Origin of the sequence: Serratia bockelmannii (genome assembly GCF_051803255.1) — a bacterium.
GTDB lineage: Bacteria > Pseudomonadota > Gammaproteobacteria > Enterobacterales > Enterobacteriaceae > Serratia > Serratia bockelmannii.
Genome location: NZ_CP196512.1, coordinates 173,015 through 229,963, shown reverse-complemented (window position 1 = coordinate 229,963; position 56,949 = coordinate 173,015). Strand labels below are relative to the sequence as shown.

The 56,949-nt window shown below is 59.7% G+C and carries 50 protein-coding genes, 4 tRNA genes and 2 other RNA genes (2 of these 56 only partly in view); 17 read left to right on the top strand and 39 right to left on the bottom strand.

All coding sequences use genetic code 11. The features are described from left to right. Window positions 1-1,129: the 5' portion of a serralysin family metalloprotease gene (locus ACSJLU_RS01060; RefSeq protein ID WP_025304892.1), read on the bottom strand. It extends 335 nt beyond the left edge of the window; 1,129 of the gene's 1,464 nt are visible here — the first part of the coding sequence; the start codon lies at window positions 1,127-1,129; its stop codon lies off the left edge, out of view. Window positions 1,130-1,811: 682 nt separating this feature from the next. On the opposite strand from ACSJLU_RS01060, the gene ACSJLU_RS01055 reads away from it, so the two are divergent. Further along, a complete protein-coding gene (locus ACSJLU_RS01055) occupies window positions 1,812-4,130 on the top strand; it encodes a zinc/cadmium/mercury/lead-transporting ATPase (RefSeq protein WP_148123039.1) in 2,319 nt (772 codons plus the stop codon). 80 nt (window positions 4,131-4,210) lie between these two features. Here ACSJLU_RS01055 and tusA read toward each other — a convergent pair whose 3' ends face one another. Beyond that, a complete protein-coding gene (tusA, locus tag ACSJLU_RS01050; protein WP_025304890.1) occupies window positions 4,211-4,456 on the bottom strand; it encodes a sulfurtransferase TusA in 246 nt (81 codons plus the stop codon). A 219-nt stretch (window positions 4,457-4,675) separates the two neighbouring features. Between tusA and ACSJLU_RS01045 the strand changes: the two genes are divergently transcribed. From ACSJLU_RS01045 to ACSJLU_RS01035, 3 genes are all read left to right on the top strand, one after another. After that, on the top strand, window positions 4,676-5,335 hold the full coding sequence (locus ACSJLU_RS01045) for a 7-cyano-7-deazaguanine/7-aminomethyl-7-deazaguanine transporter (protein WP_025304889.1): 660 nt from the start codon (window positions 4,676-4,678) through the stop codon (window positions 5,333-5,335). A gap of 41 nt (window positions 5,336-5,376) precedes the next feature. Beyond that, a complete protein-coding gene (locus ACSJLU_RS01040) occupies window positions 5,377-5,811 on the top strand; it encodes a GNAT family N-acetyltransferase (RefSeq protein WP_164100214.1) in 435 nt (144 codons plus the stop codon). Between the two features lie 80 nt (window positions 5,812-5,891). Further along, on the top strand, window positions 5,892-6,455 hold the full coding sequence (locus tag ACSJLU_RS01035; protein ID WP_025304887.1) for a DcrB family lipoprotein: 564 nt from the start codon (window positions 5,892-5,894) through the stop codon (window positions 6,453-6,455). Between the two features lie 35 nt (window positions 6,456-6,490). Here ACSJLU_RS01035 and glpC read toward each other — a convergent pair whose 3' ends face one another. Genes glpC through glpA form a run of 3 tightly spaced genes read right to left on the bottom strand, consistent with a single transcriptional unit; the run spans window position 6,491 to window position 10,594 of the window. Further along, window positions 6,491-7,690, bottom strand: a complete 1,200-nt coding sequence (glpC, locus tag ACSJLU_RS01030; RefSeq protein ID WP_043142203.1) for an anaerobic glycerol-3-phosphate dehydrogenase subunit GlpC — start codon at window positions 7,688-7,690, stop codon at window positions 6,491-6,493. Next, entirely contained in the window at window positions 7,687-8,955 is a 1,269-nt protein-coding gene (gene glpB / locus ACSJLU_RS01025; protein WP_380827901.1) for a glycerol-3-phosphate dehydrogenase subunit GlpB, read from the bottom strand. The genes glpC and glpB overlap by 4 nt, the downstream gene beginning before the upstream one ends. Then, window positions 8,945-10,594, bottom strand: a complete 1,650-nt coding sequence (glpA, locus tag ACSJLU_RS01020) for an anaerobic glycerol-3-phosphate dehydrogenase subunit A (RefSeq protein WP_025304884.1) — start codon at window positions 10,592-10,594, stop codon at window positions 8,945-8,947. Before glpA ends, glpB begins: the two co-directional genes overlap by 11 nt. A gap of 364 nt (window positions 10,595-10,958) precedes the next feature. On the opposite strand from glpA, the gene glpT reads away from it, so the two are divergent. Both glpT and glpQ read left to right on the top strand, forming a co-directional pair. Then, on the top strand, window positions 10,959-12,314 hold the full coding sequence (gene glpT / locus ACSJLU_RS01015; protein ID WP_025304883.1) for a glycerol-3-phosphate transporter: 1,356 nt from the start codon (window positions 10,959-10,961) through the stop codon (window positions 12,312-12,314). A gap of 82 nt (window positions 12,315-12,396) precedes the next feature. Next, window positions 12,397-13,476 (top strand): glycerophosphodiester phosphodiesterase, encoded by a 1,080-nt coding sequence (gene glpQ, locus ACSJLU_RS01010; RefSeq protein ID WP_025304882.1) that lies wholly within the window; start codon window positions 12,397-12,399, stop codon window positions 13,474-13,476. A 54-nt stretch (window positions 13,477-13,530) separates the two neighbouring features. On the opposite strand, the gene yigL is transcribed toward glpQ, so the two are convergent. Together yigL and pldB are read right to left on the bottom strand one after the other, a co-directional pair. Continuing rightward, window positions 13,531-14,328: a sugar/pyridoxal phosphate phosphatase YigL gene (gene yigL, locus ACSJLU_RS01005; RefSeq protein WP_025304881.1), complete on the bottom strand. Its 798-nt coding sequence runs from the start codon at window positions 14,326-14,328 to the stop codon at window positions 13,531-13,533. A gap of 4 nt (window positions 14,329-14,332) precedes the next feature. Then, complete coding sequence (gene pldB, locus ACSJLU_RS01000) at window positions 14,333-15,376, bottom strand: lysophospholipase L2 (RefSeq protein ID WP_342096809.1); 1,044 nt, start codon at window positions 15,374-15,376, stop codon at window positions 14,333-14,335. 147 nt (window positions 15,377-15,523) lie between these two features. Between pldB and rhtB the strand changes: the two genes are divergently transcribed. After that, window positions 15,524-16,144: a homoserine/homoserine lactone efflux protein gene (gene rhtB / locus ACSJLU_RS00995; RefSeq protein WP_025304879.1), complete on the top strand. Its 621-nt coding sequence runs from the start codon at window positions 15,524-15,526 to the stop codon at window positions 16,142-16,144. Window positions 16,145-16,192: 48 nt separating this feature from the next. Here the strand turns inward: rhtB and rhtC are convergent, their stop codons facing one another. Genes rhtC through pldA form a run of 3 tightly spaced genes read right to left on the bottom strand, consistent with a single transcriptional unit; the run spans window position 16,193 to window position 19,580 of the window. Further along, window positions 16,193-16,813 carry a threonine export protein RhtC gene (gene rhtC / locus ACSJLU_RS00990; RefSeq protein ID WP_043142215.1) on the bottom strand — a complete coding sequence of 207 codons (621 nt, stop codon included), beginning with the start codon at window positions 16,811-16,813 and terminating at the stop codon, window positions 16,193-16,195. Window positions 16,814-16,825: 12 nt separating this feature from the next. Continuing rightward, window positions 16,826-18,658 (bottom strand): ATP-dependent DNA helicase RecQ, encoded by a 1,833-nt coding sequence (gene recQ, locus ACSJLU_RS00985; RefSeq protein WP_025304878.1) that lies wholly within the window; start codon window positions 18,656-18,658, stop codon window positions 16,826-16,828. Window positions 18,659-18,701: 43 nt separating this feature from the next. Further along, a complete protein-coding gene (pldA, locus tag ACSJLU_RS00980) occupies window positions 18,702-19,580 on the bottom strand; it encodes a phospholipase A (protein ID WP_025304877.1) in 879 nt (292 codons plus the stop codon). A gap of 203 nt (window positions 19,581-19,783) precedes the next feature. On the opposite strand from pldA, the gene ACSJLU_RS00975 reads away from it, so the two are divergent. Both ACSJLU_RS00975 and rarD read left to right on the top strand, forming a co-directional pair. Beyond that, a complete protein-coding gene (locus tag ACSJLU_RS00975; protein ID WP_016929489.1) occupies window positions 19,784-20,254 on the top strand; it encodes a thioesterase family protein in 471 nt (156 codons plus the stop codon). Window positions 20,255-20,320: 66 nt separating this feature from the next. Next, complete coding sequence (rarD, locus tag ACSJLU_RS00970) at window positions 20,321-21,208, top strand: EamA family transporter RarD (protein ID WP_025304876.1); 888 nt, start codon at window positions 20,321-20,323, stop codon at window positions 21,206-21,208. A 16-nt stretch (window positions 21,209-21,224) separates the two neighbouring features. Here the strand turns inward: rarD and corA are convergent, their stop codons facing one another. Next, a complete protein-coding gene (gene corA / locus ACSJLU_RS00965) occupies window positions 21,225-22,175 on the bottom strand; it encodes a magnesium/cobalt transporter CorA (RefSeq protein ID WP_004934262.1) in 951 nt (316 codons plus the stop codon). A 445-nt stretch (window positions 22,176-22,620) separates the two neighbouring features. On the opposite strand from corA, the gene ACSJLU_RS00960 reads away from it, so the two are divergent. After that, complete coding sequence (locus ACSJLU_RS00960; protein ID WP_049203606.1) at window positions 22,621-23,094, top strand: WbuC family cupin fold metalloprotein; 474 nt, start codon at window positions 22,621-22,623, stop codon at window positions 23,092-23,094. A 45-nt stretch (window positions 23,095-23,139) separates the two neighbouring features. Here ACSJLU_RS00960 and uvrD read toward each other — a convergent pair whose 3' ends face one another. The 6 genes from uvrD to lptM form a co-directional block, all read right to left on the bottom strand. Beyond that, a complete protein-coding gene (uvrD, locus tag ACSJLU_RS00955) occupies window positions 23,140-25,302 on the bottom strand; it encodes a DNA helicase II (protein ID WP_025304874.1) in 2,163 nt (720 codons plus the stop codon). A 78-nt stretch (window positions 25,303-25,380) separates the two neighbouring features. Further along, window positions 25,381-26,097, bottom strand: a complete 717-nt coding sequence (yigB, locus tag ACSJLU_RS00950) for a 5-amino-6-(5-phospho-D-ribitylamino)uracil phosphatase YigB (protein WP_025304873.1) — start codon at window positions 26,095-26,097, stop codon at window positions 25,381-25,383. Beyond that, on the bottom strand, window positions 26,097-27,008 hold the full coding sequence (gene xerC, locus ACSJLU_RS00945; protein WP_043142222.1) for a tyrosine recombinase XerC: 912 nt from the start codon (window positions 27,006-27,008) through the stop codon (window positions 26,097-26,099). Before xerC ends, yigB begins: the two co-directional genes overlap by 1 nt. Continuing rightward, window positions 27,005-27,718: a DUF484 domain-containing protein gene (locus tag ACSJLU_RS00940; RefSeq protein ID WP_049209356.1), complete on the bottom strand. Its 714-nt coding sequence runs from the start codon at window positions 27,716-27,718 to the stop codon at window positions 27,005-27,007. The genes xerC and ACSJLU_RS00940 overlap by 4 nt, the downstream gene beginning before the upstream one ends. Beyond that, entirely contained in the window at window positions 27,715-28,539 is an 825-nt protein-coding gene (dapF, locus tag ACSJLU_RS00935; RefSeq protein ID WP_025304871.1) for a diaminopimelate epimerase, read from the bottom strand. Before dapF ends, ACSJLU_RS00940 begins: the two co-directional genes overlap by 4 nt. Window positions 28,540-28,610: 71 nt before the next feature. Next, the gene (lptM, locus tag ACSJLU_RS00930; RefSeq protein ID WP_004934241.1) at window positions 28,611-28,817 is read right to left on the bottom strand and encodes an LPS translocon maturation chaperone LptM; all 207 of its coding nucleotides are present in this window, start codon (window positions 28,815-28,817) and stop codon (window positions 28,611-28,613) included. Window positions 28,818-28,895: 78 nt separating this feature from the next. Here lptM and cyaY point away from each other — a divergent pair, with 78 nt between their 5' ends. Next, on the top strand, window positions 28,896-29,216 hold the full coding sequence (gene cyaY / locus ACSJLU_RS00925; RefSeq protein ID WP_004934237.1) for an iron donor protein CyaY: 321 nt from the start codon (window positions 28,896-28,898) through the stop codon (window positions 29,214-29,216). A gap of 36 nt (window positions 29,217-29,252) precedes the next feature. Here cyaY and ACSJLU_RS00920 read toward each other — a convergent pair whose 3' ends face one another. After that, window positions 29,253-31,805 carry a class I adenylate cyclase gene (locus tag ACSJLU_RS00920; protein WP_019452546.1) on the bottom strand — a complete coding sequence of 851 codons (2,553 nt, stop codon included), beginning with the start codon at window positions 31,803-31,805 and terminating at the stop codon, window positions 29,253-29,255. Between the two features lie 316 nt (window positions 31,806-32,121). Here ACSJLU_RS00920 and hemC point away from each other — a divergent pair, with 316 nt between their 5' ends. From hemC to hemY, 4 genes are read left to right on the top strand one after another with little or no spacing between them, the layout of a single operon-like run. Further along, the gene (gene hemC, locus ACSJLU_RS00915; RefSeq protein ID WP_041037210.1) at window positions 32,122-33,063 is read left to right on the top strand and encodes a hydroxymethylbilane synthase; all 942 of its coding nucleotides are present in this window, start codon (window positions 32,122-32,124) and stop codon (window positions 33,061-33,063) included. After that, entirely contained in the window at window positions 33,060-33,800 is a 741-nt protein-coding gene (gene hemD, locus ACSJLU_RS00910; protein ID WP_025304868.1) for a uroporphyrinogen-III synthase, read from the top strand. Before hemC ends, hemD begins: the two co-directional genes overlap by 4 nt. 22 nt (window positions 33,801-33,822) lie before the next feature. After that, window positions 33,823-34,947: a uroporphyrinogen-III C-methyltransferase gene (gene hemX, locus ACSJLU_RS00905; protein ID WP_016929498.1), complete on the top strand. Its 1,125-nt coding sequence runs from the start codon at window positions 33,823-33,825 to the stop codon at window positions 34,945-34,947. Window positions 34,948-34,950: 3 nt separating this feature from the next. Continuing rightward, the gene (gene hemY / locus ACSJLU_RS00900) at window positions 34,951-36,147 is read left to right on the top strand and encodes a protoheme IX biogenesis protein HemY (protein WP_004934228.1); all 1,197 of its coding nucleotides are present in this window, start codon (window positions 34,951-34,953) and stop codon (window positions 36,145-36,147) included. A gap of 704 nt (window positions 36,148-36,851) precedes the next feature. On the opposite strand, the gene ACSJLU_RS00895 is transcribed toward hemY, so the two are convergent. The 21 genes from ACSJLU_RS00895 to trxA form a co-directional block, all read right to left on the bottom strand. After that, window positions 36,852-36,980, bottom strand: a non-coding RNA gene (locus tag ACSJLU_RS00895) — RtT sRNA. A 32-nt stretch (window positions 36,981-37,012) separates the two neighbouring features. Beyond that, a non-coding RNA gene (locus tag ACSJLU_RS00890) (RtT sRNA) lies at window positions 37,013-37,141 on the bottom strand. A 32-nt stretch (window positions 37,142-37,173) separates the two neighbouring features. Continuing rightward, window positions 37,174-37,250: transfer RNA gene (locus tag ACSJLU_RS00885), tRNA-Pro, on the bottom strand. Window positions 37,251-37,324: 74 nt separating this feature from the next. Further along, window positions 37,325-37,411, bottom strand: a tRNA-Leu gene (locus ACSJLU_RS00880). 41 nt (window positions 37,412-37,452) lie between these two features. After that, window positions 37,453-37,528: transfer RNA gene (locus ACSJLU_RS00875), tRNA-His, on the bottom strand. Between the two features lie 63 nt (window positions 37,529-37,591). Further along, window positions 37,592-37,668 (bottom strand) — tRNA-Arg (locus ACSJLU_RS00870). A gap of 135 nt (window positions 37,669-37,803) precedes the next feature. Further along, on the bottom strand, window positions 37,804-39,207 hold the full coding sequence (thrP, locus tag ACSJLU_RS00865) for a bifunctional threonine/serine APC transporter ThrP (protein ID WP_025304867.1): 1,404 nt from the start codon (window positions 39,205-39,207) through the stop codon (window positions 37,804-37,806). Window positions 39,208-39,573: 366 nt separating this feature from the next. Next, window positions 39,574-40,314 carry a lipopolysaccharide N-acetylmannosaminouronosyltransferase gene (gene wecG / locus ACSJLU_RS00860; RefSeq protein WP_342096848.1) on the bottom strand — a complete coding sequence of 247 codons (741 nt, stop codon included), beginning with the start codon at window positions 40,312-40,314 and terminating at the stop codon, window positions 39,574-39,576. Between the two features lie 14 nt (window positions 40,315-40,328). Then, window positions 40,329-41,696: an ECA oligosaccharide polymerase gene (gene wzyE / locus ACSJLU_RS00855; RefSeq protein ID WP_342096847.1), complete on the bottom strand. Its 1,368-nt coding sequence runs from the start codon at window positions 41,694-41,696 to the stop codon at window positions 40,329-40,331. Then, window positions 41,693-42,778, bottom strand: a complete 1,086-nt coding sequence (locus tag ACSJLU_RS00850; protein ID WP_342096846.1) for a TDP-N-acetylfucosamine:lipid II N-acetylfucosaminyltransferase — start codon at window positions 42,776-42,778, stop codon at window positions 41,693-41,695. The genes wzyE and ACSJLU_RS00850 overlap by 4 nt, the downstream gene beginning before the upstream one ends. Continuing rightward, the gene (gene wzxE / locus ACSJLU_RS00845; RefSeq protein WP_025304863.1) at window positions 42,775-44,025 is read right to left on the bottom strand and encodes a lipid III flippase WzxE; all 1,251 of its coding nucleotides are present in this window, start codon (window positions 44,023-44,025) and stop codon (window positions 42,775-42,777) included. Before wzxE ends, ACSJLU_RS00850 begins: the two co-directional genes overlap by 4 nt. A 1-nt stretch (window position 44,026) precedes the next feature. After that, entirely contained in the window at window positions 44,027-45,157 is a 1,131-nt protein-coding gene (rffA, locus tag ACSJLU_RS00840; RefSeq protein ID WP_049203642.1) for a dTDP-4-amino-4,6-dideoxygalactose transaminase, read from the bottom strand. Beyond that, the gene (gene rffC, locus ACSJLU_RS00835) at window positions 45,144-45,875 is read right to left on the bottom strand and encodes a dTDP-4-amino-4,6-dideoxy-D-galactose acyltransferase (protein WP_043142245.1); all 732 of its coding nucleotides are present in this window, start codon (window positions 45,873-45,875) and stop codon (window positions 45,144-45,146) included. Before rffC ends, rffA begins: the two co-directional genes overlap by 14 nt. Next, entirely contained in the window at window positions 45,853-46,734 is an 882-nt protein-coding gene (gene rfbA, locus ACSJLU_RS00830) for a glucose-1-phosphate thymidylyltransferase RfbA (RefSeq protein ID WP_043142249.1), read from the bottom strand. The genes rffC and rfbA overlap by 23 nt, the downstream gene beginning before the upstream one ends. Before the next feature lie 48 nt (window positions 46,735-46,782). Continuing rightward, a complete protein-coding gene (rffG, locus tag ACSJLU_RS00825; RefSeq protein WP_187181939.1) occupies window positions 46,783-47,856 on the bottom strand; it encodes a dTDP-glucose 4,6-dehydratase in 1,074 nt (357 codons plus the stop codon). Further along, window positions 47,847-49,109, bottom strand: a complete 1,263-nt coding sequence (wecC, locus tag ACSJLU_RS00820) for a UDP-N-acetyl-D-mannosamine dehydrogenase (protein WP_049203647.1) — start codon at window positions 49,107-49,109, stop codon at window positions 47,847-47,849. The genes rffG and wecC overlap by 10 nt, the downstream gene beginning before the upstream one ends. After that, the gene (gene wecB, locus ACSJLU_RS00815) at window positions 49,106-50,236 is read right to left on the bottom strand and encodes a non-hydrolyzing UDP-N-acetylglucosamine 2-epimerase (protein WP_043142254.1); all 1,131 of its coding nucleotides are present in this window, start codon (window positions 50,234-50,236) and stop codon (window positions 49,106-49,108) included. Before wecB ends, wecC begins: the two co-directional genes overlap by 4 nt. An 86-nt stretch (window positions 50,237-50,322) precedes the next feature. Further along, entirely contained in the window at window positions 50,323-51,375 is a 1,053-nt protein-coding gene (gene wzzE, locus ACSJLU_RS00810) for an ECA polysaccharide chain length modulation protein (RefSeq protein ID WP_043142257.1), read from the bottom strand. A gap of 27 nt (window positions 51,376-51,402) precedes the next feature. Further along, complete coding sequence (gene wecA / locus ACSJLU_RS00805; protein WP_025304855.1) at window positions 51,403-52,500, bottom strand: UDP-N-acetylglucosamine--undecaprenyl-phosphate N-acetylglucosaminephosphotransferase; 1,098 nt, start codon at window positions 52,498-52,500, stop codon at window positions 51,403-51,405. A 296-nt stretch (window positions 52,501-52,796) separates the two neighbouring features. Continuing rightward, window positions 52,797-54,056, bottom strand: coding sequence for a transcription termination factor Rho (rho, locus tag ACSJLU_RS00800; protein ID WP_004934188.1), 1,260 nt, complete (start codon window positions 54,054-54,056; stop codon window positions 52,797-52,799). A gap of 400 nt (window positions 54,057-54,456) precedes the next feature. Continuing rightward, window positions 54,457-54,783 (bottom strand): thioredoxin TrxA, encoded by a 327-nt coding sequence (trxA, locus tag ACSJLU_RS00795; protein WP_025304854.1) that lies wholly within the window; start codon window positions 54,781-54,783, stop codon window positions 54,457-54,459. A gap of 131 nt (window positions 54,784-54,914) precedes the next feature. Here trxA and rhlB point away from each other — a divergent pair, with 131 nt between their 5' ends. Next, window positions 54,915-56,201, top strand: coding sequence for an ATP-dependent RNA helicase RhlB (rhlB, locus tag ACSJLU_RS00790; protein WP_025304853.1), 1,287 nt, complete (start codon window positions 54,915-54,917; stop codon window positions 56,199-56,201). A 5-nt stretch (window positions 56,202-56,206) separates the two neighbouring features. Then, window positions 56,207-56,949, top strand: the start of a protein-coding gene (gene ppx / locus ACSJLU_RS00785; RefSeq protein ID WP_043142260.1) for an exopolyphosphatase. It continues 754 nt past the right edge of the window; the window shows 743 of its 1,497 coding nt (coding positions 1-743); its start codon is at window positions 56,207-56,209; the stop codon falls past the right edge of the window.

Genomic DNA, 56,949 nt, shown 5'->3' with positions numbered 1-56,949 from the left:
CGCCGAACAGCACGTCGTTACCCGCGCCGCCTTTCAGCACGTTATTGGCCGCGTTGCCGACGATCACGTCGTTGCCGGAACCGCCAATGGCGTTCTCAATGGTCACACCGGCGGCGATCGACACGTTGCCCTTCAGGCCGCCCACGTCGGAGAACGACTTCTCGTTCAGGTTGATGCGTTGGTTAGCGGTGTAACCGGAGAAATCGAAGGTATCGTTGCCGCCCGCATCCCAGGCCGCAAAGATCACTTTTTGCGAGTTGCTGGTGGTGCTGAGGAAGTCACGACCGGTGTTGGAGTTAAAGCCGTACACGGTGTCGCCGGTGCGGGTCGACAGGTTGGCGCCATACAGGTGCTGAATGGCGGCAATGTCATCCAGCAGCGGAGCCGCGGCGTAATGACCGCCGTTGTCGCCACCGGTATTGGTTTCACTCCAGTAGCTCATCAGGCTGAACTGACGAGTATCTTCCGCGTAAGTGACGTCGCGGTAGGTCGGGTTGCCTTCACCGGCGTTGTAATCGCCCGGGTGGCTCAGGCCCAGTGCATGGCCAATTTCATGGGTGAACGTCTGGCGGCCGTAGTCTTCGGTCGCCGGATGCTTGACGTTGGACTGATTGACGTTGTACCAGGTCTGGCCCCCCAGATCCTGGCCCTGCCAAATGGTGTTCGGCAGGAAGGCGTAGGCCTGGGTGCCGTAATCATAGTGGCCGGGGCGATCCTGGCTGTAGTTGCCGAAGGTGATATTGGCCTTTTGTCCGGCCGCCACTTCGGTGAAGGTGATATTGGCGACGTCGGCCCAGGACTGCAGCGACAGCTTAGCCTGCTGCTGCTGTTCCGCGCTGAACTTGCTCAGCCCGGTGTCGCCGGCGACGTTAGTGGAAGAGAACTTATAATCCGGGAAGGAGAAGGTTAATTTGATCGGCTGGCCAAATACCTTGTAACCGTTCCAGGTTTGGTTCTCGCGGGTAATAAACAGCCCAGCTTGCTCGTTAGAAAATGAATCCTTGCCATTAATCTGAATCCCGTTACCCCGCTCATGATAATGCAGCAGGTCGTCTACAGCATCGTAACCGGTTGTCGCGGCCGCGAGGCTGGATTCAGTAATTTCAATTGCCTTTTTAGTAGATTGCATTGGTTCGATTCCACTCATTACCTGATTGATATCAATCAGACAGATAGACATAACCTCCCCGTAAGCCACGGTTAATGAACCTCAAGCTTGCTGGAAGGGGCTTATGCGCCGTTACCGGCAGTGTGTTAGGTAGAATTAATGCATATATATCAGCAAATAAGATCACCATTAAAAATGGTAATCGATTCCAATTATAGGCAGGACCGTAAAACTGCACATAAAATAATCAACCATTTATTATCGCAACGAAAGTTTGTTATGCTGCTTTTTAGGCTTCTTTACAAAGCAAACGAAACTTGATGAGGATAAGTTGGCACCAAACTTCAATAGCAACGCGGCCTGCAGACTCAAGCGAATCATGCTGGCTTTACTTAGGGGGAAAGGTAAATTTTGCTAAAGCGTTATAGATTAATAACTCTTTATTATTAGGTCGGGCGATTTTTTAGTTTCTATAGGAATATTATTTTCTTATTTAAACTAACGGCAGCGAGCCTTTTCGCCCAAATAGGGGATAAGAAAAGCCGATATATTTAAATTCGCATTATTCATTATTGAATGAATCCCCCTTTTCTACGCCCGAACGCCGTTAGCAATAATTCTCATCCGGCGCTTGACTCTGGAGTGGACTCCAGGGTGTAGAGTCAGCTGAGCAAACCCGTTTAACAGCCCGAAGGGGGACGTTATGCACAATCAGCAAAACCATAATCATCAGGAACATCACCACGCCGAAGGCGGGTGCGGCTGCAACCACAGCCACAGCAAAACGCAGCATGGCTGCAGCAGTGAGCCGAAAAGCGCAGCCGTACAGGCCGAACACGCCCACCATCATCACGATCATGGCGATAGCGGCTGCTGCGCCAGCGCGCCCGACGATCCGGACGAGGAAAGCGACAGGCTGGCCGCCGCTCCCCCTTCCGGCAGCCAACGTTTCAGCTGGAAAGTCACCGGTATGGACTGCCCCAGCTGCGCCAAGAAAATCGAAAATGCCGTCACCGCGCTCCCCGGCGTTGACAGCGCACGCGTATTGTTCGCCACTGAAAAACTGGTGGTCGACGCACAGTCCGATCTCAGCCTGCGGATCCAGGACGCGGTCGCCCAGGCCGGTTTTACCCTGCTCGGCACTCAGACCGCCAAAGATGCCGCGCCAAAAGCCTCGCGCTTCGGCGAATTTGCGCCGCTGCTGTTGTTAACTACCCTGATGGTGGTCAGCTGGGTGCTGGATCGGATTAACCCGGAGCTGGGTCGCATCGCCTTTATCGCCACCACGCTGGTCGGGTTGGCGCCGGTCGCCGCCAAGGCGCTGCGTCTGATTCGCTCCGGCACGCCGTTCGCCATCGAAACGCTGATGAGCGTGGCGGCCATCGGCGCGCTGTTTATTGGCGCCACCGCCGAGGCGGCGATGGTGCTGCTGCTGTTTATGGTCGGCGAGCTGCTGGAATCCTACGCCGCCAACCGTGCGCGGCGCGGGGTGAAGGCGCTGATGGAGCTGGTGCCGGAAGATGCGCTGCTGCTGCAAGGCACGGAACGCAAACGCGTGCCGGTCGCCAGCCTGCGCCCTGGCGATGTGATTGAAATCGCGCCCGGCGGGCGCCTGCCGGCCGACGCCGAGCTGCTCAATCCGTTCGCCAGCTTTGACGAAAGCGCCCTGACCGGCGAATCGGTGCCGGTCGAGCGTCAACAAGGGGAAAAAGTGGCCGCCGGCAGCCTGTCCGTCGATCAGGCGGCACAGATGAAGGTGATTTCCGAGCCCGGCAAAAATGCCATCGACCGCATTTTGCAGCTTATTGAAGAGGCCGAAGAACGCCGCGCGCCGATCGAACGCTTCCTCGATCGCTTCAGCCGCTATTACACCCCAGCCATCATGCTGCTGGCCGTCGCGGTGATCCTGGTACCGCCACTGCTGTTCTCGCAGCCGTGGGAGACCTGGATCTATCGCGGCCTGACGCTGCTGCTGATCGGCTGTCCATGCGCGCTGGTGATCTCGACGCCGGCGGCCATCACATCCGGGCTGGCGGCCGCCACGCGGCGCGGCGCGCTGATTAAAGGCGGCGCGGCGCTGGAGCAACTGGGCCAGATTCAAACCATCGCCTTCGATAAAACCGGCACCCTGACCGAAGGCAAGCCGACGGTCACCGACGTGCTGCCCATCGGCGCGCTGACCGAACAACGGCTGTTGCAGCTTGCCGCCGCGGTAGAGGCCGGTTCACATCACCCGCTGGCGCAAGCGATCATCAACCGCGCCGCCGCAAGCGGGGCTGAGCTGCCGCTGGCGCAGGCGCGCCGCGCGCTGGCCGGCGTCGGTGTGGAAGGGATCGTGGACGGCAAGACCGTGCTGATCAGTGCGCCGGGCAAGCTGGCGCCGGGCCTGCTCGCCACACAATGGCAGAGCCAGGTAGACAAGCTGGAAAACGCCGGTAAAACGGCGGTGGTGGTGCTGGAAGACGGCGCGCCCATCGGCTTGCTGGCGCTGCGTGATACGCTACGCAGCGACGCCAAACAGGCGATAGCCGAACTGAACGCGCTGGGTATTCGCGGCGTGATGCTGACCGGGGATAACCCGCGCGCCGCCGCAGCGATCGCCGGCGAGCTGGGCCTCGACTATCGTGCCGGTCTGTTGCCGGAAGATAAGGTCAGCGCGGTCACCGAACTGAGCGAACTGCGCCCGACGGCGATGATCGGCGACGGCATCAACGACGCCCCGGCGATGAAAGCCTCCAACATCGGCATCGCCATGGGCAGCGGCACCGACGTGGCGCTGGAGACCGCCGACGCCGCCCTGACCCACAACCGACTGGTGGGCGTCGCGGAAATGATCCGCATCTCGCGCGCCACCCACGCCAATATCCGGCAAAACATCACCATCGCGCTGGGGTTGAAAGGGGTCTTCCTGATCACCAGCCTGCTGGGGTTAACCGGGCTGTGGCTGGCGGTGCTGGCCGACTCCGGCGCCACCGCGCTGGTCACCGCCAACGCGCTGCGGCTGTTGAGAAAGCGCAGCTAAGCTCTGAAACAAACACGGGCGCGGCATACCGCGCCCGTTGTCATTTGGGGGAAGGAACTTTTAACTCGGCCGCGCCGCCGTTATACGCCTTTACGCAGCAGATAACGGTATGGCGCCTGCTCGGTCTCCTGCGCCACCAGCGTATGCTCCATAAAGCGGCAGAACCCCGGGATATCGCGGGTGGTAGCCGGATCGTCGGCAATAATCAGCAGCGTTTCGCCGTTGTCCATATGGCGCACGGTTTTACGCACCATCATCACCGGTTCTGGGCAACGCAGCCCCAGCGCGTCGAGCGTCTGGTCTGCCTGGGCAAATAAGTCAGTCATGCAATTTTTCTCGTTCAAAACGATCGGCGAACGCTCGCCGCATCTCATTAGCGCCTAGTTTACGCCGGTAGTTTTTCTGCGCAAGATGCGTTAACGTTTGCGTTAAATTTAACCATTGCATTGGTTGCGCAAACGCGTATCATGCCGCCGCGCAGCGTTTTTTGCTGTTTTGACAAGACACACTGGGTTCCCTCACCCCACTGCTAAAAAGGCTACAACATGTATTCGTTTACCGCACAGCAGCGCTTCACGGCGTTGGTCTGGCTTTCGCTGTTTCATATCGCCATCATTACCTCCAGCAACTACCTGGTGCAGCTGCCGATCACCGTTTTCGGCTTCCATACCACCTGGGGCGCCTTTACCTTCCCGTTTATCTTCCTGGCGACCGATCTGACCGTGCGCATCTTCGGCGCGCCGCTGGCGCGACGTATTATCCTGGCGGTGATGGTGCCGGCGCTGTTCATCTCTTATGTGATCTCCACCGTCACCTATCAGGGAGAATGGCAGGGCTTCGCGGCGCTGAGCAGTTTTAACCTGTTCGTGGCGCGCATCGCCGTGGCCAGCTTTATGGCCTATGTGCTCGGCCAGATCCTCGACGTACACGTGTTTAACCGTCTGCGCCAACGCAGCGCCTGGTGGGTGGCGCCGGCGGCGGCGATGTTCCTCGGCAACATCAGCGATACGCTGGCGTTCTTCTTCATCGCCTTCTACAAGAGCAGCGATCCGTTCATGGCCAACAACTGGGTGGAGATTGCGCTGGTGGATTACAGCTTCAAGGTGATGATCTGCCTGCTGTTCTTCTTGCCGATGTACGGCGTGTTGCTGAACATGCTGCTCAAACGCATCGCGGCGCGCAGCGGCAGCCTGCAGCCGAGCTGAGCCATGCTATTCTGGGCGGCCCTATTCTTTGGAGGCCGCTCATGATCCCCATCGTCCGCACCGCCACGCTCGAAGAAATCCACCGCCTTTACCAACGCATCCCCGAATTCGGCGGCCTGCATAGCCTGGCCGATCTGCAGCGGCGTATCGGCACCGCCCCCGCCAGCCTGTTGATCGCCGAGATAGACGGGCAGCCGGCCGGTTTCAAACTCGGTTATCAACGGCAGGAAACGGTGTTTTACAGCTGGCTGGGTGGCGTGCTGCCGGCATTCCGTCGCCACGGCGTGGCGCAGGCCTTGTTGGCCGAACAGGAACGCTGGGCTCGGGCGCAGGGCTATCGCCAACTGACGGTCAAAACCCGTAACCGGTTCCGCGCCATGCTGACGATGCTGCTCACCCACCACTATCAGATTGTTCAACTGGAAAAGAAAGGCGAAGTGGCTGATTATCGGCTATTACTGGAAAAAAACTTGTGACAACATCTGCCTTGCATTTCAACCTGGAATAGGTTGCGATACGACAGTAAATCCCTACCGGAAAGGAAGAAGGAAGCCCGATGCGTAAAGTAGCGAAATTGATGGGTATCAGCCTGCTGGCGCTTGGCCTCGCGGCCTGCGACGGCAACACCAAAGACACCAAGGCAGCGCCAGACGGCGCGGCAGCCAGCGCGCCGGCCGGGCAGCAGGTGAGCCTGCTGGACGGTAAACTGGCGTTCACCCTGCCGGTCGGCATGGCGGATCAGAGCGGCAAGCTGGGCAACCAGGCCAACAACATGCATGTTTACGCAGACAGCACCGGCCAGCGCGCGGTGATCGTCATCTTGGGCGACAAGACCGCCGACAGCCTGGAGACCCTGGCCAAGCGCCTGGAGAATACCCAGCGCGCGCGTGACGCCAACCTGCAGGTGATCACCAACAAGGCGCTCGACGTCAACGGCGTGCCGCTGCGTCAGCTGGACAGCATCATCACCAGCGGCGGTGAAAAGGCTTATTCTTCCGTCCTGATCGGTTCGCTGAACAACAACATGCTGACCATCCAGGTAACGCTGCCGGCGGACAATCAGCAGCAGGCGCAGACCGAAGCCGAAGGCATCATCTCCACCCTGAAGCTGAAGCAGTAATCCCACAGAGGGCCGGTTTGCCGGCCCTTTCGTTTTTATACCAGCGCCTGCGCCAGCAGGGTGATCGGATGTTCGCAGCGCTTGCTGGTGGACATTTCTATCTGCCATTTGCAGGTTTCGCAGTCGGTCACCACCAGATCCACTCCGCTCTCTTCTATCTGCCGGAACAGCGGCGCGCCGATGCCTTGCGACGTGGCATAGTTCTCCGATTTGAACCCGTAAGTGCCGGCGATGCCGCAGCACTGCGAATCCAGCACCACCAGCTCCAGCCCCGGTATCTGCCGCAGCAGCTCCAGGGTGTAGGCGGTCCAGCCCATCTTCTCCATATGGCAAGGCGTGTGATAAGCCACCCGTAGCGGCGTGCGCTTGAGCGGCAGGCTGCGCCCCTGATTGATCAGGCGATAGAGATAGCGCGTCGCCAGCTCCACCCGATCGCGCACCGCAGTGGTGTCTACGTCCAGCAGATGAGGGTATTCGTCACGCAGGGTGAAGGTGCAGCTCGATGAGGTCGCCACCACCGGAATGCCGCGCTCCAGCACCGTTTCCTGCAGCGATTCGGCATTGACCCTGGCCTGCTTTTTAGCCTGCTCGATAAACCCGTTGGCGATCAGCGGCACGCCGCAGCATTTCTCGCGTTTCAGCAGTTGCACGCCGATATCCAGCGCGTTGAACACCCGGACCAAATCCTTGCCCAGCTGCGGGTGGTTATAGTTGACGAAGCAACCGTGGAAGAATGCCACCTGCTCGGCGTAACGCTGCTGAGCCTGCGCCTGTTGCCGGTACCAGCGGCGGAAGGTGCCGAAGGAATATTTCGGCAGTTCGCGCCGGTGATCGATCTTCAGCGCCTTGTCCAGCAGCTTGCGCACCGGTTTCAACCCGGTGGCGGCGTTGACGATCGGCGCAAACGGCGTCGACAGCGATCCCATGATATCGGTATGGCTGAGGATGGCATCGCGCAGCGTCGGCTTGCTCTGGGCGAAATCGGCGCGGGCGCGCTGAATGATGTCGCCGATTTTGACGTCGGACGGGCAGGCCACTTCACAACGCTTGCAGTTGGTGCAGTATTTCAGCGCTTCGTCGTACAGCGCCGGGTCTTTCAGCCGCAGCCGCTCGCCGTCCGGCCCCGCCTGTTTCGGCCCCGGGTAGAGCGGGTTCACTTTGGCGACCGGGCAGTAAGTGGTGCAGACGGTGCATTTGATGCAGCTTTCAAAGCTGTGGTCCCGATGCAGGCTCATACGTTCTCCTCCGCGGCGATCTGCTGCGCGACGTGCAGCGCGCCGATCAATGACACGCCGGCGCCGCAGCCCTGCTGCAGCGGATCGTAGCCACCGGCGACCGCGCCGATGGCGTACAGGTTGTCGAACGGCACTCCCTGCTTCATCGCCCGCAGCCTGCCGTCGGTACGCACGCCGAACTGCAGGTAAGGCTGCGGCGCGAACAGCTCGCGTCGGCTCCAGTCGGCGCGATCCGCCCGGCTGTGTACGTCCAGCCCAAAGATCGGCTCACGCACCCGGTCGAAATCGGCCACCAGCCCATTGCTGAAGAAGCTGCCGCTGGCCAGCACCACCTGCTGCGCTCGCAGCGGAATATCGCCGTGGTTGCGGGTGTACAAACCGGTGATGCGGCCGGCCTCGCTCTCGGCGCGCAGCACGCTGTCGCCGGGCATGAAAATGCCGCCCAGCTGCTGAAAACGCCGCCGCAGCGCCTGATGCAAGCGCATGCCGGGCACCGAAGGCGGCAACGTCGGCAGCAGTCGGATCGGTTTGCCGACCGCATCCTGCAACACCGCCAGCGACGCATCGTCCTCCAGGCCCAGACAGGCCGGCAGGAAGAGCGCCTCGGCCTCGCCCGCCAGCCGCCGCAGCTCTTCGGCCATCGGCGGCAGGCTTTCCATCAAATCCAGTACCCGGGCGATGTTCACCGCGCGGAACTCACTGGGGTTATTGCGCAATCTGTCCAGCGCCGGCATGTGCAGATAGGCCACGTCCGTCTGCACGCCGAGCTCGCGGCTCAGGGAATCGGCGGCCATCTGCGGCTGGAAGTCGAGGAACCCTTCGATGCCGATCACCGCGATGCGCCGCCACGGCAGTTGGCCGGTCAGCGGCAGCGTCGGGATCGCCTGCGGGCTGAGCCAGGTGGCGCGGCGCGTGCCCAGCGGCGTAATGCGCAGATGGTTATTGGTTCCCTCCCCCTGCAGGTTCAACCCGCAGCGCTCCAGCAGCCGCTGTGCGGCAGCGGACAGCGCCGCCACCCGGCCGGGCCCGATCAGGGCATACGGATGCTGCGGCGCCTGCTGCGCCAGCTGCGACAACGCCGCCAGCGGCATCTCGACCGGCGTGCCGTCCGGCAATCTCGCCAACAGGTCGAGCGAGCCGGAGGAGAAGTAGAGCGCGCTCTGGCCAGAACTGACCACCGCGCAGCGCTTGCCCTGTTCGGCCACGGCAATGGCGCAGCTCAGGCCCGCCAGACCGCCGCCAATCACCACGACGTCAAATCGCATCATCTGCCTCCTGCTCCTGGTCGGCCTGGGCTTCAAGCCCGCATAATCCCTGGTAAACCCAGCTGGTAAATTCGCTCTCGCGCAGCGCATCGCCCCAGGCGATCGGCCGTACGCCTTTCCAGCGTTCGTTGAGGAACTGCGACAGCTGCGCGATGGATTGCTGCGGCGTGCTGACGTTAAAGCGCGTCAGCAGCCCGGCGGCGCGGCAGGCGCAGAGTTCGCCCTGGCAGGTGCCCATGCCGACGCGGGTGCGGCGGCGCAGATCCACCAGGTTATTGACGGTCAGCGAATTGACCGCATAACGCACTTCCCCGGCGGTCACCGCCTCGCATTCGCACACCAGGCTGGTGTCGAGCCGATCGGCCGCCGGCACCTGGCTGGCGCGATCGCCGTGGCGGTAAATCGCCGAACCACGGATGCTGGCGGGCAGTGAAACCACGCTGCGCACCGTTTCCTCCGCCGACTGGCGGGATCCGGGCAACGCGTCCTGCGCGGTGGTGCACGGACGGTTTACGCCAAGCTTTTCGCACACCTTGTCGGTGGCCCACTCCGCCATCAGGCGGTAGGTCATCAGCTTGCCGCCGGTGATGGTGATAAACCCTTCCAGCCCGTCGCGGGCGGCGTGATCGAGCAGCACGATGCCGCGGCTGACGTTGCGCCCGCTGGGATCGTCGTCGCTGGCGACCAGCGGCCGCACCCCGGCATAGGCGCGCAGAATACGGGTCTGCGCCAGGGTGGGCGCCAACAGCGCCCCCTCGCGGATCAGAATGTCCACCTCCTGCGGGGTCACCAGCATGTTGTCAATTTGGTCGTAGTCGATATGGGTCGAGGTGGTGCCGATCAGCGAGATGGTGTCGCCCGGCACCAGGATGTCGGCGTCCGCCGGTTTGCGGCAGCGGTTGATCACCATGTTGTTGATGCGATGGCCGAGGATCAGCAGCGCTCCCTTGGCCGGGAACATGCGAATGCGTAAATCGGCATATTCGGCGATCTGCTGGCCCCAGATACCGGCGGCGTTGACCACCACAGACGCGTGCAGCTCATAGCGCCGCTGATTCTGATGGTCGTAAACGCGCACGCCCGTTACCCGATCGCCGCTGCGCAACAATCCCACCACCTGGTGGTAGGTCAGGATCTGCGCACCGTGCTCGCGCGCGTCCAACATGTTGGCGGCGGTCAGCCGGAAGGGATCGACGGTGCCGTCCGGTACGCGCACCGCGCCGATCAGCGCCGGGTTAGCCGCCGGCTCCAGCCGCAGCGCCAGCTGCGGGTCGATCGCTTCGGCGTCGATATCGGCCTGGCGACAGGCCGCGATAAACTGCTGCTGATAGTCCAGCGAGTCTTGCGGCAAGGTGATGAACAGCCCGTCGGTGCGCTCGATACAGTGATGCGCGATGCGTTTCAGGATGCGGTTTTCTTCGATGCACTCGCGCGCCGACTCGCCGTCGGTCACCGCATAGCGCGCGCCGCTGTGCAATAAACCGTGGTTGCGGCCGGTGGCGCCGGTGGCGATGTCGTGGCGCTCCAGCAAAATGCATCGCAGGCCGCGCCGCGCACAGTCGCGGGCAATGCCTGCGCCGGTGGCGCCGCCGCCGATGATGATCACATCCGTTTCGCCGCCGTCAAAATAGCTGCTCATGTCGCTCCCTCAGGATCGGTAGTTATGAGCCTATTGAGCCACGGTTATTGGGGTCTTTGTTTGATAAGGAACAATAACGAACATAAAACGAAATAAAAATGACCACAAAAAACCATCAATGTGATCATAATCACGATTTTTGGACGTTTTTCTATTTCATAACGTTAACGAATCGCTCAAAATCCGCCGTGGTTTCATGAAAGTGTAACAATTGCGCCATTCGTCACAGCGACACCAGGCGTATTTGATGACAATGGCGCTCGTTATGGAACACAAAAACACCACATTCGATATCCGCTCAATCATCAAATGAACGTAAAAGGTCATATTGATGTGATAACAGATAAAGCCATCGGAGGCGCTCATGTTGAGTATTTTTAAGCCAGCCGCACACATCGCCCGTGTGCCGAGCGATAAGGTAGATCCGCTCTACCGTAAGCTGCGCTGGCAAATTTTCCTGGGGATCTTCTTCGGTTACGCCGCCTACTATCTGGTGCGTAAGAACTTCACCCTGGCCATGCCTTACCTGATCGAACAAGGCTTCAGCCGCGGCGACCTCGGCTTCGCGCTGTCGGGCATCTCTATCGCCTACGGCTTCTCCAAATTCATCATGGGTTCGGTCTCTGACCGTTCCAACCCGCGGGTGTTCCTGCCTGCCGGCCTGATCCTGGCGGCGGCGGTGATGTTGTTCATGGGCTTCGTACCGTGGGCAACTTCCAGCATCGCGGTGATGTTCGTTCTGCTGTTCCTGTGCGGCTGGTTCCAGGGCATGGGTTGGCCGCCGTGCGGCCGCACCATGGTGCACTGGTGGTCGCAGAAAGAACGCGGTGGCATCGTCTCCATCTGGAACTGCGCCCACAACGTGGGTGGCGGCCTGCCGCCGCTGCTGTTCCTGCTGGGCATGGCCTGGTTCAACGACTGGCACGCGGCGCTGTACATGCCGGCCTTCGGCGCCATCCTGGTGGCCCTGATCGCTTTCGCCCTGATGCGCGATACCCCGCAATCCTGCGGCCTGCCGCCGATTGAAGAGTACAAAAACGACTACCCGGACGACTACAGCGAAAAAGACGAAGAAGAGCTGACCGCCAAGCAGATCTTCATGCAGTACATCCTGCCGAACAAGCTGTTATGGTACATCGCTGTCGCCAACGTGTTCGTCTACCTGCTGCGTTACGGCATTCTGGACTGGTCACCGACCTACCTGAAAGAAGTGAAGCACTTCGCGCTGGACAAGTCTTCCTGGGCCTACTTCCTGTATGAATACGCCGGTATCCCGGGCACCCTGCTGTGCGGCTGGATGTCGGACAAAGTGTTCAAAGGCAACCGCGGCGCCACCGGCGTGTTCTTCATGACGCTGGTGACCATCGCCACCGTGGTGTTCTGGATGAACCCGGCCGGTAACCCGACCGTGGACATGATCTGTATGCTGGTCATCGGCTTCCTGATCTACGGCCCGGTGATGCTGATCGGCCTGCACGCGCTGGAGCTGGCGCCGAAGAAAGCCGCCGGCACCGCCGCGGGCTTCACCGGCCTGTTCGGCTACCTGGGCGGCTCGGTTGCGGCCAGCGCCATCGTCGGTTACACCGTAGACTTCTTCGGTTGGGACGGCGGCTTCATGGTGATGATCGGCGGCGGCGTGCTGGCGGTTATCCTGCTGCTGCTGACCATGCTGAACGAGAAGAAACACCACGCGGAAATCGCTGCCGGCAAGCGCGGCTAACCGTCACACGACTTTTGCATGATTTAAAGGCCGCCCTGCGGCCTTTTTACTACCCTGCCCCCAACAACACGGAGAAAACGGAATGCGGACTCAAGTCAAAGCCCTGCTGACAGGGATCATTCTCGCCACCTCAATGGTCAGCGCCGCCCAGGCGGCGGACAAAGTGGTGATCGCCCACCGCGGCGCCAGCGGCTACCTGCCGGAACACACTCTGCCGGCGAAGGCAATGGCCTACGCGCAGGGCGCCGATTACCTCGAACAAGATCTGGTGATGACCAAGGACAACGAGCTGGTGGTGCTGCACGACCATTACCTCGATCGCGTCACCGACGTCGCCGAACGTTTCCCGAACCGCGCACGCAAAGACGGCCGTTATTACGCCATCGACTTTACGCTGGCGGAGATCAAATCGCTGAAGTTCACCGAAGGCTTTGACATCGAAAACGGCAAGAAGGTACAGGGCTACCCTGGCCGCTTCCCGATGGGCAAATCCGACTTCCGCGTCCACACCTTCCAGGAAGAGATCGAGTTCGTGCAGGGTCTGAACCATTCGACCGGCAAAAACATCGGCATCTATCCTGAAATCAAAGCGCCTTGGTTCCACAAGCAGGAAGGCAAAGACATCTCCAGCAAAGTGCTGGCGGTGCTCAAGCAGTACGGCTACACCGGCAAGAACGACAACGTCTACCTGCAGTGCTTCGACGCCAACGAGCTCAAGCGCATCAAGAACGAGCTGGAGCCGAAGCTGGGCATGGATCTGAAGCTGGTGCAGCTGATCGCCTATAACGACTGGCAGGAAACCTACGAGCAGAAAGCCGACGGCAAGTGGGTAGAATACGACTACGACTGGATGTTCAAACCGGGTGCGATGAAGAAAATCGCTCAGTATGCCGACGGTATCGGGCCGGACTACCACATGCTGGTGGTGGCGGATCAATCCAAGCCGGGCCACATCGTGCTGACCGACATGGTGAAAGAAGCGCACGCCAGCAAGCTGGCGGTGCATCCGTTCACCATCCGCGCCGATGCGCTGCCGAAGTACGTGACCGACGTGAACCAACTGTATGACGTGATTTACAACCAGGCCGGCGTCGACGGCGTGTTCACCGACTTCCCGGACAAGGGCGTGCAGTTCCTGCAGAAGCAGGGCCAGCACAAGTAATGCCAAGGGCGCCGCAAGGCGCCCTTGTTATTTCAGAGAAACGGCCTGGTTATTTCAGAGGAACATCTTGCGCAGGTAGTGCGGCACCGCGTTATCGACATTGGAGCCGATCACTTCCAGCTCCGGCAGCATATCCTTCAGGCGCTGATGCGCGTCGCGCATGATGCAGCCCTTGCCGGCCATCGACAGCATCTCCAGATCGTTCATACCGTCGCCGAAGGCGATGCACTCTTGCAGCGTATAGCCGATGATCTTGGCCACTTCTTCCAGCGCATGCCCTTTCGACACGCCGCCCGCCATCACTTCCAGACAGGTCGGGAACGAGAAGCTGACGTTGACCCGATCGCCCCAGCGCGCGTTGATGGCGTCTTCCACCTGCAGCAACCGCTCATGATCTTCACAGGTAAAGTAAACCTTGCAGACGCCGTCGGTTTCCAGCAGGCCCGGCTCAAACAGCTGATATTTGAATACCGACTCCTGGAAGAACTCTTCCTGCTCCGGGCTTTCGCGGTTGATGAACCAGTCATCGTTACGGTAGACGTTGGTGGTGATCTCCGGATCGTCGTGCAGCATGCCGTACAGATCGCGGGCGATATCCTCGTCCAGGTTGTGGCTGAAGATCAGCTCGCCGGCCGTGTTGTGCACCCGCGCGCCGTTGGAGGTGATCATAAAGGCGCTGATCTCCAGACTGTCGCGGATCTGCGCCACGTCGATGTGGTGGCGGCCGGTGGCGAACACGAAATGCACGCCGCGCTGGGTCAGCAACTTCAGCGTTTCTTTGGCGTACGGCGACAGGGTATGGTCGGGAGACAGCAGCGTGCCATCTAAATCGGAAGCGACGACGTGATACATAGCGTTATGTTCTAACCTCTGATGGAGTTGTCGGCGGCAGCGCGCCACCTAAGTGTTGAGCAAAGAAGCGCAGGATTGCGTTCAGTGCTTCGGCGCGCATCGCGTCCCGCTCGAACAGGATCTCATGGCGTGCGCCGTTGATAACCAGCGGGAGCCCCCCTTCGCAAGGGCGCCCCGCGTCTGACAGAGCCTGACAAAAAGCCTGGTGCGAACGGTTGTCAACCACCCGTTCCTCACCGGCTTGCAAAAGCAACAGCGGCGTTGTTATCTCCCCGGCCTGCGCGATAATCTGCCGGCCGGCGCGGATGCTCTCCCGCACCCAATGGTAGGTCGGTCCGCCCACCTGCAGCTCGGGGTAATCGGCGTAATAGCGCAGGCTACGCCGGTAGCGTTCGCGGCTGTGGGTCAACACGTTGACCACATAAGGCAGCGGCCGCCACTGGCCGGTGCCCACCGCGTAGTAGTCGCGGATCGCCGGACGGGTCTTCGCCCAGTCGAGGATGCGGTCGGCCAGCCAGCCCGGCATCGGCAACTGGATGCCGAACATCGGCGCGCAAAACGCCGCCGCATCGAACGCCTGCGGCCGGCGTTGCAGGAACTGCGCCAGGATCGCGCCGCCCATCGAATGCGCCAGCGCGAAGCGCTGCCGGTAACCGCGCGACTCGACTTCGCGCTGCCAAAGCTGCTCGAAATCGTCCACGTAGTCGGCGAAGTTTACCACATGACCGCGGTGCGTATCCGCCAGTAAACGCCCGGAACGCCCTTGGCCGCGATGATCGACGATCACCACGTCGTAACCGCAGTGGAACAGATCGTAGGCCACCTCGGGGTATTTCACGTAGCTTTCGATGCGGCCGGGGCTGACCACCACCACGCGCTGATGCCGCGCGGAACTGAAACGCACAAAGCGGATCGGCACGCCGTCCACGCCGCTGAACTCGCCTTCTTCGCGCTGCCGCCAGAAATCCAGCAGCGGCCCGGTGGCGAAGGCAGCGAACTGCGTTTCACGCGTTAACCAGTCATCGGAGCTGAGAGTGAACGAGGTCATCGAGAGCGTTTTCCCTGTGGGGCCGGCGGAAAATGTGACCGCTGGCACAAGAAATCATACTAGCGTATTGTGATTCAATTCTGACAAAAAACGGCGCCGCCTCGGCGCATTGTGGCACAAAACGACACTTTCAGGGAGCCGAGAACCATGACCTTGGACTGGTGGTTAACCTACCTGCTGACCACGCTTATCCTTAGCCTGTCCCCTGGATCCGGCGCCATCAACACCATGAGCACCGGCATCAGCCACGGCTATCGCGGCGCCGCCGCGTCAATCGCCGGGCTGCAGGTCGGGTTGAGCGCGCACATCGTGCTGGTGGGCATCGGCCTCGGCGCGCTGATATCGCAATCGCTGCTGGCGTTCGAGCTGCTGAAATGGCTGGGCGCCGCCTACCTGGTGTGGCTCGGCATCCAACAATGGCGCGCCGCCGGCGCGCTGGATCTGCATGCGCTGGCGGGCAGCATGCCGCGCCGCCGCCTGTTCCGCCGCGCGGTGCTGGTCAACCTGACCAACCCGAAAAGCATCGTGTTCCTCGCCGCGCTGTTCCCGCAGTTCATCTTGCCCAATCAACCGCAGGCCGAGCAGTACCTGGTGCTCGGCGTCACCACCGTGGTGGTGGATATTCTGGTGATGATCGGTTACGCCACCCTGGCGACGCGCATCGCCGGCTGGCTGAGAACGCCGCGCCAGATGCAGCTGCTTAACCGGGTGTTCGGTTCGCTGTTCATTCTGGTGGCGGGGCTGCTGGCGACCGCCCGCAAAGCCTGACAAAAAAGGCCGGGCATCGCTGCTCGGCCTTGGGCATCTCACCGCCGGTCAGCGGGTAAAGATCAGGTGTAACCCGAAGCCGGTAAACAACACGCCCGCTACCCCGTCTATCCACTTGGCCAACCGCTGATAGCCGCGGCGCATCGCCGGCAGCGCAAACACCACCGCCACCAGGCTGAACCAGACGAAGGTCTCGGCAACGATCAGCAAGAATAGCCCCCAGCGCGCGCCGGCGCCGACGCTGTCGCCGACGAACAGCGAGAACACGCTGCCGAAATAGATCACCGCTTTCGGGTTGGACAAATTGGTCAGGAAGCCGCGAATAAAGCTGCGCCCGGCCTTCGGCAACGCCACCTGGGCCTCCGCCGCCGGCTGCGCTCGTTGCGCCCGCGCGGAACGCAGCAGCTGCCACCCCATCCAGCACAGGTAAATGCCGCCGCCGACCATGATGATCTGATGCAACCAGGCCATCTTCTGCAGGATCAGATGCAGCCCCATCAACGCCACGCCGGCCCATACCACGATGCCGAGCGAAATGCCGACCACGCCCATCATCGCCTCACGGCGCGAGCGGCTGGCGGCGGTTTGCGACACAAAAAAGAAGTCCGGCCCCGGGCTCATCAGCGCAATCAGATGCACCAGCGCCACGGTGAGAAACAGCATCAGCATGATTTATCGCCCTCAGTCTTCATCATTGTCGAGATGGTCGCGGATCATCGCCATAAAGGGCGCGCCGAAACGCTCCAGTTTGCGCTGGCCGACGCCGTTGACGCTCAGCAGATCGCCGGCCTTGATCGGCATCTGTTCGGCCATTTCCAGCAGCGTGGCGTCGTTGAACACCACGTAAGGCGGGATGTTTTCTTCGTCGGCGATCGATTTGCGCAGTTTGCGCAGCTTGGCGAACAGCTTGCGATCGTAATTGCCGCCGTAGGATTTCTGGTTGGCGCTGCTGCGCGACTTCAGGCTCTGAATACGCGGCACCGCCAGCTGCAGCGCCACCTCGCCGCGCAACACCGGACGCGCCGCCTCGGTCAATTGTAGCGCCGAGTGCATGGCGATGTTTTGGGTGATAAAGCCCAGATGGATCAGCTGACGCAGCACGCTGGTCCAGTGTTCGGTGGTTTGATCGCGGCCGATGCCGTACACCGGCAGCTTGTCGTGACCGTATTCACGAATGCGTTGGTTGTTGGAGCCGCGCAGCACTTCCACGATGTACCCGAGGCCAAAGCGCTGGCCGACGCGGTACACGCAGGACAGCGCCTTGCGCGCGTCCTCCAGCCCGTCGTAGCGCTTGGGCGGATCGAGGCAGATGTCGCAGTTGCCGCAGTTCTCGTGCTTGCCTTCGCCGAAGTAGTTGAGCAACACCAGGCGGCGGCAGGTTTGCGCCTCGGCGAACGCGCCCATGGCGTTCAGCTTGTGGCGTTCGATGTCCAGCTGCTGCCCGGCGGGTTTCTCCTCCAGGCAGCGGCGCAGCCAGGCCATGTCGGCCGGATCGTACAGCAGGATGGCTTCGGCCGGCAGGCCGTCACGCCCGGCTCGGCCGGTCTCCTGATAATAGGATTCGATATTGCGCGGGATGTCGAAATGCACCACGAAGCGCACGTTGGGTTTGTTGATGCCCATGCCGAAGGCGACGGTGGCCACCACCACCTGCAGATCGTCGCGCTGGAACGCTTCCTGCACCTGCGCGCGGCGATCGTTGTCCAGCCCGGCGTGGTAGGCACCGACGCTCAGCCCGCGGCTTTGCAGGCGCGCAGCGGTGTCTTCCACCTTGGCGCGGCTGTTGCAATAAATAATGCCGCTCTTACCGCGCTGATCCTGCACGAAGCGCCACAGCTGGTCGAGCGGTTTGAATTTTTCCACCAGCGTGTAGCGGATGTTCGGCCGGTCGAAGCTGCTGACCTGCACCAGCGGATCCTGCAGCGACAGCAGACGCACGATATCGCCGCGGGTGGACTCGTCGGCGGTGGCGGTCAACGCGATCACCGGCATCGACGGGAAGCGCTGTTTCAGTTGGCCCAGCGCGCGATATTCCGGCCGGAAGTCATGGCCCCACTGCGAGATGCAGTGCGCCTCATCCACCGCCAGCATTGCCGGCGGGCAGTGGTCGAGCAGGTTGAGGAAGCTTTCCATCATCAGCCGTTCCGGCGCGATGTACAGCATCTTGATGTTACCGTTGCGGCAGCCGGCCATAACGTCCAGCTGCTCCTCGCGGGTTTGCGTCGAGTTATAGCAGGCGGCGGAAACGCCGTAGGCCAACAGTTGGTCGACCTGGTCCTTCATCAGCGAGATCAGTGGGGAAACGACCAGCGTCAGGCCGTCCATCACCAGCGCCGGGATTTGGTAGCACAACGACTTGCCGCCGCCGGTCGGCATCACCACCAGGCAATCCTGCCCGCCGATCGCGGCGTTGATAATCGTTTGCTGCCCCGGACGGAATTGCTGGTAGCCAAAGGTATCGCGCAATACCTGCTCGGCCAGCAACTCTCTGTTAATCACTGCTGCGGTTGACACACACTTCCCCATTTTTTCATCGGTACACACCCAGCGGGTATGATTACATAATATCGTTCAGCATGACACCAACGCCCACCCGTGTCTGCCGGAAGTTATAGTCGATCAGCGATTCGCCGTAGCCGCTGAATACCTGGGTATAGAAACGCACGTTGCGGGTGATCGGATAGCTCCAGCCCAGCTCCGCGCCGCCGTAGCCGCTGTTCCAGTTATAGTGGCTGTCGACGCTGAACACGCTGTCGCCCCAGGCGTAACCGACCTTCAACCGGTAGTATCCCATGTATTTGGTGATGTCCGGGTTGTCGTCGTTGCTCGAGCTCTCCGAGAAGCGGAACCAGGGCTTGAGATCCACCTGCCAGTTGCCGTTTTGCGCCATCAGCCGCGCATAGCCGCGATTCCAGCTGCGCGACGTCGGATCCGAGCGGCCGTTAGACTGATGGTTAACGCCGATTTCAACATCGCGCAGCGTCCAACCGGCAAAACGGTAATCGGTCGCCCACCCCACGAACAGCTGCGGCTCGTAGTTGGTTTCGCGGAACGGCGAAGACTCGCCGCGGTTGGACAATTGCCACCAGGAGCGCTGAGTATAAGACGCGCCGAGCACCGAGTTGTCGCCGGCAATGCCCCGCCACAGCGGAAACGCCAGGCTAAGTTGGTATTTCACCTCGTCCTTGCGCGCCTTGTCGCCCCAGTTGTACGTCTTGATGGCCTCTTTGTTGATATCACTGGTGTCGGTGTACAGCAGATAATTGGGATCGTAAGGATACAGCGTGAACGGATTCTCGTGCTCCTGCAGCAGGTTGGCGATAATGCTGCCGCGCACCGCCGGCTTATCGTGAATCTGCTGCTCTTTGGCTTCCTCAGCCAATGCCAGCGCCGGCATCAGCAGCGTGGCGGAAACGATCCCTGACAAAATGCGCATAACCTCTCCTCACTCCAACGAAAAAGGGCAAGCCCGGAAAAAATCAGGCCATTTTACACACAAAGGGCGTTTTACCGCAGCGCAGGCCGGTTTTATTGGAATAGTCTGGAAAGCAACAAAGGTTAAGCATAAAATCAACATCTCATTAACCTGGACTGACCAGTTAGCTCCCTTAAAACGCAAAAGAAAAATGGAAACCCGCTATGTCGACCACACCACTGACCCTGGAAGCCGCCCGCCGCAAGATCGGCGAAATCTTTGTCTACCACATGCCGTTCAACCGCGAGCTTGGCCTGGAGCTGCGCCGCTTCGACGATGACTACGTCGAGCTGAGCTTCACCAACCAGCGCAAGCTGGTAGGCAACGCCGCACAGGAAATTCTGCACGGCGGCGTGATCGCCGCGGTGCTCGACGTCGCCGCCGGGCTGGCTTGCGCCGGCGGCGTGCTGACGCGCCTGGAGCCGCTGATCGAAGAAGAGATCGCCGCCAAACTGTCGCGCATGGGCACCATCGATCTGCGCGTCGACTATCTGCGCCCCGGCCGCGGTGAACACTTCGTCGCCTCCGCCAGCGTGCTGCGCAGCGGCAACAAGGTCGCCGTGGCGCGCGTAGAACTGCATAACCACGACGGCCTGCATATCGCGACCGCCACCGCCACCTATCTGGTCGGCTGATGATTGTGTGCGGTGAGCGTCTTCAGTACACTCACCGCATCTTAAGTTCCCCACCAGAGTGACGTCATGGACGCAAAGCAAACGCGTCAGGGCATTTTCTTCGCCCTAGCCGCCTATTTTATGTGGGGCATTGCCCCGGCCTATTTCAAACTGATCCAGCAAGTGTCCGCGGACGAGATCCTCACCCACCGGATCATCTGGTCGTTTTTCTTCATGCTGGCGCTTATCACGCTGGGCCGCAACTGGCCTAAAGTGCGCGCCGCCTGCCAAAACCGCAAACGACTGCTGCTGCTGGCGGTCACCGCGCTGTTGATCGGCGGCAACTGGCTGCTGTTCATCTGGGCGGTGAACAATCACCATATGCTGGAAGCCAGCCTGGGCTACTTCATCAACCCGCTGGTTAACGTGCTGCTGGGGATGCTGTTTCTCGGCGAGCGCTTTCGTCGCATGCAGTGGGTGGCGGTGGCGCTAGCATTCACCGGGGTGCTGGTGCAGCTCTGGCAGTTCGGCTCGTTGCCGATCATCGGTCTGGGGCTGGCGTTCAGCTTCGCTTTCTACGGCCTGCTGCGCAAGAAAATCGCCATCGACGCCCAGACCGGCATGCTGATTGAGACGCTATGGCTGCTGCCGGTGGCGGCCGCCTATCTGTTCCTGTTCGCCGACAGCCCCACCAGCCACCTGAGCGCCAACCCGTGGTCGCTGAACCTGCTGCTGGTCGCCGCCGGCATCGTCACCACCGTACCGCTGCTGTGCTTCACCGCGGCGGCTACCCGGCTGCGCCTGTCGACGCTCGGTTTCTTCCAGTATCTCGGCCCGACGCTGATGTTCCTGCTGGCGGTCACCTTCTACGGTGAGACCATCGGCCAGGACAAGCTGGTGACCTTCGGCTTTATCTGGGCGGCGCTGATCCTGTTCACCCTCGACGCGCTCTACACACAACGCAAGCTGCGCTAAGCCCGGCGCCGCCGGGTTACAGCCAGTTTTTGCGCTTGAAGTACAGGTAAGGGGCCAGGCCGGCCAGGATCATCAGCGTGATGGCGCCCGGGTAGCCGAACGACCATTTCAGTTCCGGCATGAATTCGAAGTTCATGCCGTAGCTGGAGGCCACCAGCGTAGGCGGCAGGAATACCACCGACACCACCGAGAAGATCTTGATGATGCGGTTCTGTTCGATATTGATGAAGCCCATCGCCGCCTGCATCAGGAAGTTCACCTTCTGGAACAGCGATTCGTTGTGCGGCAGCAGGGATTCGATGTCGCGCAGCACTTCACGCGCCTGCTCCAACTGGCCGGTCGGCAAACGCGCCTTGCGCACCAGGAAGTTGAGCGCGCGCTGGGTATCCATCAGACACAAACGCACCTTCCAGCCGATATCTTCCAGCTCCGCCAGCGTCGACAGCGCGGCGTCGTATTCGTCGCCCTGATGCCCTTCCATGATCACCCGGCTGAGCTGTTCCAGATCGCTGTAGATGTTCTCTATCTCGTCCGCCAGCTGTTCAATCTTGGTTTCGAACAAATCCAGCAGCAGTTCGTAGGCGTTGCCTTCGAGCATGGTCTGGTTGCGGGCGCGCATGCGGTACAGGCGAAACGCCGGCAGTTCACGCTCGCGCAGGGTATACAGGCGGCCGTCGCGGATGGTGAAGGCTACCGTGGAGTTGCCGGCGTGATCTTCCGCATCTTCGAAGTAGAAGAAGGAGTGGATATGCAGACCGTCTTCGTCTTCGAAGAAACGGGCGGAGGCTTCGATATCGTCCAGTTCGGGACGCGTCGCCAGGCTTTGTCCCAGCTCATTCTGCACGCGCTCACGCTCGCCCTCTTCCGGCTCGACCAGATCAACCCACAGCGATGACGTGAGATCATCCGAGTCGTCCAGTTCCAGACGGGACAAGCGGCGGTTATCTAATTTAAAAGCGCTCAGCATGTGCCAAAACTCCGTGAAGGTAACGGGTGCGGACAACGCGTTGAAGCACAGAAACAGAGGGGATGCGTATCACCGATTGTTTCAGACCATGAAGAGATCTGACTCATAGCGACACTTTGCGGGGTCGCCGACAACCACGAAGGCTATCAGCAAAAACGGAGAGCCTTAGAAGTTATACCTGCGGCGCAGGATCAGTGAGCCAGTATCTACTGGGTGTGTCCAAGGCGTCTGTCCTCAATGATAATAGTGCGCGCATGTTACGCCGAGAAGAAAAAGCCTGTCAACACGTTAGGCGGGATAATTGCGCAACAAATCATCACGATGATCAATGGCAGAAATGACGCTTAAACCGTACTGAAAAAGTCGCGACGATCGCTTACCGCCACCAAGAATGTTGCTAAGATGACATCACCCTAATGGTACGACAAGCATGCGGATTTAAACGATGAAACAGATTACCGCCCATGAACTGACCGCGATGAGCGAACAGGCCGCCAGCGTGCCCCGCCTGCGCGCGCACCGCACCTTACACGAAGAGCTGAGCGACCCGGTGCAACGACTGGCGATCGCCATGGAGCCCGGCACCTATATCCGCCCGCACCGCCACCCGCAAACCTGGGAGCTGCTGACGCCGCTGCGCGGCCGCTTTGTGGTGCTGCAGTTCAACGATGACGGCGTCGTAACACAGCGCACCCTGCTTGGCGAAGAAACCAAAGTGCTGGAGATGCCGGCCTTTACCTGGCATGCGGTGCTGTCGGTCGATGCCGGCGGCGTGGTGTTCGAAGTGAAGCAGGGCCCGTATCAGGCGCTGACCGAAGAGGACTGCATGCAATGGGCACCGCAGGAAGGCGGCGAAGGCACCGAAGCGGTGATGCGCTGGTATGCCACCGCGCAGGTCGGCGATCGCTACCCTCACTGATAATGAACGATTGCAGGGGCCTGCCCCTGCAACTCTCCCCTCTCTTTATACCGTTTCCAGGCGAGCGTAGGCCGCCACCAGCCACTTGATGCCCTCGCCCGGGAAAGCGATCTGTAACCGGCTGTGCTCGCCGCTGCCTTCCAGATTGACGATGGTGCCTTCGCCAAACTTGGGATGGCGCACGCGCTGGCCCAGCTTGTAGCCGGTATCGTTCTCGCTGATCGGCGTGCCCATGCGGCGGTGATTGACCGGGCGCGATACGCTGGCGCGCAGGCGCACTTCTTCCACACACTCTTCCGGCAGTTCGCCGATAAAGCGCGACGGCCGATGGTAAACCTCTTTGCCGTACAGACGGCGCGTTTCGGCATAGGTCAGCGTCAGTTTCTGCATGGCGCGCGTTACGCCCACATATGCCAGACGGCGCTCCTCCTCCAGACGGCCGCCTTCATCCAGCGACATCTGGCTCGGGAACATGCCTTCTTCCATGCCGACGATAAACACCAGCGGGAACTCCAAGCCCTTGGCCGAGTGCAGGGTCATCAGCTGCACCGCGTCCTGATAGGCGTCGGCCTGACCTTCGCCCGCTTCCAGCGCCGCATGCGACAGGAACGCCTGCAGCGGCATCAGATCCTGATCTTCTTCCTGATAGCTGAACTGACGCGTCGCCGTCACCAGTTCCTCAAGGTTTTCGATACGCGCCTGCCCCTTTTCGCCCTTTTCCTGCTCATACATGATGAACAGCCCGGAGTCGCGGATCACCCGGTCGGTCTGCACGTGCAGCGGCATGTCAGCGGTTTCATGCGCCAGCGACTCCACCAGTTCGATAAAGCGCTGCAGCGCCGACGCGGCGCGGCCGGCCAACACTTTGTCCTGCATCAGCTCGCGCGTCGCCTGCCACAGCGTCAGCTGGCGATCGCGCGCCGCCTGGCGCACCACGTCGAGGGTGCGATCGCCGATGCCGCGCGTCGGGGTGTTGACCACGCGCTCGAAGGCCGCATCGTCGTTGCGGTTGGAAATGAGGCGCAGGTAAGCCAGCGCATCCTTGATTTCCTGGCGTTCGAAGAAGCGCTGGCCACCGTAGATGCGGTACGGCATCGCCGTCTGCAGCAGCGCCTCTTCCAGCACGCGCGACTGGGCGTTGCTGCGGTACAGGATGGCGCAGTCGTTCAGCGCGCCGCCGTTGTCTTGCCAGGTCTTGATGCGGTTGACCACGAAGCGCGCTTCGTCGAGTTCGTTGAAGGCGCAGTAGAGGGAAATCGGCTCGCCTTCGCCGCCTTCGGTCCACAGATTTTTGCCCATGCGCCCGTCGTTGTTGGCGATCAGGGTGTTGGCCGCTTTCAGGATGTTGCTGGTGGAACGGTAGTTCTGCTCCAGGCGGATGGTTTCCGCGCCGGGGAAATCCTTCAGGAAGCGCTGGATGTTTTCCACCTGCGCGCCGCGCCAGCCGTAGATCGACTGGTCATCGTCGCCGACGATCATCACGTTGCTGTTGCCGCCCGCCAGCAGGCGGATCCAGGCGTACTGGATGCTGTTGGTATCCTGGAATTCGTCCACCAGCACGTTGGTGAAACGCTCGCGGTAGTGGTTGAGGATATGCGGCTTGTTCAGCCACAGTTCGTGCGCGCGCAGCAGCAGCTCGGCGAAATCCACCAGCCCGGCGCGATCGCAGGCTTCCTGATAGGCCTGATAGATGCGCAGCCAGGTGGCCTCTACCGGGTTGTTGTAGGTCTCAACGTGCTGTGGGCGTAGGCCCTCGTCTTTCTTGCCGTTGATGTACCACATCGCCTGACGCGGCGGCCACTGTTTCTCGTCGACGTTCAGCGCCTTGATGATGCGCTTGAGCAACCGCAGCTGGTCGTCGCTGTCGAGGATCTGGAAATCCTGCGGCAAGTTGGCCTCCAGGTGGTGGGCGCGCAACAGACGATGCGCCAAGCCGTGGAAGGTGCCGATCCACATGCCGCCCTGGCTGGTGCCGATCAGATGTTCGATACGGTGGCGCATTTCCGCCGCCGCCTTGTTGGTGAAGGTCACCGCCATGATCGAATACGGTGAGCAGTTCTCCACCGACAGCAGCCAGGCGATGCGGTGCACCAGCACCCGCGTCTTGCCGCTGCCCGCTCCGGCCAGAACCAACAGGTTGCTGCGCGGCGCCGCCACGGCTTCACGTTGTTTTTCATTCAGGCTGTCGAGCAGATCGGAGACGTCCATAGGCACCACTAATGGTTAAGGGAAAACCCGCCGGTGACGGGTTTTTCACTGGAAATTTATACAGAGTTCTGGCAGGGATTATAACAATGCTGTCAGCGATGCCAACTGCGAAATCTCAATATGCGGCAGCAAGCGGCTGTCGGCGGCCTGCATCAGGCAGCGTTGCCGATCGTTGATCCAACAGGCCTGCAGCCCCGCGCGCAGCGCGCCGGCCACGTCGGTGGTCAGATCGTCGCCCACGTGCAGGATCTGCTCGGGCGCCACGCCCAGCCGCTCAACGGCCAGGTGGTACATGTCCTGATACGGCTTGGCGCGCCCGTCCGGCCCGGAGCGCAACACGAACTGGAAATAACCGTCCAGGCCGCACAGAGACGGATCGACGTTGCCGTTGGTGATCGCCACCAGCGGGTAGCGCGCGGCCAACGCCTTCAGCGTGGCGTGGGTCGCTTCCGGCACCTCGATGCGGCTGCGCCACAGCGCGAAGTTCTGCATCGCCGCATCGGCCCCGATCGCCGCTTCGGCGTCGCGCAGCCCCTGCCGGCTCAGCGCCAGATGAATGGCGCGCCAGCGCCACTGGGTGACGTCATGGTAGATCTCCGGTTCCTGCTCGCGCAGCTCCTGACGCAGGCGATGAAAATCCGCCGACTGAAAGCTGCTCAGGCCGGGGTGGTAACTCTGCAGGAAGGCCACCGATTGTTGTTCGGTTTGCCGGATCACCGGACGGTTATCATACAGCGTGTCGTCCAGATCGAAAGTCAGCGCCGCCAGCGGGCGCAGCGGGCGATAAAAATGCATCAGGATTTCCCCCGTTTGGCACGCGGATGCGCGGCATCGTACACGTTCGCCAGGTGTTGAAAGTCGAGGTGGGTATAAATTTGCGTGGTGGTCAGGTTGGCGTGGCCGAGCAGCTCCTGCACCGCGCGCAGATCGCCGCTGGACTCCAGCATATGGGTGGCGAAGGAGTGGCGCAGTTTGTGCGGGTGAATATGGCTGTTAACGCCCTGTTTCACGCCCCACTCGGCGAAGCGTTTTTGCACGTTGCGCGTCGAGATGCGCCGCCCCTGATTGGACAGGAACATGGCGTCGTCCTGCGGCCCAAACAGATCGCGCATTGCCAGCCAGTGTTCCAGCCAGGTGACGGCGGTGCGCCCGATCGGCAATTTACGCTCTTTGCTGCCTTTCCCCATCACCCACACCTCGCCGGCGTCCATATCGACATGGCGGCAATCCAGCCCCACCAGCTCGGAGAGGCGCAGGCCGGCGCCGTACATCACCTCCAGCATGGCGCGATCGCGCACCGCCAGCGGATCGTTGAGATCGATCTCCAGCAGTTGGTTCATTTCATCGACATCGATATTTTTAGGCAGATGGCGGCCGCTGCGCGGCGTGCGGATGCCCTTGGCGGGGTTGGCGTGCAGCACGCCCTGGCTGACCAGCCAATCGAGGAAGCTACGCAACGAAGAGAGCCGCAGCGCCAGGCTGGCGGACTGCAGACCGGCGCGTTTGCTGCGCGCCGCCAGCATGCGCACCCGGGCGGCGTCCAGCGCTGCCCAGTCGGTGACGCCGATCTCCTGCGCCAGGCGCATCAGCGCCGCCAGCTGGCGTGAATAGCTGAGCTGCGTCAGCGGGCTGAGTTGCCGTTCTACCTTGAGATAACGCAGAAACGCGTCCACCGGCTGCTGCAGGCTGGGCGCAATCGGCGTCATGCTCGTTCTATCCAGCGTTCCAGCAGCGCCGGCAGCATGCGCGCCAGTTGATTGAGCATCACCGTGCCCATGCCCTGCTGATAGTGTTGCGTATCGCGGCTGCTGAAGATCACCATGCCCAGCTCGCCGTCGTCGCCCAGCATCGACAGCGCCACCGAGCCAATCTGGCCGATCTGTTTGGCCTGCGGCAACAGCAGCAGCAGCTCGGGGCCGTTCAAGCCGCCGAGGTAGTGTTGTTCGCTGCCCAGCCGCTGAATGCGGAACGGCTCGAACGCCGAACGCGTCAGCGCCAGGTGGGTGAAATCGGAAGGCGCGCCGATATTCCAGCGCTCGGCGAACAGCCGAACCGTGGCACCGGCCAAACCGAAGCCGCGCGCCCAGCGCTGCAGCCGGTTGAGCATGTCCTGCAGGCTGTCGGCGGTGGCCAAATCGGCCTGCAGGTGCAGCAACCGGGCGAACAGCCCTTCGTTGGCGCTGGCCTGCTCCATCAACAGCGTGATCTCTTCTTCCAACCGTTCGATGTGATTGCGCTGGCGGGCCAGGTGCCATTCCACCAGCGAAACGGTGCCGCGCACCGGGTGCGGCACGCGCATCTGCTCAACCTGGCGCGCGTTGCGAATAAAGAAATCCGGGTTCTGCAGCAGGTACTGCATCATGGTGTCGTCATCCAGCGCCAGGCCGGCGACGCTCTGTTCTTCTACGCTTTTCATAGATGAATAAATCCGTCATAGACATGGGTTGCCGGACCGGTCATAAACAGCGGATTGCCCGGCCCTTTCCAGCGAATATGCAGGCTGCCGCCCGGCAGTTCTACATGCACCTCTTCTGACAGCAATTCCTGTTGGATCCCCACCGCCACCGCCGCACAGGCGCCGCTGCCGCAGGCCTGCGTTTCACCAGCGCCGCGTTCATAAACGCGCAGCTTGATGTGATCGCGGCTCACCACCTGCATAAAGCCGATGTTGGCCCGTTCCGGGAAGCGTTCATGCCCTTCCAGCACCGGCCCAAGCAGCTCCACCTTGGCAGTTGTGACATCGTCCACCTGCAAAACACAATGCGGGTTACCCATCGACACCACGCCGCACAGCACGGTATGTTCCGCCGCGCGCATGATGTAGGTCTTTTCAGCCTTAGTGGCGCGGAACGGCACCGCCTGCGGGTCGAAATTCGGTTCGCCCATGTTGACGCACACCAGATCGTCGTCGGTGACACTGAGCACCATGCGCCCGGTTTGGGTGCTGACACGGATGTCGCGTTTGTTGGTCAGCCCTTTCAGCCGCACGAAACGCGCGAAGCAACGCGCGCCGTTGCCGCACTGCGCCACTTCGCTGCCGTCGGCGTTAAAAATTCGGTAGTGAAAATCCAGTTCGGGATCGTAAGGCGGTTCTACCACCAGCATCTGGTCAAAGCCGACGCCCAGGTGCCGATCGGCCAACCGGCGGATCAGCTCAGGTGAAAAATAGACATTCTGTGTAACGGCATCGACCACCATAAAGTCGTTGCCCAGACCGTGCATTTTGGAGAACTGCATATCATACTCCGCTATCTGGACGCGCTATCCGTCTTGATGTTGCGGTGGCGCTCGCTACCGCAAACCGGGGTTTACTGGTCAACCATCGACGGTTTTTGCTGAGAGCCAGACTGCTCCTGCTGGTTCTTTTGCACCTGATCGCCCGTTTGCACCGGCGGCTTGGCCGGTTTCTGGCTGGCGGGATCGGCAGGCGGGAAGTAAAGCGGGCCTTTCAGACCGCAGCCGGCGAGGCCGGTAACCAGAACTGCCATCAGCGCATAGCGTAGTTGTTTTTTCATTTGCATTAATGCCTGTAATTCATGCGTCCAAGGTCTCTATAATCGCAGGTGGATCATGAAAAGCAATAGGAATTGAATATGAACGACAGTGAGTTTCACCAGTTGGCCGACCAGCTGATGCTGAATATTGAAGAGACACTGGACGATTTTGACGGCGATGCGGATATCGATTACGAAACCAATGGCGGCGTAATGACGCTGAGCTTCGAAAACGGCACCAAAATCGTCATCAACCGCCAGGAGCCGCTGCATCAGGTGTGGCTCGCCACCAAGGCCGGCGGTTATCACTTCAACTACCGCGACGGCGTTTGGCTATGCGATCGCAGCGGGCAGCCGTTTTATCAGCTGCTCAGCGAAGCGGCCAGCGCGCAGGCCGGCGAGGAACTGCATTTTTCCTGAGGCTAAGCAGGGCTCGGCAACCGAGCCCTTGCGGCGTCAATGCAGCTGGAACTGCTGTTTCAGCGGCTGAGCGGCGCCGTCGGCCACCGTCACGCACAGGCTGGACAGCACGTTGCTGCGGAACGGGATCACCTGCGTGCGACCGTCGAGTTGCACGATCTGATAGAACTGCGGCAGATTGAAGTTGATGAAGCTGGAGCCGTAGGTGAAGCGATCGTGCGACGAGGAGTAGAAGCGGCTGACGTCGCGCACCAGCTCCTCTTTACTGCCCTCGCAGTGGTGATATACCTCCACCCGATTCGACTCATCCAGAATATAGATGTTGAAGCCCTTGTCGTCTGAGGTGTCTTCGAAGAAGAACTGGATGATCCCCTCGCTGGCGAAGCCGTCCACCACCGGCGGCAGATGCACCTGATCGGTTTCCACCTTGATAGACAGGCCGTGCAGCTTGTTGTTGGAGATGGCGCCGTAAAACTCCACCGCATTCTCCAGCTTCTGCACCGACACGCTCAGGCGCTCGAAGAACAGCCCCCAAGTCTGCCCGGCAACGCGCACCGCCTTGAAGCGGCCGGGTTCCAGCCGGGTACTGGACAGGCGCAGCTCGATGCACTCCGACACCAGCTGCTGGATACGGGTGCGGATCAGGCCGCGCAGGTGCTGGCTGTAGCAGAACACTTCCACCGACTCCGGCGGCGCGGCGTCCTGGTGCATTTTGCCGAGAATGGTCTTCAGCGCTTCCAGCACCGACTGCTCGCCGCTGAAATGCAGGGTACGCACTTCGTTCCAGGAGTTGCGATACAGCAGATCGATACTGCCCACCAAACACTGCTGCTGCTGGCCGAAGCTGAACACGTCCAGTTTGCGGAAATCGAAGTGCACCACCTGATTGCGGAAGGCGGCGGTCGGATCGTTTTCCAGATTGACGATGATGGCCAGATGGCGAATTTCGCACGGGCTGTACAGCGCTTTCGGCGTCGGCGCCGGCAGGCGCAGCGGGAAGTGATGAGAAACGTCGGCCACCAGCTCCTGCAGCTTGGCGGTGTCGCACAGGTTGCCGCTCTTGATGTGCAGGCGGGTCTGCGGCGTTAGCAGGCCGTTGAAATAGGCCCAGGCCACCAGCTTGTTCAGGTAGCGGTTATATTCCAGCGGCTGATGGCTGACGATCGAATCCATAGCCGGTGCCTGATTATACAGGTACCAGCCGGTGCGGTTGGCGCGGCCAACCGGCACGTGAATAAAGGTTAAATCGTTTTCCGACAGGTCCGGTGAAATCTGCGGGTTCACCAGCGTCACCTTGCCGGGCAGCGCTTCGAACGCCGCATACAGTTTGCGGGTCAGCACGCCGATATCCTGCGGGCTGGCGCTGACGCTGAGGTTGTTGCGGCGAGCGAAACGGATCAGGTTGCGGTAGCTTTGCATCATCGCGTCGAGCAGTTCGTTATGCGCTTCGCGCACCCGCTCGATTTTCCAGTTGGCGCGGTTATCCAGCATCGCCAGACGCTCTTCGCTCCAGCCCCACTCGCTGACCAATTGGCTGAGGATCTCGCGTCGCCAGCCGACGCAGGCCTTGGCCAGCGACAGCTTTTCACATACTTTCAGGTAAAAACAGCGGCGGGCCAGATCGAGGCGGGTGGTGTCGTTGATGTCGGTCAGGTAGCGGGTCACGCGCTCAAGCATCATGCAGTAGGCATCAAGCCCGAAGCTGACGATCTCACCCTGATGCAGCCGGTGTTTGATGTCCGTCGCCAGCAGTTGGGTATTGGGGTATTCCCAGGAATAGGCTTCCAGCAGCAGGGTCTTCAGCACCGCCTTGTAAGGCGAATCGATGCTCTTGTACAGCTGCCACAGGCTGGCGCCGAAGTACTCTTCCGCCGACAGCGAACTCAGGCCACCGAGATCCAGCCACTCGTTCGGCGTCAGCGCACCCTGCGCGTACAGCGACAGCACGTATTCATCGTAGTGCGCTTCTTCTTCGCCCGGTACCATGTTCCACAGGATGCGTTTGCCAGCCAGGCGCACAGCGGTGCGATAGAATTCATCGAGCAACAGGATGTGCTGCGTCGAGCCGCAGTCTTCGCCACCCAGGCTGCCGCTTTCATTATGGCGGAAGCGGTTTTCGTCGATCAGGAAGAAGCTGACTTCCACCCCCATCGAGGCGGCCCACTTCTCAAGCAGGCTGCATTTTTGCTGCAAACGGGTGCGTTCTTCGTTGTCCAGCCAGGACTGGTGGCAGACCCAGATGTCGAGATCCGAGCTGCAGCTTTGGCCGATAGACGAGGTGCTGCCCATCGAGTAGACGCCGGTGATCGGCAGCTCGCCGCTGGCCGGCTTGTCAAACGGGCTGCCCCATTTGTCTTCTAAATCGTTCAGGTAATCTTGTTGAGTTTCATCAGGCGTGTAGAGGCAAATGCCATGGGGAACGTTACCGTTCAGGTAACCCGGCATCAGCGGGTGGTGGTGGTGCAGTAAGGTGGGCAGCAGACTGTATACCCGTTGAAACGCGGGCTTCATAGCCGCTAGGGCGCGATCGACGCGTAGCTGATTGATCGCATCCAGTCTCTGCTTCAATGTCTCGATGTAGAGGTACAAGACGTCTCGCCTGATTATCCCGGTGTTTAGAAAAAAACCCGTATTCCATAAGCGCCGTTAGTGTAAGAAGAATATTTGGCGACTTATTGCTGGAAACGTGATCAATTTAACACCTTGCTGATTGACCGTAAAGGAGGTAACGCTTCACAATTATTGTAGCGCTTCCCTAAACGATTTACCCGCAGTGTTAACTGCCCCAAAGCACATCACACGTCCCTTTGATTCCGTTGTCCTTTTTCCGCCTCCGGCTTCTTGCACTGACAGTATTGGCTCTCAGTGGTAGGATGGATGGCGAAATATAAAAACGGTAACAAGCATGTTAGACAAAATTATTCGAATTGCCACCCGACAAAGCCCGCTTGCACTCTGGCAAGCACATTATGTGCAGCAACGTCTGATGGCCAGCCATCCCGGCCTGCAGGTCGAGTTGGTGCCGATGGTGACGCGCGGCGACGTTATTCTGGATACGCCGCTGGCGAAAGTCGGCGGTAAAGGCCTGTTTGTTAAAGAACTCGAGCTCGCGCTGCTGGAAGGCCGCGCCGACATCGCCGTGCACTCGATGAAAGACGTGCCGGTCGATTTCCCTGCCGGCCTCGGTTTGACCACCATTTGCGAACGCGAAGATCCGCGCGACGCTTTTGTTTCCAATCGTTTCGCCTCGCTCGATCAGCTGCCGCAGGGCAGCGTGGTCGGCACCTCCAGCCTGCGCCGCCAGTGCCAACTGCGCGAACGCCGCCCGGACCTGATCGTACGCGACCTGCGCGGCAACGTCGGCACTCGCCTGGCCAAGCTGGACAACGGCGACTACGACGCGATTATTCTGGCGGTGGCCGGCCTGAAGCGCCTGGGGCTGGAGCAACGCATCCGCAGCCCGCTGAGTGCCGAAGAGTGCCTGCCGGCGGTCGGCCAGGGTGCGGTCGGCATTGAATGCCGTCTCGACGACAGCGTCACCCGCGCGCTGCTGGCGCCGCTGAACCATGCGGCCACCGAAACCCGCGTGCGCGCCGAGCGGGCGATGAACACCCGCCTGGAAGGCGGCTGCCAGGTGCCGATCGGCAGCTATGCCGAACTGGATGGCGACAGCCTGTGGCTGCGCGCCCTGGTCGGCGCGCCGGACGGCAGCCAGATGGTGCGCGGCGAACGCCGCGGCCCGGCCGCCGAGGCCGAACGGATGGGCGTTGAGCTGGCGGAAGAGTTGCTGGCGCGCGGCGCGCGCGAGATCCTGCGCGAGGTTTATCAGGGAAATCCGCCGGCATGACGATCCTGGTAACCCGCCCATCGCCTTCGGGAGAGCGGTTAGTGAGCCGGCTGCGCGCACTCGGCCGGGTTGCCTATCATGCACCGCTGATCGACTTCGCCCCCGGCAGCGATCTGCCGCAGCTGCCGCAGGCGTTGCAGCAGTTGAACGCCGGCGATCTGGTATTCGTGCTGTCGCAGCATTCGGTGAACTATGCCGATTCGGTCATCGGCCGCGCCGGACTGAGCTGGCCCGCTCACCTGGCCTATTACGCCATTGGCCGTACCACCGGGCTGGCGCTGCACCGCATCAGCAGTTTGCCGGTGGAATACCCGCGCGAGCGCGAGATCAGCGAAACGCTGCTGCTGCTGCCGGCGCTGCAGAAACTGGCGGGCAAACGCGCGCTGATTTTACGCGGCAACGGCGGCCGCGAGTTGCTGGGCACAACGCTGAGCGAGCGCGGCGCCGACGTCAGCTATTATGAATGCTATCAACGCAGCCCGGTGCACTACGACGGCAGCGAGCAAAGCGCCCACTGGCAGCGTGCCGGTGTGGATACGCTGGTGGTGACCAGCGGTGAAATGTTACAACAGCTCTATACTTTAGTTCCTGATTACTATCGTTCTTCATGGCTGCTGCGTTGCCGCCTGGTAGTAGTGAGCGAACGCCTGGCTACCCTCGCCCGGGATTTGGGCTGGCGTACGATTCGGGTAGCTGACAACGCCGATAATGACGCGCTGATCCGCGCGCTACAATAATCTGACTATGGGATGTGCCACTATGACGGAACAAAATACCCCAGCCGCCCCGGTTGAAGAGCCAACCACCGCGGTTGAGAGCTCCCAGCAGCCAGCCGCTGCCAGCCGCAAAGGCAAGAACACCGGCCCGGTGCTCGGCGCGATCGCTATCGTGCTGGTCATCGCCCTCGGTGCGGGCGGCTATTACCACACGCACAAGCAGGCGCAACAGCTGATCGCCGCCAATCAGGCGCTGCAGCAGCAGCTTGAAGGCGTGAAGCAGAGCCAACAGCAGGAAAGAAATGCGCTGGAAGGCCTGCTGCAGCAGCAGGGTAAAACCCTGGACGCCGCCGATCGCGAGCAGGCGAATCTGGCGCGTCAACTGAGCGAGCTGCAGGAAAAAGTGGCGACCATCTCCGGCAGCGACGCCAAAACCTGGCTGCTGGCGCAGGCCGATTTCCTGGTGAAAATGGCCGGCCGCAAGCTGTGGAGCGATCAAGACGTGACCAGCGCCGCCGCGTTGCTGAAAAGCGCCGACGCCAGCCTGGCGGACATGAACGATCCTAGCCTGCTCGACGTGCGCCGCGCCATTACCGAAGACATCAGCACGCTTTCTACGCTGACCCAGGTCGATTACGACGGCATCATCCTCAAGGTCAATCAGCTGTCCAACCAGGTGGATAACCTGCGCCTGGCCGATAACGACACCGACGAAGCGCCGATGGATCAAAACAGCAGCGAGCTCTCCGGCTCGATCGGCGAATGGCGGCAGAACCTGGCCAAGAGCTGGCGCAATTTCATGGCTGACTTCATCACCATCCGCCGTCGCGATACCAGCGCCGAACCGCTGCTGGCGCCGAACCAGGACATCTACCTGCGCGAAAATATCCGTTCGCGCCTGCTGGTGGCCGCACAGGCCATCCCACGCCACCAGAACGAGACCTACAAGCAATCGCTGGAAACCGTCTCCACCTGGGTGCGCGCCTATTTCGACACCACCGATCCGGCGACCAAGGCTTTCCTGGAAGAGCTGGATAACCTGAGCCAACAGTCGATCTCGATGGACGTGCCGGATCAGCTGAAAAGCCAGCCGCTGCTCGAAAAAGTGATGCAGACCCGGGTGCGCAACCTGATGACCCAGTCCCCTGCCGCTCACCAGGAGGGTTAAGCCATGTTACGCGTGCTATTTCTGTTCCTGGTGGTGATCGCCAGCGTGGTGCTCGGGCCGATGTTGGCCGGGCATCAGGGCTACGTGCTGATCCAGACCGATAACTACAATATCGAAACCAGCGTCACCGGCCTGGTGATCATGTTGGTGCTGCTGTTCGTGGTGCTGCTGGCGATCGAGTGGATCCTGCGCCGCATCTTCCGTACCGGCGCCCGCACGCGTGGTTGGTTTATCGGCCGCAAGCGCACCCGCGCGCGCCAGCAAACCAAAGCCGCGCTGATCAAACTGGCGGAAGGCGACTATAAGCAGGTTGAGAAGCTGATGACGCGCAACGCCGATCACGCTGAACAGCCGGTGGTGAACTACCTGCTGGCCGCCGAGGCCGCGCAGCAACGCGGCGATGACTTCCGTACCAATCAATATCTGGAACGCGCCGCCGAAGCCGCCGACACCGATCAGCTGCCGGTGGATATCACCCGGGTTCGCATCCAGCTGGCGCAGGGCGAGAACCACGCCGCGCGCCACGGCGTCGATCGCCTGCTGAACCAGGCGCCGCGCCATCCGGAAGTGCTGCGCCTGGCGGAACAAGCCTATCTGCGCACCGGCGCCTACGCGTCGCTGCTGGAAGTGCTGCCGTCGATGCGTAAAATCGAACTGCACAGCGAAGAGCAGCTGCAGGCGTTGCAGCAGCAGGCTTACATCGGTCTGATGAATCAGGCGATGGCGGACGAAGGCAGTGAAGGCCTGAAGCGCTGGTGGAAAGATCAGAGCCGCAAGACGCGTCACGAGGTGCCGCTGCAAATCGCGATGGTGGAACACCTGATCGAATGCAACGACCACGAGCTGGCGCAGGAGATTGTGCTCGACAGCCTGAAGCGCCAATACGACGAGCGCCTGGTGCTGTTGCTGCCGCGGCTGAAGTCCGGCAACCCCGAGCAGCTTGAGAAAGCGCTGCGTCAGCAGATGAAACAACACGGCGCGACGCCGCTGTTAAACAGCACGCTGGGGCAACTGCTGATGAAGCACGGCGAGTGGCAGCAAGCGGCCGACGCCTTCCGCGAAGCGCTGAAACAGCGTCCGGACGCCTACGATTACGCCTGGCTGGCCGATACGCTGGAGAAACTGCATCGTTCGGATGAAGCGGCGCAGATGCGGCGTGAGGGGCTGATGTTGACGCTGAAACAGAACGGCGGCGAATAACGCCCTGCCCGAGAGAGAAGAGCGCGGCCCCGATGCCGCGCTTTTTTTTGCTCAGGGTTTTTCTGTGGCGCAAAAAAAACACTTGCCGTATGGCAAGTGTATAAAGAAGCAATCAGGTCTAGGACAACAGGGGCGGTGCCTCACTCAACGTTCTGCCCTGAGCGTGATGACGGGTTAGTCATCGTTCTCGTGGGCGATAGGCACCCTAAATCGGCTCTGCGTCATTCCCAGGGTTTATGAAGCCTAAGGCGAACATAAGAGGTGGAATGAGCATCTACGCTATAGATATAGCATTTGGCGTGCCAACTTTTATATTGAGTCCATCCCCATAAGAAAATAGAATTCAAGATATTGAAAATATTGATTTTTATTTAATTCCATCCTTTGCGTTGCAAACCACTTCCTGGCATTCCTTGCCAGCGGCCGTTATCAGGATGTCGCCTCAAAACGACGACTTAAGCCAAAGCCAACTTTATCTTTTTAAATCAATGAATTATTTGTCTCAACCTGACGACAGCGCTGGATGGCGTTGTCGCTGAAAACCAACACGCTTGCCAGCAGAGACAAAATGCCCATCCTTCGATACGCAAAAAACCCGCGCATTGCTGCACGGGCTTGTCGGTATTAGCTTCGTCATGCTGAGAAAACTTGCTCTCATAAACGGCAGATGTAAAAAAACCGACTTGCGTCGGTTTCTTTGAAAGTGGTCGGCGAGAGAGGATTACGCGCATCGTTGATGCGCGCCCTACGGGCCGTTGCTAAAGCAACGTTGTCTCGCTTCGCGAGGCTCGAACCTCCTGCGGAGGTACTCATCCTCATAAACTGCAGGCGTAAAAAAACCGACTTGCGTCGGTTTCTTTGAATGTGGTCGGCGAGAGAGGATTACGCGCATCGTTGATGCGCGCCCTACGGGCCGTTGCTAAAGCAACGTTGTCTCGCTTCGCGAGGCTCGAACCTCCTGCGGAGGTACTCATCCTCATAAACTGCAGGCGTAAAAAAACCGACTTGCGTCGGTTTCTTTGAATGTGGTCGGCGAGAGAGGATTCGAACCTCCGACCCACTGGTCCCAAACCAGTTGCGCTACCAAGCTGCGCTACTCGCCGATTTGTGTTGCTCATACTACCCGATTTATCAGACCGTTGTCCATATAAATCTTATATTTATCAGATATTTTGCGTGGTGCGAAGAGAGGGACTTGAACCCTCACGTCCGTAAGAACACTAACACCTGAAGCTAGCGCGTCTACCAATTCCGCCACCTTCGCACTGTCACAAAATACTGCTAAATCTTCACTTCGTTAGGAAGTGGGGTGGCTAATGGGACTCGAACCCACGACAACTGGAATCACAATCCAGGGCTCTACCAACTGAGCTATAGCCACCATTACTACTTCTTCTTACTCACGCGGTAATATTACCACCGCAGCTCCTGCGCACAAACTTAATGGCGCGCCCGACAGGATTCGAACCTGAGACCTCTGCCTCCGGAGGGCAGCGCTCTATCCAGCTGAGCTACGGGCGCGTAGCGCCGTTGCGGGAGGGGATACTACGGATTTACGCCAATCCTGTCTAGTGCTTTTTCGCAGAAATGTTGCGTTTGATTACGCTTTGCTCACTCCTGCGCAGGAAAGCGCACTCCGTAGCCCCTTTTCACCGTTTATTGCCGCGTTTCTACCCGATTTTCAGCCGGATGATGTTTCTTATGCATACCGAAAGCGAAGTAGCACAGGCTGACGCCGGCTAAGAAAATCGCCCCGACCAGCAGGGAAATTCGCGTATCTGGGTTGATTCCCATGCCGACCAGCACGCAAACCAGAAAAGCGATGGTCAGATAGTTCACATACGGGAACATGATCGACTTAAAGCTGTGGGTTTTGATCGCTTCCTTATGGGCACGGCGGAAATAGAGCTGGCTTATCAGCACCACGAACCACGGCACCATGCCCGGCAGCACGCTGGCGCTGTAGACATACACGAACACCTGCTCCGGATTCGGGATAATGTAGTTCAGCGCGGACCCCACCAACAGACAGGCGATGGTGACGGCAATGCAGTTCACCGGCACACCGCTGGCGGAAAGCTTGGTCAACGCCGCCGGCAGTTGGCGGTTCTTGGCCAGGGCGTACAGCATGCGGCCGCCGCTGTACATGCCGCTGTTGCAACCGGAGAGCGCGGCGGTCAGCACCACAAAGTTGATAATGCCGGCGGCGGCGACGATGCCGATCTTGGCGAAGGTCAGCACAAACGGGCTGCCGGTGGTGCCGATGCCGTTCCACGGGAAGATGGTCACGATGACGAAGATTGCGCCGACATAGAAGATCAGGATGCGCCACAGGATATTGTTGATCGCGCGTTTCAGCGTCACCTGCGGGTTCTTGGCTTCCCCGGCGGTGATGCCTACCAGCTCAACCCCCTGATAGGACGCCACCACGATGCACAGCGCAAACAGGAAGCCTTTCCAGCCACCGGCAAAGAAACCGCCGTGCGCCGTCAGATTGGCGAAACCGATAGGCTCACCGCCGTTGCCGAAACCGAAGAAGATCACCCCCAGCCCCACCAGAATCATCACGATGATGGTGGTGACCTTGATCATGGCGAACCAGAACTCCAGCTCACCGTACAGGCGCACCGCCGCCAGGTTGGCCAGCGCCACCATCGCCACGGCGATCAGTGCAGGCACCCACTGCGGTATTTCCGGGAACCAGAACTGCACATACACCCCGATGGCGGTGATCTCAGAAATACCAACGGCGATCCACATAAACCAGTAGCCCCAGGCGGTCAGGTAACCGAAGTAGGGATTCATGTACTTATGCGCGTAAACGGCAAACGACCCGGCGACCGGCTCGAGGAACAACATCTCCCCCATCGAACGCATAATGAAAAACACGAACAGCCCGGCGATGATGTAAGCCAGCAGCACCGACGGCCCGGCCCATTTCAGCGTACTGGCCGAACCCATAAACAGGCCGACGCCGATGGTGCCCCCCAGAGCGATAAGCTCGATGTGCCGGGCCTCAAGGCCCCGGTGTAGCCCTTGCGGTTTCTCTTTGTGTGCCATAAATCCTCAATAATTTTTCTCGGGTTGTGTTTGCCTGCCGGCCGCTGCCGGTCGTTATTGTCATTATTAAAAGAATAAATCATCCCCTGCCGTTCGGGTTGGCATCAACGGGTAGTCGGAGCGAAGTTACCGTGAGAAGAACATCGTTCAGCGCTGTCGCATCAGGCTTCAGCGGCCGGGGATAATTTCCGGGCGGTATCGTTTCGCATTTCGCCGCTATAAGCAAACCGCAATTTAAAACTTTATGGAATAAATGCGGCTGCGTTTAGGGCTGGGGGTTATAGATATGCGGGAGAAACGTGCAAAAGCAGATTATTGGTACAGCAGACCGGAGCGGAACAGCACTTTCCGCCCCGGATGTAGAGGTTACATCTTGCCGCTGTAGTAGTAGCCGACAAACTTCAACAGCTTCAACTGCCGGCCGATGCGGCTGGGCTGGCTGAGCAGGCGGTAGAGCCACTCCAGACCGAGGTTCTGCCACACCTTGGGCGCACGCTTCACGTGGCCGGTAAAGACGTCGTAGGTGCCGCCCACGCCCATGTACAGCGCCTGCGGATGCACCTTGCGGCAGTCGCGCATCAGGATCTCCTGCTTCGGCGATCCCATCGCCACCGTCACGATAGCGGCACCGCTGGCGCGAATACGCTCGAACAGCGCCTCACGTTGCTCCGGTTTGAAATAGCCATCCTGGCTACCCACCAGGTTGACATTCCACTGGCTGCGCAGCTTTTGCTCGGTTTCCGCCAGCACCTCCGGCTTGCCGCCGACCAGGAAGACCAGCGTGCCTTCACGACCGGCGCGCTGCATCAAGGCTTCCCACAGATCGGCGCCCGCAACGCGCGAAACGTCCGCCGCCGGGTATTTGCGGCGAATCGAGCGCACCATGCTGATGCCGTCGGCGTACTTGTACTCCGCCTCATCCAGCAACGCATGCAGCGCCGGGTCCTCTTCCGCCTTCAGGATCTTTTCCGCGTTCATGGCCACCAGCGTGCCCTGTTTGACCCGGCCGCCGTCGAACAGAAAGTCCATGCAGTGCGCCATATCGCGAAAGCCCCACAGGCTGAAACCGCGCAGCTCATACTGCGGCACCGAAATCTTTGTTTCCATCGTTCTCATTACCCTTACAAAAGACCGTTCACCCGAGGCGGAGACGCCAGCGCGCGGGCGCGCGTCACTCTGGCCTTGATCAGCCCGGCGGTATCGAACAGCCAATACAGCAACTTCGCCAGCACCAGACAGGCGCCGAAAATAATGCAGAAGAACACCACGCGCGACACGAATGAATCCACCCCTTCGCGCGCCAACACAATCATGTTGAACACCGCGCCGAAGCAGAATCCTTGCAGGATAGCCGCCTTATAGCGGTTCGGCTCGGTTTTGCCCAACTCATACAGCCAGTCGAACCACTTGATGATCATGCCCACCAGAATCGCGCCGAGCGGGATAAACAGCGCGCCGCCCATCACCACCAGCGAACCGATCAGCGTCGGGGATATCGCCAGCCCGGAGTGGTTGTTCAGCACTTCCCAGGTGAAATAGTTGGCCGAGTTCAGCACCACGTCCGGCCGGCCCGGCCATAGCCACGTTGGGATAAAGACGTAGAAATCACGCAAGATCGGCGCCAGGCCCTGGAAATCGATCTTGTCGTAATTTTGCAGCAGCAGCGCCAGGTTTTCCCACGGCGAGAAAGTATCGCGGGTCAGATAAAGGAAGGTATAAAACGCTTCCGCGCCGCTGACGTCCAGGCTGTAGCGCTTCAACGCCAGCCAGAACATGCCGACCACACCGAATATGCCCGCCGCCGCCAACATCCACAGCGTGATCCAGCCGCGCACGATACCGATAAACAGGAACAGCGCGAAGGCGATGATGATATTGGCGCGGGTGCCGCCGACGATGACGTAGGTCAGAATGCCGAACGCCGCCGTCGCCACCAGGAACAAGAACCAGGCGCGCAGATCCTGCCGCAGGAAATAGACCACCAGCATCGCCGGAATGAAGAAGTAGAAGAACCGTTTGAGCGCCACGCCGGACACGTCGCTGGAGAAGATCTGGCTGTAGGAATTGAGCTTGAACAGCAGGAAGCCGTTCTGCATGAAGAAGATACCCACGGTCCCGATCGCCACCAGGGCCAGAAGCACCCAGGTCATATGGGTTTCCACCCGGTTCATGGTGAACAGCGCCGCACGCGGCTGAGAGCGGCGCTTGCGCAGCCGGGTCTTGTAGGTGACGTAATAGATGGCGTAAAACGCCGTCGCCGACAGCAAGGCGTACAGCAGAAACTCCACCGGTACCACCTCGACGTCAAACTGAAACACTAGCAGACAGGTCAGCGGGAAGCCGAAATAAAACGTCAGCAAATACAGCAGCGAGAAGAAGACGTTGAAGTTAAAGCGCACGCGCCGAAACTCCTGGTAGGTCAGCGTCAGAATAAACGTCAGGCTGACCAGGTAGACGACGAACAGGCCGCCGAATTGCGCCAACGTCATGAGAGCTCTCCCGCCGCCAGCGCCAGAGCTTGCTGCCAGCCGTCGACATAGTTCGGATTGAAGAAGGCGATCGCCTGTTTATCTACCGCCGCCAGCTGACGCTGCGCTTCGCGCACCACCGCCTCGTCGAGAGAATCGCCGTAGAACAGCACCGGCAGGTGCTGTTCCGCCAAATCCTGCCAGAACGGGTTCTGCCGGCTGAGCACGAAAGGCACGCCAAACTGAATCAGCAGGCACAGGGTGCCTATCCCCTGCTGGCGATTGAAAATGAAATAGCCGAGATCGCAGGCGCGCAGAATATTGAGGTAGTCTTCAAATGCCACCTGCTGCGTGAGCAGCTGCAGATTTTTCTCGCCGAACAGCGGCAATCCGGCGGCACGCACCTGCTCGATGTAAGCGTCGTTATTGGCCGGATAGCCCATCGGCAGGATCACGCGCACGTCGGCGCCGAACTGCTGATGGATCGCCTGCAGTGCTTCGATATGCCGATTGCTGCGATCGCCGGAGTTGCCCACCAGAATCGTCATCGGCCCGGCCAGATTTTTCTCGACGTGAACGTCGGTCAGCGCCGGATCCATGCGGGTCGGGAAGTACAGCAGCGAAGCCGGTACCCGCGCATGGCGCTGCTGGTAGTGAATCACGTCGCCGCGGGTAGCAAATACATTCCCCACCCGCCCCTGGGCAATGCGGCGCAGCAGATAAAACAGCCTGAATTTCCAGCTGGTGGCGTCTTCGTACAGATCGGCGCCCCAAATATGCCAACTGACCTGACGCGCCTTGATCTTGCCGCTCAGCAGCGCCAGCCACAGCCCCGGATTGAACTGGCCGTGCAGGAAGAAGCGTGCAGCGCGATCGGCCTGGGCGCGGGCGATCACCGCCGCCGCCAGACTTTTCTTGTCGGCGTAAGGCTCAATGTTCAGGGCGGGGAAATCCCCCAGTGCCGCCACATCCTTGGCCGCCACCATAAAATGCCGCGTCTGCTCAGCCGGCAGACGCGGCGCCAGCACGTCGTTGAAGAAGCGCAGCACCGTCTGGTTATGATGCGGGATATCGGATCCCAGAACGTGAATCAGTATGGTCATACTCGTCTACGATAAATAAGAAACACGCAGCTACAGAGCGCGAAATACACGATGTAGGTTGCCATATAGGCCTGAGCCGCACCCAGCGCGCCGTGCTGCGGGATCAGCCAGTGCGAGAACAGCGTCAGCAGCAGAAACTGGCTGACTTCCGTCAGGATATAAAAGCGCAGCGACGCTTTAGCGATCACCAGATAGCCGAACACATAAGCCCCGACTTTCAGCACGTCGCCCACCAGTTGCCAGGCAAACAGATCGCGCATGGCGACGAATTTATCCGAGAACAGCAGCCAGATAGCGAAATCGCGCAGCACCCAGACCGTAAAGCTCGCTGCCGCTACCGCCGGCAGCACGAATTTCAGCGAGCGCACGATCTCCCGCGAGATGGCGCCCTTGTCCGTCAGCCGCGACAGCGTCGGCAGCAGATAGACGGTAAACGAGGCGGTGATAAACTGCAGATAGGCATCGGAAATGCTGCTGACGCCTTGCCAGATCCCCACCTCATCCCAGCCGTAATGCGCGGCCAGCAGGTTTCGCATCATGACGTAGGCCACCGGCAGCGTCACCGAGGTGATCAACGCCATGACGGTGAATTTGCCGAGGTTACCGGCCACCCGTTTGTCCCAGCGCAGCGCCAAATAGCGCAGCGGCAGCGTTTTGCGCCGCCACAACATCAGCCCGGCCGGCAGCACCACCAACGCCGGCACCAGCGCCAGCCCCGCCAGCGCGCCTTCATAGCCACCCAGCTTGAAGCACAGGTAATATGCCACCACGCCGATCAGGCTGCCGCCGATCACCGCCAGCGCATTGCCCATCGCGTCGCGATAGCCTTTCAGCACCGCCATGAACAGGTTGGCGTAGGCGATGCCCATCTGAATGAAAGCGACGGCGCGCACCACGCCGACGTAATCGGCATGCCCGAACAGCCCGATGCTGATCGGTTCGGCGGCGAACAGAAACACCAGCGCCAGCAAGGTCGAAAAGCCCAGCACGATGCTCGACGCGGTACCGACCGCCAGGCGCAAACGCTGCGGATCCTGATGGTACTCCGCAACGTATTTGGTTATACCGTTAAAAATACCCGCGCCGGACAGCACGCCCAGCACGGTGATCAACTGGCGAAAGTTACCCGCCTGCCCCACGCCGCTGGGGCCAAACGCTACCGCCAGCAGTTTCACCACCAAGAGCCCCACGCCAATTTTGATCAGCGTGGAGCCGGCGGTCCATATCGATGCTTTTGCCAACGACATATCAGGCAAAGAAGCTCAGGATGGTATTGATTACCGTACGCTGATTGACATCAGACATATTGTAGAACAGCGGCAAGCGCACCAGACGCGCACTTTCCTGCGTGGTGTAACGATCTTCGCCGGCAAAGCGGCCAAACTGTTCGCCGGCCGGGCAGTCATGCAGCGGGATATAGTGGAACACGGCCATGATTTCGGCTTCCTTCAGGTAGTCGATAAAGGCCGTGCGCTCTTCGATATCACGCAGCTTGATATAGAACATGTGCGCGTTATGCACGCAGTCGGCTGGGATGCTCGGCAGTTCGATGCGGCCGGCCTTTGCCAACGACAGGAAGCTGTCGTAGTACTTCTGCCACAGTGCCAAACGGCGCTGGTTGATGCGTTCCGCCACTTCCAGCTGGCCCCACAGGTAAGCGGCCTGCAGGTCAGACATCAAATAGCTGGAACCGATGTCGCGCCAGGTATATTTATCGACCTGGCCACGGAAGAACTGGCTGCGGTTGGTGCCTTTCTCGCGGATGACTTCCGCCCGATCGATCAGGGCCGGATCGTTCACCAGCGTCGCGCCGCCTTCGCCGCCGGCGGTGTAGTTTTTGGTTTCATGGAAGCTGAAGCAGCCGATATGGCCAATGGTGCCCAATGCCTTGCCTTTGTAGGTCGACATCACACCCTGCGCGGCGTCTTCCACCACGAACAGGTTATATTTCTTCGCCAGCGCCATGATGGTATCCATCTCGCAGGCAACGCCGGCATAGTGCACTGGCACAATCGCGCGGGTTTTATCGGTGATCGCCGCTTCGATTTTGGTTTCGTCGATGTTCATGGTGTCCGGGCGCAGGTCGACGAACACCACTTTGGCACCGCGCAGCACAAAGGCGTTGGCGGTTGAAACGAAGGTAAAGCTCGGCATGATCACTTCGTCACCCGGCTGAATATCCAGCAGGATGGCGGCCATTTCCAACGACGCGGTGCAGGAAGGCGTCAACAACACTTTCGCGCTGCCGAAACGCTGTTCCATCCACTGCTGGCAGCGACGGGTAAAGCCGCCGTCGCCGCACAATTTGCCGCTGCCCATGGCAGCCTGCATATATTCCAGTTCAGTGCCAACAACCGGTGGAGCGTTAAATGGAATCATGTCTACCTCTGTATAACCAGTACGCGGTGCTTTCAATCACGGCACCCTGTCGTTGATAGAGTCGTAATGCGGCGATATTGCCTGTCTGGGTCGCGACCCGCAGGCGCTGCATTCCTTGCCGCCGACATTCGGCCAGCGCCGCAGTCATCAGCCGAGTGCCAATGCCCCGGCCTGATACGCCGGGGAAAGCCGCCAGCAGGCCGATACGCATTTCCTGGCCGCCAATGTCACGCAGGCTGACAAATCCCTCTGGCCGCCCCTGTTCGTCCAGCGCCAACAGGCACTGATGATCGAAGGTGCCCAGAACGGCCTTTTCGATCCACAAAGCATAAAACCGGCCGCTGTCATCAGGTTGATACCAGGGGGTACGAAAGCGGCTGACGGTGAACGCCTGAGCCGCCGCGGTGCGCAATGCCGGGATATCGGCTTCTGCCGCCAGGCGGGACGTCTGGGCGACGAAACCCGGTTCAACCACGTGATCATGCTCAAGAGCCAGAACCAGATCGACCTCGCCCTCAACCAGGCGAAATCCCAAATCAGCCAGACCGTCCGCCAACGCAAGGTGCTGAGCGGGGACTTTGGCCTGCACCAAGGCATAAGCCGCCAGATCGGCTTCGGCAAGCGCCGGAGCCGAGGAGGAGAAGCTGAGTTTCGCGCTGTCTAGCGCGAAAAACTCGCTTTCCCACGCCAAAGGCTCAATAGTGGCGTGGACGCACATGCAGCAGATCCAACAGGTACTTACCGTAACCGGTTTTCGACAAGGCGTTGGCGGCACGTTTGAGTCCCTTGTCATCCAGCCAACCGTTGCGCCAGGCAATTTCCTCTAGACAGGCGATTTTAAAGCCCTGGCGTTTTTCTACCGTCTGCACGAAGCTGCTGGCTTCCAGCAGACTGTCGTGAGTCCCGGTGTCCAACCAGGCGAAACCGCGTCCCAACAGCTCGACGGTCAGTTCACCGCGCTCCAGATACATCTGGTTGATGCTGGTGATTTCCAGCTCGCCGCGCTCAGAAGGCTTCACCTGCTTGGCAAACTCCACCACTTGGCTATCGTAGAAGTACAGACCGGTCACCGCCCAATCGGATTTCGGTTTCTTCGGTTTCTCTTCGATCGACAGCGCACGGAAGTTGCCGTCAAACTCCACCACGCCAAAGCGTTCAGGATCCATGACCTGATAACCGAACACGGTGGCCCCTTCGGTGCGGGCCGCGACGGTTTTTAATTTCGGGCTGAAAGATTGGCCGAAGAAGATGTTATCGCCCAACACCAGGCAGCAAGAATCGCCGTTGATAAACTCCTCGCCGATCAGAAACGCCTGCGCCAGACCTTCAGGCTTAGGCTGCGCAGCGTAGCTGAGATTGACGCCGAACTGTTCGCCGTTACCCAACAAACGTTCGAAGGACGGCAGATCTTCCGGGGTCGAGATGATCAAAATGTCGCGGATCCCCGCCAGCATCAGTACCGACATCGGGTAATAGATCATCGGCTTGTCATAAATCGGCAGCAGTTGCTTGGACACGCCACGAGTGATCGGATGCAGACGCGTACCGGAACCGCCAGCCAGAATAATACCTTTCATACTTACTCCAAAAACCGCCGCGCCGCCGCAGAGCGACGCGGCGTTAAATTAATCTGACAACCCTAAACGCTCGCCGGCATAAGAGCCGTCTTGCACCCGGCGCCACCAGGTTTCGTTAGCCAGGTACCAGGCTACCGTCTTGCGAATGCCGCTTTCGAAGGTTTCCTGCGGCCGCCAGCCCAACTCACGATCGATTTTGCCAGCGTCGATGGCATAACGCATGTCGTGGCCCGGGCGATCCTTCACGTAAATGATGAGATCGCGGTAGTTCGCCACGCCTTCTGGTTTGTTTGGCGCCAGTTCCTCCAGCAGATCGCAAATGGTCTGTACCACTTCGATATTCTTGCGCTCGTTGTGGCCACCAATATTGTAAGTTTCGCCCACCACGCCTTCGGTCACGACCTGATAGAGCGCACGCGCGTGATCCTCGACATACAACCAGTCACGCACCTGCGCGCCGTTGCCGTATACCGGCAGCGGTTTGCCGGCTACCGCATTCAGGATCACCAACGGAATTAACTTCTCCGGGAAGTGATAAGGACCGTAGTTATTCGAACAGTTAGTCACGAGGGTCGGCAAACCGTAGGTGCGTAACCAGGCACGCACCAGATGATCGCTCGACGCCTTGGAGGCGGAATACGGACTGCTCGGCGCATAGGGCGTGGTTTCGGTGAACAGATCGTCGGTGCCGTGCAGGTCGCCGTACACTTCGTCGGTGGAGATATGATGGAAACGGAAAGCCAGCTTCTTCTCCGCCGCCAACGGCTGCCAGTAATGGCGCGCCGCTTCCAGCATCGTGTAAGTGCCAACCACGTTAGTCTCGATAAAGGCCGCCGGGCCGTCGATAGAACGATCGACGTGGCTTTCCGCCGCCAGGTGCATCACTACATCCGGTTGATACTGGGCAAATACCCGATCCAACCCGGCGCGATCGCAGATGTCGACCTGCTCAAAAGCATAGCGCTCGCTCTCGGCCACCACCGCCAGCGACTCGAGGTTACCGGCATAAGTCAGCTTATCCACCACCACCACGCTGTCGCCGGTGGCCTCGATGATGTGCCGCACAACTGCGGAGCCAATGAAACCGGCACCACCGGTAACTAAAATACGTTTCAACGCCATACTCCTTTGGTATCAACAACCCATGTTTGTTTTACATCTTCCGGCCGGATGGCCCTGAACTGTTGGTGATCGACCAACATCACGATCACATCGGCCTGCTGCAACGCCTCGGCAATCGGCGTCAACGTCACATGGCCCGCCAGCGACTTCGGCAACTGTTCGACGTTCGGTTCCACCGCCAGCGTTTCGCCGACGTGCCATTCGGCGATCAGGTGCGCCACCTCTACCGCCGGGCTTTCACGCAAATCGTCGATATTCGGCTTGAAGGCCAGGCCGAAACAGGCAATTTTCACCTCGGACGCGCGCTTGTCGGTGGCGGCCAGGCAATCGGCCACCGCCGCTTTCACACGGTCGACCACCCACAGCGGTTTGCCGTCGTTCACCAGGCGTGCGGTGTGGATCAGGCGCGCCTGCTGCGGATTCTGCGCCACGATAAACCACGGATCGACGGCAATGCAGTGACCGCCGACGCCCGGCCCCGGCTGCAGAATATTCACCCGTGGATGGCGGTTTGCCAGGCGGATAAGCTCCCAGACGTTGATCCCCTGCTCGGCGCAAATCAGCGACAGTTCGTTGGCAAAGGCGATATTCACGTCGCGGAAGCTGTTTTCCGTCAGCTTGCACATCTCGGCGGTGCGCGAATTGGTGATCACGCATTCGCCCTCGAGGAAAATCTTGTACAGCGCGCTGGCGCGCTCCGAGCACTTCGGCGTCATGCCGCCGATCACGCGGTCGTTTTGAATCAGCTCCACCATCACCTGCCCCGGCAACACGCGCTCCGGGCAGTAGGCGATATTCACGTCCGCCGCTTCACCCGCGTGCTGCGGGAAGCTGAGATCGCTGCGCGCCTGCGCCAGCCATTCTGCCATTTGTTCGGTGGCGCCCACCGGCGAGGTGGACTCCAGGATCACCAGATCGCCTTTTTTCAGCACCGGCGCCAGCGATTTCGCCGCCGCTTCGACATAGGCCAGATCCGGCTCGTGATCGCCTTTGAACGGGGTAGGCACTGCGATCAGGAACGCATCGGCCGCCCGTGGTTTGGTCACCGCCTGCAGGAACCCGCCGTCGACGGCGTCCTTGACCACTTTATCCAGATCCGGCTCAACGATGTGGATCGCGCCGCGGTTAATGGTATCTACCGCATGTTGGTTAACATCTACACCCACCACTTTTTTCTTGCGGGAGGCAAACGCCGCCGCCGTTGGCAAGCCGATATAACCCAGGCCGATAACCGAAATAGTGTCAAAACTCATAGTTTCACCTGATGATTCTTTAAAGCTTCGAGGATACGCTGACAGGCATGCCCGTCACCGTACGGGTTGTGCGCCCGACTCATCGCGTGATATTCGCTTTCGTCCGTCAACAGCCGGGTCACCGCTTCAACAATTTTGGCCACGTCGGTGCCGACCAGACGCACCGTGCCCGCATCTACCGCCTCCGGGCGTTCGGTGGTGTCGCGCATCACCAGCACCGGTTTGCCTAACGAGGGCGCCTCTTCCTGAATGCCGCCGGAATCGGTCAGGATCATGTAAGCCTGGGTCATCAAATAGACAAACGGCAGATAATCCTGCGGTTCGATCAGCATGACGTTGTCGATACCTTTCAAAATGCGATTCACCGGCTCACTGACGTTTGGATTGAGATGCACCGGATACACCACCTGCACTTCCGGGTGATTGCTGGCGATCTCCGCCAGCGCGCTGCAAATCCGCTCAAAGCCGCCGCCAAAGCTTTCGCGGCGATGGCCGGTGACCAAGATCAGTTTCTTGTCGGCGTCGAGGAACGGGTAACGCTGTGCCAGGCCCGCGCGCAGCGCAGCATCACTCATCACGCGGTCGCGCACCCAGAACAGCGCGTCGATTACCGTATTGCCGGTCACGAAAATGCGGTTGTCCGGCAGCAGCTCGCGCAACAGATTCTGGCGCGAGTTCTCGGTTGGCGCGAAATGGTACATCGCCAGATGGCCGGTCAGTTTGCGGTTGGCCTCTTCCGGCCAGGGAGAATACAGATTGCCGGTACGCAGCCCGGCCTCGACATGCCCAACGGGGATGCGTTGATAGAACGCCGCCAGGCTGGTCGCCAGCGTGGTGGTGGTATCGCCGTGCACCAGCACCACGTCCGGTTTGAAGTCTTCCAGCACCCCTTTCAACCCTTCCAGGATGCGACAGGTGATTTCCGTTAGCCCCTGGCCGGGTTTCATGATGTTCAGGTCGTAATCCGGCGTGATCTCAAACAACCGCAATACCTGATCCAACATCTCACGATGCTGTGCCGTTACGCAGACTCTTGCGTCAAAGGCCTCATCCTGGGCCAGTGCATGTACCAGCGGCGCCATTTTAATGGCTTCAGGTCTGGTGCCGAAAACAGTCAACACTTTCACAGCGAATCTCTTTTGGTCGGTTAATCGCAGGCACCGCCTGCGAATGGGGAGCTCACGCGCCCTGCATCAGATTATTATATTATTTTTTAACTACGCGGCCGACGCGCCAAGGCAACACCCGCGCCAACCAAAGCGCCCATCGCGCCCCACAGAATCAGCCAGAATACCCGGCGTGGGCTGTCACGTTTTACCGGCTCTTCCGGCGTGCGCAAATAACGATAGGTCTGGAACTTCTCATCCAACGTCGGGCCAACGTTCAGCGTCGCCAGCATCGCGCGGTTCTGATCGTAATCCAGATCGTAGGTCGGGCCGGAGGCCTGCAGGCCTTCCAGACGTGCCTGCAGCATTGGCCGGCCCAGCAGGAACAGATCAGAATCCGGCAGTTGCTCGGCCGGAGTGTCGGTTTGCGTGCGGCTAATCCCCTGGCTTTCAGCGATTTTCAGCGCCTGCTGCGTGGTATTCAGCTCGCGCTTGTAAACCGACTCTGCCACCGCTTCCTGACGCTTGACCTGCGCCTTCATCGAGGTGGTGCGAGCGGCCCATGCCCCTTGGATCTCTTCGTTCAGGTGCAGAGCAGCACGGTGGCTGGCGAAAGCCACGTATTGACGCAGCAGGCGGTTGGCGTCCGCGGCGGTTTCCGCCGTCAGCTTCACGCCGTCGTTCGGGACTTTTTTGTCGTCACGCGGCGTGAACAGGATGTTGTTGATCAGCTCGTCGAGCAGCGCCGCATCGGCGCGGGCATCCCCTTCCTGACGTTGCTTGTAATAATCACTCTGCAGCCAGAAATCGCGACGCGTATCGTAAGCCGCCAGTTGCATGATGAACTCATTGTACGCTTCATCCGCGATGCTCGGCTGATCGCCCGCCGCCGCCGGCAACGTGCGCACATCCAGATTGCGCAGGAACTGTTGCTGGGAGTAGTAACCGCCCAGCGCATTCACTGTGGGTTTGTCGGTGATTGCGGTCGCGCTCCATTCTTGCTTAACCAGATAAGAGACGATCAGCGCGACCGCCGCGAACAGCACCGCAATGCCGATTATCCACGGTTTGCCGCGCCACAGGGTGCAGCACAGGCCGCGGATATCGAGTTCGTTATCCACCGCCGGGGTATGCTTGTCAGACGTTGTTTCTGGATTCATCACAGCCAAAAAGCCTCTGGTCTCTGGTTAAGGTACTTGCTTGTTATCGCCCGAACGCCGCAGCCGGCGCTTGATACGCTTAATGTACCGCGCAACCCGCCAGGCGCGCTTGATGCAGTAACCGTACAGGAAGAATGCAAGCAAGAATAATGCCAACATAACCCACTCAGGGATAAAAGTCAGGCGTTCGCCGATCACGCCCACCGCCGCCAGCAATGCGGCCGCCAGGGTGATCAATACGAAAGCCTGCCGTGGCGTAAAGCCGGCGCGCATGATCAGGTGGTGAATATGTTGACGATCGGGAGAGAAGGGGCTCATCCCCTTGCGTAAACGACGATACATGATTGCTATCATGTCCATCAGCGGAATAGCGATGATCCACAGCGCAGTCACCGGGTTAATCGAGTGTGCCTTGCCCTGCGAGCTTTGCAACAGCAGCCAAATGGCGGTAAAGCCGATCAGGGTACTGCCGGCATCCCCCATGAACACCTTATAACGGCGGCCGAGGATGCCGAGGTTGAGCAAAATATAGGGAACGATGGTGGCGATCATCGCAAAGCACCAGAACGCCATCTCATGGTGACCGCTCAGGTACAGCAACAGACCCAGCGCGCCGAAGGAAACGCATGACAGCCCACCCAGCAGGCCATCAATGCCATCGACCATGTTGAAGGCGTTGATCGCCGCCCATACCGCGAACAGCGTCACCAAATAGCCGAACGGCCCCAGCAACATCTCCCAGTCGCCCAGCACATGGCCGAAGCTGCGCAGATACAGACCGGCGAACACCATCATGGCGATGCCGACCAACGCCTGCACCAGGGCGCGGATCTTAACGCTGATGTCAAAACGATCGTCGAGCGCGCCCACAAACACCAGAATGCCGGCGCAGGTGAGGTAAAGCTTGGCGTGCGCGATAGGCTGTTCGGAGATCCAAAATGCGAAGCACAATCCGGCATAAACGGAAATACCGCCGACCAGAGGAATCAGCCCCTGATGGCGTTTGCGATAATTGGGTTTATCTACCAGACCAATACGTTTTGCCGCCTTGCGGGCAACAAAGAGAAAAGCCAAAGAAAACAGGAAAACAAATAGAATTTCAGTACTCATAGTGAGTAAGTTCACAGTTAACAGATCTCTGTAGAAGATAAGGCAGCTTACCACGGGCAATAGCTTGTGCCATCGGCCCCCGCCACCTTTCGGTCATTTCCTATGACAACGGTGATTCATGCCTATTTTCTTCGCATCGGCTGACAAAACGACAGCAGCAAAGCCGACCGACACAACGCCGACCGACAAACAAGATGAATTCTCAATAAGTCGAGGAAACAACTTACTTTTCCATTACTGCTACTTATCGTATCCGCCAAAAGCGAAAAACGCCACGACTAGGCGTGGCGTTCAGCGAATTTTTTAACGAATTATGAGCGTTTCATCATATCGAAGAATTCATCGTTGGTTTTAGTCATCGCCAACTTATTAATGAGGAACTCCATCGCGTCAATCTCACCCATCGGGTGAATGATTTTGCGCAGGATCCACATTTTTTGCAGCTCTTCGGAGGTGGTGAGCAGCTCTTCTTTACGGGTACCGGAGCGGTTGTAATCGATCGCCGGGAATACGCGTTTCTCGGCGATTTTACGCGCCAAGTGCAATTCCATGTTGCCGGTACCTTTAAATTCTTCGTAGATCACTTCGTCCATCTTCGAACCGGTATCAACCAGCGCGGTCGCGATGATGGTCAGGCTGCCGCCCTCTTCCACGTTACGTGCCGCACCGAAGAAACGCTTCGGACGATGCAGGGCGTTGGCGTCCACACCACCGGTCAGCACCTTACCGGAAGCCGGTACCACGGTGTTGTAGGCACGCGCCAGACGGGTGATAGAGTCAAGCAGAATGATCACGTCTTTCTTGTGCTCAACCAGGCGTTTGGCCTTCTCGATTACCATTTCGGCCACTTGCACGTGGCGCGAAGCCGGTTCGTCGAAGGTCGATGCGATCACTTCACCTTTCACCAGGCGCTGCATCTCGGTCACTTCTTCCGGACGTTCGTCGATCAGCAGCACCATCAGCACGCAGTCTGGGTGGTTGTAAGCGATACTCTGCGCAATGTTCTGCAGCAGCATGGTTTTACCGGCTTTCGGCGGTGCCACGATCAGGCCACGCTGGCCGCGGCCAATCGGTGCCGCCAGGTCCAGTACGCGCGCCGTCAGGTCTTCGGTCGAGCCGTTGCCGCGCTCCATCCGCAGACGGGAATTGGCGTGCAGCGGCGTCAAGTTCTCGAACAGGATCTTGCTGCGGGCGTTTTCCGGCTTGTCGTAGTTGACTTCGTTGACTTTCAACAGGGCAAAATAGCGCTCGCCTTCTTTTGGCGGACGAATCTTACCGGAAATGGTGTCACCTGTGCGGAGGTTGAAGCGGCGGATTTGGCTAGGGGATACATAGATGTCGTCGGGACCGGCGAGGTAGGAACTGTCTCCAGAGCGGAGGAAACCGAATCCATCCTGCAATATCTCGAGCACGCCGTCGCCGAAGATATCTTCTCCGCTTTTCGCATGTTGCTTCAGAATGGAGAAGATAATGTCCTGCTTGCGCATGCGGGCAAGGTTTTCCAGCCCCATATTTTCGCCGAGAGTAATCAGCTCAGAAACCGGCGTATTCTTTAATTCGGTAAGATTCATAGTGGTGGGTTCTTAAACTCGGGGTATGTCTCGAACTTGTATCGTGAATGGTATGGCAGCGAGATGCGTGCCTGTTTACTGGACGTTCGATCACCGGGCGCAGAGCCGTCGCGGTAAGAAATGGCTTACATCGGGCGCACGCATTGACGGTTGAAGATCGAAGGTACCTTAAAAATGATTTTTGCAAAACCGTTTGATTGCCAAAACACGGGCTGAGTTCAGTTTACTTTCAACGCCAGTGGTTCGACACAGAGTATAGCTTTAGATTCAAACTCTTTAGATTTAAAACTTCGGGCAAGTTCTATATGCAGTGTGGTTAAACTTAACACGCTTCTTGGCAGGCGTCTAGCGGTGAATTGAACATCACCGCCAGGCACCTGATACTGGGCTTCCCGCTCGATTACAGATTCGCGTTCAGGAAATCTTTGAGCTGACCTTTAGACAACGCGCCAACCTTGGTCGCGGCCACTTCACCGTTCTTGAACAGCAACAGCGTAGGGATGCCACGGATACCGTACTTAGGCGCGGTAGCCGGGTTCTGATCGATATTCAGCTTGGTGATGGTCAGTTTGCCTTCGAACTCTTCGGCAATCTCATCCAGAATCGGAGCAATCATCTTGCACGGCCCACACCATTCAGCCCAGAAATCGACCAGGATCGGCCCTTCCGCATTCAGCACATCGGCTTCGAAGCTGCTGTCAGTCAGGTGAATAATTTTATCGCTCATGTTCTACTCCACAGGATTATGTCTACCTTGTTGGTGTAGCATTAACCAACTCAAGGTGATTTTATTGCACCGCGTTTATTTCAACGGATGTGCTTTCGTAAAGCAATAGTTAGCTGATATTCTACCACACTATGAGCAAAACACACTTGACCGAACAGAAGTTTTCCGACTTCGCCCTGCACCCGTTAGTCCTTGAAGCCCTTGAGAAAAAAGGGTTTCACAATTGCACGCCTATCCAGGCGTTAGCATTGCCGCTCACGCTCTCCGGGCGTGACGTTGCAGGTCAGGCGCAAACCGGTACCGGAAAGACGCTGGCGTTTTTGGCGTCTACTTTTCACTATTTGCTGACTCACCCGGCGAAACAGGATCGCCAGACCAATCAGCCGCGCGCCTTGATCATGGCGCCTACGCGTGAACTGGCGGTGCAAATCCACTCCGATGCTGAAGCGCTCTCCCAGAGCACCGGCCTCAAACTGGGCCTGGCCTACGGCGGCGACGGCTACGACAAACAGCTGAAAGTGCTGGAAAGCGGCGTGGACATTCTGATTGGCACCACCGGCCGTTTAATCGATTACACCAAGCAGAACTATGTCGATCTCGGCGCGATGCAGGTTGTCGTGCTGGATGAAGCCGATCGCATGTACGATCTTGGCTTTATCAAAGACATCCGTTGGCTGTTCCGCCGTATGCCTACGGCCGATCAACGCCTGAACATGCTGTTCTCCGCTACCCTGTCTTATCGCGTACGCGAACTGGCCTTTGAGCAGATGAACAACGCCGAATATGTTGAAGTGGAACCGGAACAGAAAACCGGCCACCGCATTAAAGAAGAGCTGTTCTACCCGTCCAACGAAGAAAAAATGCGTCTGCTGCAGACGCTGATCGAAGAAGAGTGGCCGGATCGCGCCATCATCTTCGCCAACACCAAGCACCGCTGCGAAGACATCTGGGGCCATCTGGCCGCCGACGGTCACCGCGTCGGCCTGCTGACCGGTGACGTGGCGCAGAAAAAACGCCTGCGCATCCTCGACGATTTCACCAAGGGCAACCTGGATATCCTGGTCGCCACCGACGTCGCCGCGCGCGGTCTGCACATTCCCGCCGTCACGCACGTCTTCAACTACGATCTGCCTGACGACTGCGAAGACTACGTGCACCGCATCGGCCGTACCGGCCGAGCAGGCGCCAGCGGCCACTCCATCAGCCTGGCGTGTGAAGAGTACGCGCTCAACCTGCCGGCGATCGAGACCTATATCGACCACAGCATTCCGGTGAGCAAGTACAACAGCGATGCGCTGCTGACCGATCTGCCGGCGCCGAAGCGCCTGTCGCGTCCGCGCGGCGGCAACGGCCCACGTCGCAACTCCGCGCCTCGTCGCGGCGGCGCGCCGCGCAGCAACCGTAAACGCCCGAGCTGATCGCCATGCTCAGCTCCAGCACGCTTTATGCTGCCATCGACCTCGGCTCCAACAGCTTCCACATGTTGGTGGTGCGCGAGGTGGCCGGCAGCATTCAGACTCTGGCGCGGATCAAGCGCAAGGTGCGCCTGGCGGCCGGGCTGGATCAGCACAATCACCTGTCGCATGAGGCCATGCAGCGCGGCTGGCAGTGTCTGCGGCTGTTCTCCGAACGCCTGCAGGACATTCCGCGCGAGCAGATCCGTGTCGTCGCCACCGCCACGCTGCGCCTGGCGTCCAACGCCGATGAGTTCCTGCAGGTCGCCGAGCAAATCCTCGGCTGCCCGGTGCAGGTGATCAGCGGCGAAGAAGAGGCACGGCTGATTTATCACGGCGTCGCGCACACCACCGGCGGGCCGGATCAGCGGCTGGTCGTCGACATCGGCGGCGGCAGCACCGAACTGGTCACCGGCACCGGCGCACAGGCATCGCAGCTGTATAGCCTGTCGATGGGCTGCGTTACCTGGCTGGAGCGCTACTTCAGCGACCGCAACCTCGGGCAAGAAAACTTCGAGCGCGCCGAACAGGCCGCGCGCGAAATGGTGCGGCCGATCGCACCGCAGCTGCGCCAGCAAGGTTGGCAGATCTGCGTCGGCGCTTCCGGCACCGTGCAAGCGCTGCAGGAGATCATGGTGGCGCAAGGCATGGATGAACGCATCACCCTGCCCAAGCTGCGCCAGTTGAAACAGCGTGCCATTCAGTGCGGCAA

Bases quoted from the DNA above. Each gene is read 5' to 3' on its own strand.
- ACSJLU_RS01055 (WP_148123039.1), top strand. From the start codon at position 1,812: ATGCACAATCAGCAAAACCATAATCATCAGGAACATCACCACGCCGAA.
- tusA (WP_025304890.1), bottom strand. From the start codon at position 4,456: ATGACTGACTTATTTGCCCAGGCAGACCAGACGCTCGACGCGCTGGGG.
- ACSJLU_RS01045 (WP_025304889.1), top strand. From the start codon at position 4,676: ATGTATTCGTTTACCGCACAGCAGCGCTTCACGGCGTTGGTCTGGCTT.
- ACSJLU_RS01040 (WP_164100214.1), top strand. From the start codon at position 5,377: ATGATCCCCATCGTCCGCACCGCCACGCTCGAAGAAATCCACCGCCTT.
- ACSJLU_RS01035 (WP_025304887.1), top strand. From the start codon at position 5,892: ATGCGTAAAGTAGCGAAATTGATGGGTATCAGCCTGCTGGCGCTTGGC.
- glpC (WP_043142203.1), bottom strand. From the start codon at position 7,690: ATGAGCCTGCATCGGGACCACAGCTTTGAAAGCTGCATCAAATGCACC.
- glpB (WP_380827901.1), bottom strand. From the start codon at position 8,955: ATGCGATTTGACGTCGTGGTGATTGGCGGCGGTCTGGCGGGCCTGAGC.
- glpA (WP_025304884.1), bottom strand. From the start codon at position 10,594: ATGAGCAGCTATTTTGACGGCGGCGAAACGGATGTGATCATCATCGGC.
- glpT (WP_025304883.1), top strand. From the start codon at position 10,959: ATGTTGAGTATTTTTAAGCCAGCCGCACACATCGCCCGTGTGCCGAGC.
- glpQ (WP_025304882.1), top strand. From the start codon at position 12,397: ATGCGGACTCAAGTCAAAGCCCTGCTGACAGGGATCATTCTCGCCACC.
- yigL (WP_025304881.1), bottom strand. From the start codon at position 14,328: ATGTATCACGTCGTCGCTTCCGATTTAGATGGCACGCTGCTGTCTCCC.
- pldB (WP_342096809.1), bottom strand. From the start codon at position 15,376: ATGACCTCGTTCACTCTCAGCTCCGATGACTGGTTAACGCGTGAAACG.
- rhtB (WP_025304879.1), top strand. From the start codon at position 15,524: ATGACCTTGGACTGGTGGTTAACCTACCTGCTGACCACGCTTATCCTT.
- rhtC (WP_043142215.1), bottom strand. From the start codon at position 16,813: ATGCTGATGCTGTTTCTCACCGTGGCGCTGGTGCATCTGATTGCGCTG.
- pldA (WP_025304877.1), bottom strand. From the start codon at position 19,580: ATGCGCATTTTGTCAGGGATCGTTTCCGCCACGCTGCTGATGCCGGCG.
- ACSJLU_RS00975 (WP_016929489.1), top strand. From the start codon at position 19,784: ATGTCGACCACACCACTGACCCTGGAAGCCGCCCGCCGCAAGATCGGC.
- rarD (WP_025304876.1), top strand. From the start codon at position 20,321: ATGGACGCAAAGCAAACGCGTCAGGGCATTTTCTTCGCCCTAGCCGCC.
- corA (WP_004934262.1), bottom strand. From the start codon at position 22,175: ATGCTGAGCGCTTTTAAATTAGATAACCGCCGCTTGTCCCGTCTGGAA.
- ACSJLU_RS00960 (WP_049203606.1), top strand. From the start codon at position 22,621: ATGAAACAGATTACCGCCCATGAACTGACCGCGATGAGCGAACAGGCC.
- uvrD (WP_025304874.1), bottom strand. From the start codon at position 25,302: ATGGACGTCTCCGATCTGCTCGACAGCCTGAATGAAAAACAACGTGAA.
- yigB (WP_025304873.1), bottom strand. From the start codon at position 26,097: ATGCATTTTTATCGCCCGCTGCGCCCGCTGGCGGCGCTGACTTTCGAT.
- xerC (WP_043142222.1), bottom strand. From the start codon at position 27,008: ATGACGCCGATTGCGCCCAGCCTGCAGCAGCCGGTGGACGCGTTTCTG.
- ACSJLU_RS00940 (WP_049209356.1), bottom strand. From the start codon at position 27,718: ATGAAAAGCGTAGAAGAACAGAGCGTCGCCGGCCTGGCGCTGGATGAC.
- dapF (WP_025304871.1), bottom strand. From the start codon at position 28,539: ATGCAGTTCTCCAAAATGCACGGTCTGGGCAACGACTTTATGGTGGTC.
- lptM (WP_004934241.1), bottom strand. From the start codon at position 28,817: ATGAAAAAACAACTACGCTATGCGCTGATGGCAGTTCTGGTTACCGGC.
- cyaY (WP_004934237.1), top strand. From the start codon at position 28,896: ATGAACGACAGTGAGTTTCACCAGTTGGCCGACCAGCTGATGCTGAAT.
- hemC (WP_041037210.1), top strand. From the start codon at position 32,122: ATGTTAGACAAAATTATTCGAATTGCCACCCGACAAAGCCCGCTTGCA.
- hemD (WP_025304868.1), top strand. From the start codon at position 33,060: ATGACGATCCTGGTAACCCGCCCATCGCCTTCGGGAGAGCGGTTAGTG.
- hemX (WP_016929498.1), top strand. From the start codon at position 33,823: ATGACGGAACAAAATACCCCAGCCGCCCCGGTTGAAGAGCCAACCACC.
- hemY (WP_004934228.1), top strand. From the start codon at position 34,951: ATGTTACGCGTGCTATTTCTGTTCCTGGTGGTGATCGCCAGCGTGGTG.
- thrP (WP_025304867.1), bottom strand. From the start codon at position 39,207: ATGGCACACAAAGAGAAACCGCAAGGGCTACACCGGGGCCTTGAGGCC.
- wecG (WP_342096848.1), bottom strand. From the start codon at position 40,314: ATGGAAACAAAGATTTCGGTGCCGCAGTATGAGCTGCGCGGTTTCAGC.
- wzyE (WP_342096847.1), bottom strand. From the start codon at position 41,696: ATGACGTTGGCGCAATTCGGCGGCCTGTTCGTCGTCTACCTGGTCAGC.
- ACSJLU_RS00850 (WP_342096846.1), bottom strand. From the start codon at position 42,778: ATGACCATACTGATTCACGTTCTGGGATCCGATATCCCGCATCATAAC.
- wzxE (WP_025304863.1), bottom strand. From the start codon at position 44,025: ATGTCGTTGGCAAAAGCATCGATATGGACCGCCGGCTCCACGCTGATC.
- rffA (WP_049203642.1), bottom strand. From the start codon at position 45,157: ATGATTCCATTTAACGCTCCACCGGTTGTTGGCACTGAACTGGAATAT.
- rffC (WP_043142245.1), bottom strand. From the start codon at position 45,875: ATGTGCGTCCACGCCACTATTGAGCCTTTGGCGTGGGAAAGCGAGTTT.
- rfbA (WP_043142249.1), bottom strand. From the start codon at position 46,734: ATGAAAGGTATTATTCTGGCTGGCGGTTCCGGTACGCGTCTGCATCCG.
- rffG (WP_187181939.1), bottom strand. From the start codon at position 47,856: ATGGCGTTGAAACGTATTTTAGTTACCGGTGGTGCCGGTTTCATTGGC.
- wecC (WP_049203647.1), bottom strand. From the start codon at position 49,109: ATGAGTTTTGACACTATTTCGGTTATCGGCCTGGGTTATATCGGCTTG.
- wzzE (WP_043142257.1), bottom strand. From the start codon at position 51,375: ATGAATCCAGAAACAACGTCTGACAAGCATACCCCGGCGGTGGATAAC.
- rho (WP_004934188.1), bottom strand. From the start codon at position 54,056: ATGAATCTTACCGAATTAAAGAATACGCCGGTTTCTGAGCTGATTACT.
- trxA (WP_025304854.1), bottom strand. From the start codon at position 54,783: ATGAGCGATAAAATTATTCACCTGACTGACAGCAGCTTCGAAGCCGAT.
- rhlB (WP_025304853.1), top strand. From the start codon at position 54,915: ATGAGCAAAACACACTTGACCGAACAGAAGTTTTCCGACTTCGCCCTG.